44 protein-coding genes (1 of these 44 running past the window's edge) are annotated in these 57671 nt (G+C 67.8%); 15 read left to right on the forward strand and 29 right to left on the reverse strand.

What is annotated here, in order from left to right; translation table 11 throughout:
• The coding region (locus KDH83_RS04075; RefSeq protein WP_212312933.1) for a ferritin-like domain-containing protein at positions 1-831 on the reverse strand (831 nt) is incomplete at its 3' end.
• A gap of 118 nt (positions 832-949) precedes the next feature.
• Between KDH83_RS04075 and KDH83_RS04080 the strand changes: the two genes are divergently transcribed.
• Entirely contained in the window at positions 950-2098 is a 1149-nt protein-coding gene (locus KDH83_RS04080; RefSeq protein WP_212312936.1) for a GNAT family N-acetyltransferase, read from the forward strand.
• Between the two features lie 142 nt (positions 2099-2240).
• Here the strand turns inward: KDH83_RS04080 and KDH83_RS04085 are convergent, their stop codons facing one another.
• Both KDH83_RS04085 and KDH83_RS04090 read right to left on the reverse strand, forming a co-directional pair.
• Positions 2241-2711, reverse strand: coding sequence for a DUF1854 domain-containing protein (locus KDH83_RS04085; RefSeq protein ID WP_212312938.1), 471 nt, complete (start codon positions 2709-2711; stop codon positions 2241-2243).
• A gap of 21 nt (positions 2712-2732) precedes the next feature.
• Positions 2733-5018: an ABC transporter transmembrane domain-containing protein gene (locus KDH83_RS04090; protein WP_212312940.1), complete on the reverse strand. Its 2286-nt coding sequence runs from the start codon at positions 5016-5018 to the stop codon at positions 2733-2735.
• Between the two features lie 279 nt (positions 5019-5297).
• Here KDH83_RS04090 and cphA (KDH83_RS04095) point away from each other — a divergent pair, with 279 nt between their 5' ends.
• The 5 genes from cphA (KDH83_RS04095) (at position 5298) to KDH83_RS04115 (ending at position 11897) form a co-directional block, all read left to right on the forward strand.
• Complete coding sequence (gene cphA, locus KDH83_RS04095) at positions 5298-7913, forward strand: cyanophycin synthetase (protein ID WP_212312942.1); 2616 nt, start codon at positions 5298-5300, stop codon at positions 7911-7913.
• A 60-nt stretch (positions 7914-7973) separates the two neighbouring features.
• A complete protein-coding gene (gene cphA, locus KDH83_RS04100) occupies positions 7974-10544 on the forward strand; it encodes a cyanophycin synthetase (RefSeq protein ID WP_212312944.1) in 2571 nt (856 codons plus the stop codon).
• A gap of 536 nt (positions 10545-11080) precedes the next feature.
• Positions 11081-11281, forward strand: a complete 201-nt coding sequence (locus KDH83_RS04105; protein WP_212312946.1) for a CsbD family protein — start codon at positions 11081-11083, stop codon at positions 11279-11281.
• Positions 11282-11321: 40 nt separating this feature from the next.
• Positions 11322-11486 carry a DUF1328 domain-containing protein gene (locus KDH83_RS04110; protein WP_212312948.1) on the forward strand — a complete coding sequence of 55 codons (165 nt, stop codon included), beginning with the start codon at positions 11322-11324 and terminating at the stop codon, positions 11484-11486.
• A gap of 69 nt (positions 11487-11555) precedes the next feature.
• The gene (locus tag KDH83_RS04115) at positions 11556-11897 is read left to right on the forward strand and encodes a BON domain-containing protein (protein ID WP_103273254.1); all 342 of its coding nucleotides are present in this window, start codon (positions 11556-11558) and stop codon (positions 11895-11897) included.
• 66 nt (positions 11898-11963) lie between these two features.
• Here KDH83_RS04115 and KDH83_RS04120 read toward each other — a convergent pair whose 3' ends face one another.
• From KDH83_RS04120 to KDH83_RS04165, 10 genes are all read right to left on the reverse strand, one after another.
• Positions 11964-12842 (reverse strand): PhzF family phenazine biosynthesis protein, encoded by an 879-nt coding sequence (locus KDH83_RS04120; RefSeq protein WP_212313006.1) that lies wholly within the window; start codon positions 12840-12842, stop codon positions 11964-11966.
• Positions 12843-12933: 91 nt separating this feature from the next.
• Complete coding sequence (locus KDH83_RS04125; RefSeq protein WP_212312951.1) at positions 12934-14331, reverse strand: 4Fe-4S binding protein; 1398 nt, start codon at positions 14329-14331, stop codon at positions 12934-12936.
• 41 nt (positions 14332-14372) lie between these two features.
• Positions 14373-15224: an FTR1 family protein gene (locus KDH83_RS04130; protein WP_212312953.1), complete on the reverse strand. Its 852-nt coding sequence runs from the start codon at positions 15222-15224 to the stop codon at positions 14373-14375.
• A gap of 14 nt (positions 15225-15238) precedes the next feature.
• Positions 15239-15568: a cupredoxin domain-containing protein gene (locus KDH83_RS04135; RefSeq protein WP_233772855.1), complete on the reverse strand. Its 330-nt coding sequence runs from the start codon at positions 15566-15568 to the stop codon at positions 15239-15241.
• An 11-nt stretch (positions 15569-15579) separates the two neighbouring features.
• Positions 15580-16116 carry an iron transporter gene (locus KDH83_RS04140; protein ID WP_212312955.1) on the reverse strand — a complete coding sequence of 179 codons (537 nt, stop codon included), beginning with the start codon at positions 16114-16116 and terminating at the stop codon, positions 15580-15582.
• 211 nt (positions 16117-16327) lie between these two features.
• Positions 16328-16891 (reverse strand): polyhydroxyalkanoate synthesis repressor PhaR, encoded by a 564-nt coding sequence (gene phaR, locus KDH83_RS04145; RefSeq protein ID WP_212312957.1) that lies wholly within the window; start codon positions 16889-16891, stop codon positions 16328-16330.
• Between the two features lie 117 nt (positions 16892-17008).
• The gene (gene phbB / locus KDH83_RS04150; RefSeq protein ID WP_212312960.1) at positions 17009-17746 is read right to left on the reverse strand and encodes an acetoacetyl-CoA reductase; all 738 of its coding nucleotides are present in this window, start codon (positions 17744-17746) and stop codon (positions 17009-17011) included.
• Between the two features lie 78 nt (positions 17747-17824).
• Positions 17825-19459 (reverse strand): class I poly(R)-hydroxyalkanoic acid synthase, encoded by a 1635-nt coding sequence (gene phaC, locus KDH83_RS04155; protein ID WP_212312962.1) that lies wholly within the window; start codon positions 19457-19459, stop codon positions 17825-17827.
• A gap of 136 nt (positions 19460-19595) precedes the next feature.
• Positions 19596-20354: a peptidoglycan editing factor PgeF gene (pgeF, locus tag KDH83_RS04160; RefSeq protein WP_212312964.1), complete on the reverse strand. Its 759-nt coding sequence runs from the start codon at positions 20352-20354 to the stop codon at positions 19596-19598.
• On the reverse strand, positions 20342-21400 hold the full coding sequence (locus KDH83_RS04165) for an RluA family pseudouridine synthase (RefSeq protein WP_212312966.1): 1059 nt from the start codon (positions 21398-21400) through the stop codon (positions 20342-20344). Before KDH83_RS04165 ends, pgeF begins: the two co-directional genes overlap by 13 nt.
• 107 nt (positions 21401-21507) lie before the next feature.
• Between KDH83_RS04165 and KDH83_RS04170 the strand changes: the two genes are divergently transcribed.
• Positions 21508-22293, forward strand: coding sequence for an outer membrane protein assembly factor BamD (locus KDH83_RS04170; protein WP_212313008.1), 786 nt, complete (start codon positions 21508-21510; stop codon positions 22291-22293).
• A gap of 93 nt (positions 22294-22386) precedes the next feature.
• Here the strand turns inward: KDH83_RS04170 and KDH83_RS04175 are convergent, their stop codons facing one another.
• The gene (locus KDH83_RS04175; protein WP_212312968.1) at positions 22387-24468 is read right to left on the reverse strand and encodes an ATP-dependent DNA helicase; all 2082 of its coding nucleotides are present in this window, start codon (positions 24466-24468) and stop codon (positions 22387-22389) included.
• A gap of 226 nt (positions 24469-24694) precedes the next feature.
• On the opposite strand from KDH83_RS04175, the gene tex reads away from it, so the two are divergent.
• From tex to KDH83_RS04190, 3 genes are all read left to right on the forward strand, one after another.
• On the forward strand, positions 24695-27097 hold the full coding sequence (gene tex / locus KDH83_RS04180; RefSeq protein WP_212312970.1) for an RNA-binding transcriptional accessory protein Tex: 2403 nt from the start codon (positions 24695-24697) through the stop codon (positions 27095-27097).
• A gap of 309 nt (positions 27098-27406) precedes the next feature.
• Positions 27407-27910, forward strand: coding sequence for a hypothetical protein (locus KDH83_RS04185; RefSeq protein WP_103273240.1), 504 nt, complete (start codon positions 27407-27409; stop codon positions 27908-27910).
• A gap of 488 nt (positions 27911-28398) precedes the next feature.
• Complete coding sequence (locus tag KDH83_RS04190) at positions 28399-31488, forward strand: GLUG motif-containing protein (RefSeq protein ID WP_212312972.1); 3090 nt, start codon at positions 28399-28401, stop codon at positions 31486-31488.
• A 126-nt stretch (positions 31489-31614) separates the two neighbouring features.
• Here KDH83_RS04190 and KDH83_RS04195 read toward each other — a convergent pair whose 3' ends face one another.
• A complete protein-coding gene (locus tag KDH83_RS04195; protein WP_212312974.1) occupies positions 31615-32946 on the reverse strand; it encodes a tryptophan--tRNA ligase in 1332 nt (443 codons plus the stop codon).
• A gap of 84 nt (positions 32947-33030) precedes the next feature.
• A complete protein-coding gene (locus KDH83_RS04200; RefSeq protein ID WP_212312976.1) occupies positions 33031-34254 on the reverse strand; it encodes a citrate synthase family protein in 1224 nt (407 codons plus the stop codon).
• On the opposite strand from KDH83_RS04200, the gene KDH83_RS04205 reads away from it, so the two are divergent.
• Both KDH83_RS04205 and KDH83_RS04210 read left to right on the forward strand, forming a co-directional pair.
• Complete coding sequence (locus KDH83_RS04205) at positions 34205-35449, forward strand: citrate synthase/methylcitrate synthase (RefSeq protein ID WP_249204825.1); 1245 nt, start codon at positions 34205-34207, stop codon at positions 35447-35449. The genes KDH83_RS04200 and KDH83_RS04205 overlap by 50 nt on opposite strands.
• Before the next feature lie 29 nt (positions 35450-35478).
• Positions 35479-36000, forward strand: coding sequence for a DinB family protein (locus tag KDH83_RS04210; RefSeq protein WP_212312979.1), 522 nt, complete (start codon positions 35479-35481; stop codon positions 35998-36000).
• A gap of 16 nt (positions 36001-36016) precedes the next feature.
• On the opposite strand, the gene KDH83_RS04215 is transcribed toward KDH83_RS04210, so the two are convergent.
• From KDH83_RS04215 to KDH83_RS04270, 12 genes are all read right to left on the reverse strand, one after another.
• On the reverse strand, positions 36017-36340 hold the full coding sequence (locus tag KDH83_RS04215; RefSeq protein WP_212312981.1) for a DUF3325 domain-containing protein: 324 nt from the start codon (positions 36338-36340) through the stop codon (positions 36017-36019).
• Positions 36341-36355: 15 nt separating this feature from the next.
• Complete coding sequence (locus KDH83_RS04220; protein WP_212312983.1) at positions 36356-37960, reverse strand: PepSY-associated TM helix domain-containing protein; 1605 nt, start codon at positions 37958-37960, stop codon at positions 36356-36358.
• Positions 37957-38238, reverse strand: coding sequence for a DUF3649 domain-containing protein (locus KDH83_RS04225; RefSeq protein WP_212312985.1), 282 nt, complete (start codon positions 38236-38238; stop codon positions 37957-37959). The genes KDH83_RS04220 and KDH83_RS04225 overlap by 4 nt, the downstream gene beginning before the upstream one ends.
• Positions 38239-38261: 23 nt before the next feature.
• Entirely contained in the window at positions 38262-38894 is a 633-nt protein-coding gene (locus tag KDH83_RS04230) for a DUF4198 domain-containing protein (protein ID WP_212312986.1), read from the reverse strand.
• A 221-nt stretch (positions 38895-39115) separates the two neighbouring features.
• Positions 39116-41611, reverse strand: a complete 2496-nt coding sequence (locus tag KDH83_RS04235) for a TonB-dependent siderophore receptor (protein ID WP_212312987.1) — start codon at positions 41609-41611, stop codon at positions 39116-39118.
• Between the two features lie 110 nt (positions 41612-41721).
• A complete protein-coding gene (locus tag KDH83_RS04240) occupies positions 41722-42660 on the reverse strand; it encodes a DUF4880 domain-containing protein (RefSeq protein WP_212312988.1) in 939 nt (312 codons plus the stop codon).
• Positions 42653-43183 carry a sigma-70 family RNA polymerase sigma factor gene (locus tag KDH83_RS04245; RefSeq protein WP_212312989.1) on the reverse strand — a complete coding sequence of 177 codons (531 nt, stop codon included), beginning with the start codon at positions 43181-43183 and terminating at the stop codon, positions 42653-42655. Before KDH83_RS04245 ends, KDH83_RS04240 begins: the two co-directional genes overlap by 8 nt.
• A gap of 112 nt (positions 43184-43295) precedes the next feature.
• A complete protein-coding gene (gene zapE, locus KDH83_RS04250) occupies positions 43296-44387 on the reverse strand; it encodes a cell division protein ZapE (protein WP_212312990.1) in 1092 nt (363 codons plus the stop codon).
• Between the two features lie 112 nt (positions 44388-44499).
• A complete protein-coding gene (lpdA, locus tag KDH83_RS04255; RefSeq protein ID WP_103273230.1) occupies positions 44500-45927 on the reverse strand; it encodes a dihydrolipoyl dehydrogenase in 1428 nt (475 codons plus the stop codon).
• Positions 45928-46042: 115 nt separating this feature from the next.
• On the reverse strand, positions 46043-47266 hold the full coding sequence (gene odhB, locus KDH83_RS04260; protein WP_212312992.1) for a 2-oxoglutarate dehydrogenase complex dihydrolipoyllysine-residue succinyltransferase: 1224 nt from the start codon (positions 47264-47266) through the stop codon (positions 46043-46045).
• A gap of 88 nt (positions 47267-47354) precedes the next feature.
• A complete protein-coding gene (locus KDH83_RS04265; protein WP_212312994.1) occupies positions 47355-50222 on the reverse strand; it encodes a 2-oxoglutarate dehydrogenase E1 component in 2868 nt (955 codons plus the stop codon).
• 346 nt (positions 50223-50568) lie between these two features.
• Positions 50569-51039, reverse strand: a complete 471-nt coding sequence (locus KDH83_RS04270; protein WP_212312995.1) for an Lrp/AsnC ligand binding domain-containing protein — start codon at positions 51037-51039, stop codon at positions 50569-50571.
• A gap of 194 nt (positions 51040-51233) precedes the next feature.
• Here KDH83_RS04270 and KDH83_RS04275 point away from each other — a divergent pair, with 194 nt between their 5' ends.
• On the forward strand, positions 51234-52250 hold the full coding sequence (locus tag KDH83_RS04275; protein WP_212312996.1) for a 1-aminocyclopropane-1-carboxylate deaminase: 1017 nt from the start codon (positions 51234-51236) through the stop codon (positions 52248-52250).
• A gap of 154 nt (positions 52251-52404) precedes the next feature.
• The gene (locus KDH83_RS04280) at positions 52405-54120 is read left to right on the forward strand and encodes a hydantoinase/carbamoylase family amidase (protein ID WP_212312997.1); all 1716 of its coding nucleotides are present in this window, start codon (positions 52405-52407) and stop codon (positions 54118-54120) included.
• Between the two features lie 81 nt (positions 54121-54201).
• On the opposite strand, the gene KDH83_RS04285 is transcribed toward KDH83_RS04280, so the two are convergent.
• Positions 54202-56256 carry an oligopeptide transporter, OPT family gene (locus tag KDH83_RS04285; protein WP_212312998.1) on the reverse strand — a complete coding sequence of 685 codons (2055 nt, stop codon included), beginning with the start codon at positions 56254-56256 and terminating at the stop codon, positions 54202-54204.
• 308 nt (positions 56257-56564) lie between these two features.
• Here KDH83_RS04285 and mdeB point away from each other — a divergent pair, with 308 nt between their 5' ends.
• Positions 56565-57671 carry the 5' end (the start) of an alpha-ketoglutarate dehydrogenase gene (gene mdeB, locus KDH83_RS04290; protein ID WP_212313010.1) on the forward strand. It continues 1593 nt past the right edge of the window, so 1107 of the gene's 2700 nt are visible here — the first part of the coding sequence; its start codon is at positions 56565-56567; its stop codon lies off the right edge, out of view.

Consider the following 57671-nt stretch of genomic DNA (forward strand, 5'->3'; position numbering starts at 1 on the left):
CGCCACGCGCAGCCAGTCCAGGTAGAACGCCGCCGGCATGCCGGTGAAACGCCAGTCGAAACCGGCGGCGCGGCGGGCTTCCAGGTTGAAGGGACCGCGCAGGCGCGGCGCGCCATGCAATTGCGCCAGTTCCGCGTAGCAGGCCACGGGGTCCCTGTCCTGCCGCGCGCACAGATGCTTGAACCAGCGGTTGCCGATCGCCACGTGGCCGATCTCGTCGGCCAGGATGATATCCAACACCGCCGCGCTCTCGGCATCGCCGACGCTGTTCAATTTGTCGCGGATCATGGGCGAGGCATCCAGCCCGCGCGCCTCCAGCGTGCGCGGCACCAGCGCCAGCCGCGCCAGCAGGTCGCCACGGGTGCGCTCGGCCATGTCCCACAGGCCGTTGTGCGCGGGGAAATCGCCATAGGCATGGCCCAGGCTGGCCAGGCGCTGGTTGAGCAGCTCGAAGTGGTAGGCCTCTTCGCGCGCCACGCGCAGCCAGTCCAGGTAGAACGCCGCCGGCATGCCGGTGAAACGCCAGATGATGTCCAGCGCCAGGTTGACCGCGTTGAATTCGATATGCGCCAGCGCGTGCAGCAGCGCGGCGCGTCCTTCGGGCGAGGCCGGCGAGCGATGCCGCAGTTGCTGCGGCGACACCAGCTCGGGGCGCGCCGGCCGGCCCGGCAATGCGCTGGACGGCTCCAGGCGGCATTCCGCATCGACGACGGACGCGTCGCCGATGGCGCGCACGGCGGCAATCTTGCCGGCCCAGTCAGCGACCGCCAGCGCGTGCAGGGCCTGGGCCCGCAGGCAGGCGGCGCCCGGCGGGTGGGTGTTGCTGTTCATATGCAGGATTCCGGTGGCGGACGGTCTCGGCGAGCCGTCCGCGGCTGTCTTGGCCGCCGCCCTCTCGTGGCGGCGGCGCGGTCTTGGGCCGCAACCTGGGAGACTTTATCATTGCCCCATGGATTCCTCGCCGCGCCTGACCATCGAAACCGACCTGTCCCGCATCGACGCCCGTCAATGGGACGCGCTGGCCGGCGACCAGCCCTTCCTGCGCCACGCCTTTCTGCGGGCGCTGCACGAGACCGGCTGCGCCTCGCCACGGACCGGCTGGTCGCCGCACTACCTGGCGCTGTGGCGCGGCGAGACGCTGGCCGGCGCCGTGCCGCTGTACCTGAAATCGCACTCGCGCGGCGAATACGTGTTCGACCATGCCTGGGCCGACGCCTTCGAGCGCCACGGCTTGCGCTACTACCCCAAGCTGCTGTCGGCCATTCCCTTCACGCCCGTGACCGGCCCCCGCTTGCTGGCCGCCGGCCCGGACGAGCGCGCCGCGCTGGCGCGCGCGCTGATCGCCTTCGCCGAGGAAATCGGCGTGTCCTCGCTGCACCTGCTGTTCCCGTGCGATACCGACATGCGCGCGCTGCGCGAGGCCGGCTTCCTGGTCCGCGAAAGCGTGCAGTTCCATTGGCGCAATGCCGGCCATGCCGATTTCGACGCCTTCCTGGCCTCGATGAGCCACGACAAGCGCAAGAAGATCCGGCAGGACCGCAAGAAGGTCGCCGCCGCCGGCCTGCGCCACCGCTGGCTGCGCGGCGACGCCATCGGCGCGGACGAACTGGATTTCTTCTATCAGTGCTACCGCGGCACCTACTTCCAGCACGGCAACCCGCCCTACCTGAGCGCGGACTTCTTCCGCCGCGCCCACCGCGACCAGCCCGACGCCTTCGTGCTGATCCTGGCCGAACGCGACGGCGCGCCCGTGGCGGCGGCGCTGAACCTGGCCGGCGGCGACGCGCTGTACGGACGTTACTGGGGCGCCACGGAATACGTGCCGGGCCTGCATTTCGAGACCTGCTACATGCAGGCCATCGCCTACTGCATCGCGCACGGCATCGCCCGCTTCGAAGGCGGCGCGCAAGGCGAACACAAGATGGCGCGCGGCCTGCTGCCCACCCCCACCTGGTCCGCCCACTGGGTCGCCGACCCGCGCTTCGCCGACGCGATCCAACGCTTCCTCGACGAAGAAACCACGGCGGTCGAGGGCTACCTGGACGAGTTGGAAGCGCATACGCCGTTCAAGCAGAACACGCCCGACAATGCAGATTAAAGATCCGCCCCACAACTATCCAACGAAGCCAACAAGCGTCGCATAGCGCAGGCCTCGCCCAAGCGGGGCCGCACGGAGCCGGCTTTGCCGGTCCGTAGCGGCGCCCCCTTGAGGGGGAAGCGCGCAGCGCTTCGGGGGTGGGCTACAGAAACCTATCCAGCAGCTTGCGGCTGTGCTTGTCCAGCGACATCAGGTCGCGGATCAGATAGAAGATGCCGTGGTTGTCGGCGATCAACAGCGTCTGCGCGTTCAGGCGGCGGATGTCTTCCTCGCCGCGCAGCGTGAAGGCCGTCTCGCCGCGGTCGGTCTCGACCTTCCAGACGGTGGGCGTGGCGAAGGCCGACACGCTCTTGAGCTTGCGGATCTCCGGCATGAACTCGCGGCTGGCGAGTTCCTCTTCCACCAGCGCCCGCGCGTCGGCGGGCAGATCCGACAGTTGATCGATCCAGAGCAGTTCGTGGCCGTCGGCGGTCACCAGCGACAGGCCCCTGCCCGGCTGGCTGATGGGAAAGGCGCGCACGGGCAGCACGCCTTCGTGCGTCTGGCCGTCGGCGCCCTGGAACACCAGGCGGCCGAAGGCATTGCGGCGCAATTGGAATGTGGGAAGCGTCATGGCTGGATTTCCGTTTCCGCGTCAGGCCACGGCGGCCATGTCGTCGCTGCCCGGCGACTGAGCGTCGGCCTCGGCCTGGCGGGCCTGCGCCTGGTAAAGGCGGTAGTACGCGCCTTCCTTGGCCATCAGTTCCTCGTGCGGCCCCTGCTCGACGATCTGGCCACGGTCCAGCACCACCAGCCGGTCGGCCTTGCGCAGCGTGCTCAGGCGGTGGGCGATGGCGATGGTGGTGCGTCCGCGCACCAGGTTGTCCAGCGCCTTCTGGATTTCCTTTTCGGTGGTGGTATCCACCGAAGACGTGGCTTCGTCCAGGATCAGGATGCGCGGATCGATCAGCAGCGCGCGCGCGATCGAGATGCGCTGGCGTTCGCCGCCGGACAGCGCCTGGCCGCGCTCGCCGACCAGCGAGTCGTAGCCATGCGGCAGCCGCAGGATGAATTCGTGCGCGTGCGCGGCGCGCGCGGCCGCGACGATTTCCTCGCGCGTGGCCTCCGGCTTGCCGTAGGCGATGTTCTCGGCGATGGTGCCGAAGAACAGGAACGGCTCCTGCAGCACCAGGCCGATATTGCGGCGGTACTCGGACACGCGCAGCGAGCGGATGTCGGCGCCGTCCACCATCACCGCGCCCTCGGACACGTCGTAGAAGCGGCAGATCAGGTTGATCAGCGTGCTCTTGCCCGAGCCGCTGTGGCCGACCAGGCCGATCATCTCGCCCGGCGCGATGTTCAGGTTCAGGCCGCGGATGACCTGGCGGTTGCCGTAGCGGAAACCCACCTCGCGCAATTCGATGCGGCCGTTGATCTGCGGCAGCTTGGCCGGATTCTGCGGTTCGGGCACGCTGGAAACATGGTCCAGGATGTCGAAGATGCGCTTGGCGCCGGCGGCGGCCTTCTGCGTCACCGACACGATCCGGCTCATGGAGTCCAGGCGCGTGTAGAAGCGGCCGATATAGGCCAGGAAGGCCGCCAGCACGCCCACCGTGATCTGCTTCTGCGAGACCTGCCAGATGCCGAAGATCCACACCACCAGCAGGCCGACTTCGGTCAGCAGCGTGACCGTGGGCGAGAACAGCGACCAGACCGTGTTGACGCGGTCGTTGACTTCCAGGTTGCGGTTGTTGGCTTCGCGGAAACGGGCGACCTCGCGCTTTTCCTGGGCGAAGGCCTTGACCACGCGGATGCCGGGAATGGTGTCGGCCAGCACGTTGGTGATTTCCGACCAGATGCGGTCGACCTTCTCGAAGCCATGGCGCAGCCGGTCGCGCACGGCGTGGATCATCCAGATGATGAAGGGCAGCGGCACCAGCGTCACCAGCGCCAGCCAGGGATTGATCGACACCAGGATGACCGCCGTCATGACGATCATCAGGATGTCATTGGCGAAGTCGAGCAGGTGCAGCGACAGGAACACGCAGATGCGGTCGGTCTCGCTGCCGATGCGCGAGATCAGGTCGCCGGTGCGCTTGCCGCCGAAATACTCCAGCGACAGCTTCTGCAGATGTTCGTAGGTGGTGGTGCGCAGGTCCGCGCCGATGCGCTCGCTGACCCAGGCCAGGATGAAGGTGCGGGCCCAGCCCAGGCCCCAGGCCAGGAAGGCCGACGCCAGCAGGCCGCCCAGATAGAGGCGGACCTTGTCGTAGTCGATGGGCGAGCCGTTCTGGAACGGGATCAGCACGTCGTCCATCAGCGGCATGGTCAGGTACGGCGGCACCAGCGCGGCGGCCGTGCCCAGCAGCGTCAGCAGGAAGCCGGACAGCAGCGCCAGCCGGTACGGCTTGGCGAAGCGCCACAGGCGCAGCAGCGCCCAGGTCGAGGACGGCGCCGCCTGCTCGCGATGGCAGATCGGGCATTCCTCGGCGTCTTCGGGAATCGGATTGTGACAGATGGTGCAGGCGCGATCGCCGTCATGCTGCGGCGGCTGGCCCGACAGGCGGATGGCCTGCTGCGCCTCGAATTGCGCCAGCAGGCGCAGCGCCGGCGGGTTGCAGGCCAGCGTGAAGCGCCAGATACCCAGGCGCGCGCTGTCGTCGTGCAGTTCCAGGACCGCCGCGCCGGCATGATCGGCCAGCGTCAGGGACAATTGGGGACCGTACGCCCAGGACTCCCAGCCGCTATCGTCGGCCTTGCGCGCCAAAAGGCGCTTGTCCGTGGCCGCGACCAGGCCAGGATGGAACTTCAGCCGCTGGTCCAGGTCTATTTCAACCCAGGCCAGCAGGGTTTCGCCATCGGTCAGTTCGGCGCGGATTTCATCCCGCCAGCGGGCAGGAAAGGCATCGGCAAGGCCTGAATGCAGGTTTGGTTTTTTCATTGGTACGCATACCGGGGCCCAGACACTGCCCTAGACACTGCCATGCAAGGTGGCAAAGCGGTTTTCGCCAGAGGGCTGAAAACGTGTCCTTTCCTTACAACAAATCGAGTTCCCGCCCTTGAAGGCGTCGTATAGTATCAGCCGATTTTTCTAATTAGGAATATCTCTGGGATCCCCCACTCGTTGGCATTATTCTTTAAGCGCAACCCCAATCAAATTCGCGGTCATATGCATAGGGGCTTCCGCGCGTGCCAACCTGCATCTCGAGCAAATTAAAACATGAAAAAGAAAGACATTGAATTTCTCGATGTCGTGGCTTTGCGCGGCCCGAACATTTGGACCTACCGTCCGGTCCTGGAAGCCTGGGTGGACATCGGCGAGCTGGAAGACTACCCGTCGAACACGATTCCCGGATTCTACGAACGCCTGACCGAATGGCTGCCGACCCTGATCGAGCACCGCTGCAGCCCGGGCGTGCGAGGCGGCTTCCTGATGCGACTGAAGGAAGGCACCTGGCCCGGCCACATTCTTGAACATGTCACCCTGGAACTGCAGAATCTCGCCGGCCTGCGCGGCGGTTTCGGCAAGGCCCGGGAAACCTCCACCCGCGGCGTCTACAAGGTCGTGGTGCGCGCCTGGCAGGAACAGGTCACCCGCGCCGCGCTGGAAGAAGCCCGCAACCTGGTCATGGCCGGCATCGAGGACCGCCCGTTCGACGTGCCCGCCGCCGTGGCGCGCCTGCGCACGCTGATCGACCGCCACTGCCTGGGCCCGAGCACGGCCTGCATCGTGGACGCGGCCGACGACCGCGACATCCCCTACATCCGCCTGTTCGAGGGCAACCTGGTGCAGTTCGGCTACGGCTCGCGCCAGCGCCGCATCTGGACCGCCGAGACCGATCGCACCAGCGCCATCGCCGAGGGCATCTCGCGCGACAAGGACCTGACCAAGGAACTGCTGTCCACCTGCGGCGTGCCGGTGCCGGAAGGCCGCCTGGTCGACAGCCCCGAGGACGCCTGGGACGCGGCCGAGGACATCGGCCTGCCGGTGGTGGTCAAGCCCTATGACGGCAACCATGGCCGCGGCGTCTTCACCAACCTGACCACGCGCGAGGAAGTGCTGTCGGCCTATGCCGTCGCGGTCGAGGAAGGCAGCGGCGTCATCGTCGAGCGCTTCGTGCTGGGCAACGAGCACCGCCTGCTGGTCGTGGGCAACCGCATGGTGGCCGCCGCCGCCGGCGAGCCGGCCTGGGTCACGGGCGACGGCAAGTCCTCCATCACCGAGCTGATCGACAATCAAATCAACCCCGACCCGCGCCGCGGCCGCACCGAGAACCATCCGCTCAACCCGGTGCGCCTGGATTCGGCCGCGCGCCTGGAAATCGCCCGCCAGGGCATGGACGCCGACAGCGTGCCCGCCGACGGCCAGCGCGTGCTGGTGCAGCGCAGCGGCAACGTAGCCTTCGACGTGACCGACAAGGTCCACCCCAGCGTCGCCGCGACCGTGACGCTGGCCGCCCGCATCGTCGGCCTGGACATCGCCGGCGTGGACCTGGTGGCCGAGGACATCTCGCGGCCGCTGGACGAGCAGCGCGGCGCCATCGTCGAAGTCAACGCCGGCCCCGGCCTGCTGATGCACCTGAAGCCGGCCGACGGCACGCCCCGCCCCGTGGGCCGGGCCATCGTCGACCACCTGTTCCCCGAAGGCGACGCCGGCCGCATCCCCATCGTCGGCGTCACCGGCACCAACGGCAAGACCGTGGTCGCGCGACTGATCGCGCGCCTGCTGTACCTGTCGGGCAAGCGCACCGGCCTGGCCTGCAGCGAGGGCCTGTACCTGGACCGCCGCCTGGTGCAAAAGGGCGACCGCGCCGACTTCGCCTCGGGCACGCGCATCCTGATGAACCGCAACGTCGACGCCGCCGTCATCGAGAACGACAGCAGCGTGATCCTGGGCCAGGGCCTGGCCTACGACCGCTGCCAGGTCGGCGTGGTCACCAACATCGATGACGCCGACCATCTCGGCGACTTCGACATCAATGACGCCGAACGCATGTTCAACGTCTTCCGCACGCAGGTGGACGTGGTGCTGCCCGGCGGCTACACGGTGCTGAACGCGCGCGATCCGCGCGTGGTCGAGATGGCCGAGCTGTCCGACGGTGCCGTGATCTTCTTCGGCATCGATCCCGCCCTGCCCGCCATCGCCGCCCATCTGCAGCAGGATGGCCGCGCCGTGTTCGTGCGCGACGGCGCCATCGTGCTGGCGCAGGGCAAGCGCGAGGAACGCCTGGCCGACGTGGCCGCGATCCCGCTGACCCACGGCGGGCGCGTGGCCTTCCAGGTCGAGAACGTGCTGGCCGCCGTCGGCGCGGCCTGGGCGCTGGACATCCCGGTGGAGCTGATCCGCGCCGGCATCGAGACCTTCGACATCGACCAGGCCGACGCGCCCTGGCAGTTCACGGTGTTCGAGCGCGGCGGCAGCACGGTCGTGGTCGACGACGCGCACAACGCCTCGGCGCTGCGCCCGCTGATCGCCGCCATCGACCAGTTCCCCGCCACCGCGCGCAGCGCCGTCTATTCGGCCGGCGCGGACCGCCGCGACGCCGACCTGATCGAACAGGGCAAGCTGCTGGGCGATGCCTTCGACCGCGTGGTGCTGTACGACGACGCCACCGTGCGCAGCAAGCGTCCCGACGGCCAGGCGCGCGCGCTGCTGCGCCAGGGCCTGGCGCAAGGCAGCCGCGTCAAGCACATCCAGGACGAGCCCGACCACGGCAAGGCCATCGCCGGCGCGCTGGACGCCATCGCCGCCGGCGACTTCGTCCTGCTCCAATCCGACGAGGCCTTCTCCGGCCCCACCATCGATCTGGTCCGCCGCTGGATCCAGCAACACTGACACTATCCCGGCGCGTCCCGATCGGGGCGCGCCTGAGCCAGACAGACAGGAATACCTGCCATGGAAGTTTCCCGCATCCGAGCGCTGCGCGGCCCCAATCTGTGGAGCAAGAACACGGCGATCGAGGCCATCGTGTCCTGCGCCGACGCCGAGTGCTCCATCGACAACCTCCCCGACTTCGAGGCGCGGCTGCGCGCCCGCCTGCCGCAGACCGGCCTGCTGCGCCCCGAGGGCCACCAGGGCGCCGTGTCCATCGCCCACGTGCTGCAGATCGTCTCGCTGACGATGCAAGCCCACGCCGGCTGCCCGGTCACGTTCGGCCGCACCGCGACCACGATCGAACCGGGCGTGTTCCAGGTGGTGGTGGAGTACAGCGAGGAAGAAGTCGGCCGCCTGGCGATGGATCTCGCCCAGCAGCTGGTGCGCGCCGCGCTGGACGACACGCCCTTCGATCTGCCCGACGCGCTCAAACGCCTGCGCGAGCTGGACGAGGACGTGCGCCTGGGCCCGAGCACCGGCTCCATCGTCAACGCCGCCACCGCGCGCGGCATTCCCTACCGCCGCCTGACGCAGGGCAGCATGGTGCAGTTCGGCTGGGGCAGCAAGCAGCGCCGCATCCAGGCCGCCGAGACCGACCTGACCAGCGCCATCTCCGAATCGATCGCGCAGGACAAGGACCTGACCAAGATGCTGCTGGACGCCGCCGGCGTGCCGGTGCCGCTGGGCCGCTCGGTCACCACCGCCGAAGAAGCCTGGGAAGCCGCCCAGGAACTGGGCGGCCCGGTCGTGGTCAAGCCGCGCGACGGCAGCCAGGGCCGCGGCGTGGCCGTGAACATCGAAACGCGCGAGCGGGTGATCCAGGCCTTCGAAGTCGCCGAGGAAATCAGCTCGGAAGTCATCGTCGAGCGCTACATCCCCGGCCATGACTTCCGCCTGCTGGTGGTGGGCGGCAATCTGGTCGCGGCCTCGCGCCGCGATCCGCCGCAGGTCACCGGCGACGGCCGCCACACCATCCGCCAGCTGGTCGAGCAGGTCAACGCCGACCCGTTGCGCGGCGACGGCCACGCCACCTCGCTGACCAAGATCCGCTTCGACGACATCGCCCTGGCCACGCTGAAGAAGCAGGGCTACGACGCCGATTCCGTGCCGCCCCCGGGCACGCTGATCTTCCTGCGCAACAACGCCAACCTGAGCACCGGCGGCTCGGCCACCGACGTGACCGACGAGGTCCATCCCGAAATGGCCGCGCGCGCCGTGTCGGCCGCCCGAATGATCGGCCTGGACATCTGCGGCGTGGACATCGTCGCCGAGAGCGTGCTGTATCCGCTGGAGGAACAGCACGGCGGCGTGGTGGAAGTCAACGCCGCGCCCGGCCTGCGCATGCACCTGAATCCGTCCTTCGGCAAGGGCCGCAACGTGGGCGAGGCCATCATCGCCAACATGTACGCCGACGGCGAGGACGGCCGCATCCCGGTCGTGGCGGTGGCCGGCACCAACGGCAAGACCACCACCGTGCGCCTGACCGCGCATCTGCTGGGCGCCGCCGGCAACCGCGTCGGCATGACCAATTCCGACGGCGTGTACGTCGACAACCTGCGCATCGACACCGGCGACTGCAGCGGCCCGCGCAGCGCCCGCAGCGTGCTCATGCATCCCGACGTGGACGCGGCCGTGTTCGAGACCGCGCGCGGCGGCATCCTGCGCGAAGGCCTGGCGTTCGACCGCTGCAACGTGGCCATCGTCACCAACATCGGCATGGGCGACCACCTGGGCCTGGGCTACATCAGCACGGTCGAGGACCTGGCCGTGGTCAAGCGCGTCATCGTCCAGCACGTGCATCCGTCGGGCATGGCGGTGCTGAACGCCGCCGATCCCATCGTCGCCGAGATGGCCGCCAGCTGCCCCGGCTCGATCACCTACTTCGCCGAGGACCGCAACCATCCCATCATGGCCACGCATCGCGCCCAGGGCCTGCGCGTGGTCTATCGCGACGGCGACAGCATCGTCGCGGCCCAAGGCGCGGAGGAAACCCGCTTCCCGCTGGCCGAGATCCCGCTCACCCGCAACGGCGCCATCGTCTTCCAGGTCGAGAACGCGATGGCCTCCATCGCCGCGGCCTGGGGGCTGAACCTGGACTGGAGCATCGTGCGCCGAGGACTGGCCAGCTTCGTCAACGACGCCCAGACCGCACCGGGCCGCTTCAATGTGTTCGACTATCGCGGCGCGACGGTCATCGCCGACTACGGCCACAACCCGGACGCCATCCTGGCGCTGGTGCGCGCCGTGGACGCCATGCCCGCCAAGCGGCGCTCGGTGGTGATCAGCGGCGCCGGCGACCGCCGCGACGAAGACATCCGCATGCAGACCGAGATCCTGGGCGAAGCCTTCGACGACGTGCTGCTGTACCAGGACCAGTGCCAGCGCGGCCGCGCCGACGGCGAAGTGGTGGCGCTGCTGCGTCAGGGTCTGGTCAACGCCACCCGCGCCAAGCAGGTCGACGAGATCTACGGCGAGTTCCTGGCCATCGACACGGCGCTGGCGCGCCTGCAGGCCGGTGATCTGTGCCTGATCCTGGTCGACCAGGTCGAGGAAGCGCTGGAGCACATCGCCAAGCGCATCCAGGAAGCCTGATTCCGGTCCAGGACCGGCGATAAGCGAACGGGGCGCTACATAGCGCCCCGTTCGCTTTTCATTGCTGCCCGGACCTAGCCGTGGGCGCGGACCACGTCCGCCTGCGCCTGGAAGCGGTCCGTGCCCGCGCAGCCCGCCGTCGCCAGGACGGCCAGCGCCAGCATCAGCACGGCGCAGATTCGTTTCGGCATGCTTGACTCCTTGCTCATTGCCGCCGACATCCGGCGGCATTCCCGACGAAGATACCAGCGCGCTCGTCCACCGCCAATCGCCGCAGATCCCGTTACCTGGCCCAATCAAAACGGGACAAGACGTTGCGCGAATGTAACTCCCGCCCTGCGCGCAGGCTTGCCATCACCCGGTCGGAAACCCGGGGATTTGTCCCCATCAACGTCGTTACATTTGCCCACAGCCAGGTTTGACAGGCTTTCCGGCCGGCACGTACGGTGGAGCCATGCTGATCAGCGTCCTACTCAACCGCGAACACAGCGCTTACGGCCATAAGCCGACATTCGCACACACGCAGAGAGGTCCCCATGAACAACGACATCATCGCTGGCAAGTGGAAGCAACTGACGGGCAAGGCCAAGGCCGCCTGGGGTGAACTCACCGACGACGAGCTGACCCGCAGCGAGGGCAACGCCGAACGCCTGGCGGGCCTGATCCAGGAACGCTATGGCAAGACCAAGGAACAGGCGCAGAAGGAAGTCCGCGACTTCTTCGACCAGAACCACTGAGCGCGCCTGATTCCGCCAATGACCACCGGGAGAAGCTGACATGCTGCACTACGCCGTGGTTTTCTTCGTGATCGCGATCATTGCCGCGATCCTGGGCTTCGGCGGCATCGCCGCCGGCGCCGTGGGCATCGCCAAGATCCTGTTCTTCGTCTTTCTCGTCCTGGCGCTGCTGTCCCTGCTGGGCGGCAGCTTCCGCAAAAAATAGCGGCGACAAGCCGTCATAGCCATCGCGTCCACGACGCGCCGAACCACCAACCAACCAGGAGCACCCTCTATGGAAATCCGCAAGCTGATCGCCGCCGCCGCACTGGGCACGGGCGCCGTCTTCACTTCCATGGCTTACGCCGCCGACGCCGACAACAAGCCCAAGCAGTCCGTGGGCGAGTACGCGTCCGACGCGACCGTGACCACCAAGGTCAAGGCCGCCTTCGTGGCCGACAAGCAGCTCAGCGCGTTGGACATCGCGGTTGAAACCAACAACGGCGTCGCCACCCTGACCGGCACGGTGGGCACCGCCGCCGAAGCCGACCACGCCGCCAAGGTCACCCGCGGCATCGAAGGCGTCAAGCAGGTGATGAACAACATCAAGGTGGATCCCGCCAAGAACAAGAAGTAGGCCGGACCTCATGCGCCTGAAGGCGCCCGTGCTGCGGCACGGGCGCCTTTTTTTGCGCGACCGGCGTCAGAGCGTGATGACGCCGCGCCCGATATCGAGCGCGCGGCCGCCCACCTGGATGCGGCCGTCGGCCGACACATCCAGCAGCAGGCGGCTGGGTCGGCCGATCTGCGCGCCCTGGCGCACCATGAGGCTGGCCGGCAAGGCGCGGCCCTGCGCCTGCAGCCAGCCGCCCAGGTTGGCGCAGGCCGAGCCGGTGGCCGCGTCCTCATCCACGCCGCCGCCCGCCTTGGCGAAGAAATAGCGCGCCTCGACCACCTGCCGGCCGGCTTCGACCGCGCCTTCGTCGAAAGCGAACAGATACGTGGTCTTGCGTCCCAGGCTGCTTTCCTGCCAACGGTCCAGTTGCGAGCTGTCCGGCAGGGCGCGACGCACCGCGTCCACGCTGCGCAGCGGCACCAGCAACTGGTCCGCGCCGGTATCAATCCAGATGGGATCGCCCAGCAGGTCATCCTCGTTCAGGCCGACCAGGCTGGCGATCTCGGCGCGGCCCAGCGCCGGCGCGGCCGTGCCGACGCCGTTCGGGCAAGGCGCGGTGAAGGTCCAGGCATCGCCCTGCGCCGTCACCGGCACCACGCCCGCCTTGAACTCCAGCGTCAGCGCGTCGCCCGTGCCCAGCAGGTCGCGCACCACCTGCGCGGTGCCCAGCGTGGGATGGCCGGCGAACTTCATTTCGTAGCCGGGCGTGAAGATGCGCACGCGCGCATCCGCCTGCTCGGACGGCAGGATGAAGGTGGTTTCGGACAGGTTGAACTGCGCGGCCAGCTGCAGCATGACGGCGTCGTCCAGGCCGCGCGCGTCCTCGAACACGCACAGCTGGTTGCCGCTGAAGGCGGAGTCGTTGGTGGCGAAGACGTTGAGCAGACGGAAGGCGTAGTCGGTCATGGCGGGCAGGCGCAAGAGTCTCTAGGTTGGGCCGCGGACGCGGCCGGGCCCAACACTTTATCCCAAAGCGCCGCCGCCTTCGCGGCCTGATTCACCAGATGGCGAAGAACAGCACCCAGGCCCAGCAGAACGGCGCCAGGCCGGCCGCCAGCACCAGCCACGCCAGCACCTTGCGCGGCACGCCGCCGGGCCTTGCGGCCAACAGCCGCGCGAACAGGCGCAGCGTCCACAGCACCGCCAGCGTCAGCAGCGTGAAGCGCACGGGCGCGGCCCAGGCCGCCTGCACGCCTTCGTGCTTGAGCAGGTTGACGGTGGTGGCCGACAGGCCCAGGAACACGCCAATGCCAGCGGACGGAATCAGGGCCTGCGCCAGCTTGTGCAGGCCGGGCCGGCCCCAGCGCGTGGCGGCCGCGCCGGGCACGGCCAGCGCCGGCGCGATGCGATCGGCGATCCACAGCGACAGGTAGGCCGCGCCGCCGACGCAGACCGTGGCGCCGATCACGAACATCAGGATGCCGGCGCCGTCCAGCCAGGAAAAGCTGTCGTTGACCTCGGGATAGTGCGTGAGGATGAACCAGGGCGCGTTGTCCAGCAGCGGCCACATGATGTCGTGCTCGACCAGCCAGGTCGCGGCCCATTGCTTGGCGCTCACATACCAGGGGCTGGCGCTCCACAGGAAGGCGCCGATGGCGATGCCCATCAGGCCGAAGCACAGCAGCGCGGTCTGCCAGGGTTCGCCGTCGGTGACGTGGACGATCTCGGCTTCCGGCGAGCGCGGCGTCAGTTCGATCGCGCCGCGATAGCCGCTGCAGCGGCCACAGACATGGCAGTCGCCCGCGCCCTTCATGTGGCGCAGGGGCACGAGCGGCGCACAGTTGATGGGTTCGATGCGGATCACCGGATGGCGCCACTTCTCTTCGTCGACCTTGAAGTGCCAGGGCGCGAGCTTGGCCAGCAGATTGAACACGCCGTTGACCGGGCACAGGTATTTGCACCAGACGCGCTTGTTGCGGCCGTACAGGTAGCCCACGATCATGGCGGCCACCGTGGAGCCGCCCAGCACCGCCAGCACCGCCAGCGGGTATTGGTAGACGCTGACCAGCTGGCCATAGACCGTGGTCAGCGCGAAAGCGACGAAGGGCCAGCCGCCCCAGCGCATCCATTTCGGGATGGCCTTGCCGCGCCCGCGCTCGCTGGCCCATTCGGTCAGCATGCCTTCCGGACAGAGCCAGCCGCACCAGGCGCGCCCGAGGATGGGCATGGACACCAGCACGAACGGCCACCACACGCCCCAGAACGCGAACTGCGCGACGATGGTCAGGTTGTTGACGACCGAGGCCGAATTGTCCGGCAGCGGCAGCACCGCCGGCACGATCAGGAGGAAAGCGTATAGCGCGACAATGCCCCACTGCAGCTTGCGCAACAGGGGGGCATGGTCACGGAGAAAATCGGCGATACGGGAGGTCGCCCTCCCGAGTGCTGCGGCCATATCTAAACCTTCATGTGTCTGTCATCCGCCGACGTTCCGGATCAGGGTGCGCTGCGGGCCGCCGACGGCGCCGGGGCGGGCTTGGCGCCGGCCCAGCGCAACAGCGCCCAGACCAGGATCCAGTACGCCACCCAGACGAGCACCGAGATCAGCGCCGGCATGGCGCGGTAGCCGGCGAAATCCGCCAGGATCTTGCCCAGGCCGGTGCTGTCGCTCAACAGAGCCGAAGTGTCCCAGATCGGATCGACGATGGCCGGCACCACGTCCAGCGAGATCAGCCGGTCGAGTCCGCCGACCAGCAGGGCGCCGGCCAGCAGCAGCAACAGGATCTCGGTGACGCGGAAAAAGCGGCGCCAGGTGATCAGCTTGCCGCCCAGCTGCAGCAGCCAGAAGGTCAGCAGCGCGGCGATGAAACCGCCCACGCCTGCCAGGGCCAGCTTGAACATGTCGCCGCCGCCCTCGCCCGCCGACACGGTGCCGTACAGGAAGACCACGGTCTCGCTGCCTTCGCGCGCCACGGCGATCGCCACCAGCAGGAACAGGCCCCACCAGTTGTCATTGGCCACGGAGGTGCGCGCGCCGCCCTCAAGCTCGCTCTTGAGCGTGCGGCCGTGCTTCTTCATCCAGATGACCATCTGCACCACCAGCGCGCAGGCGGCCAGCGACATGATGCCCTGGAACCATTCCTGGCCCTCGTCGCTGAGCCAGGACGAGATGCCCAGCAGCACCAGCGCCAGCGCCACGGCCAGCGCCGCGCCGGCGGCAACGCCGCCCCACAGGTAGGCCAGGCCGCGCTTGCCTTGCGGCGCGGCGCGCAGCCAGGTGTACAGGATGCCCACCACCAGCAGGGCTTCGACGCTTTCGCGCCAGACGATAAAGAGGACCTGTTCCATGTCTTGCTACCGGCTTATTCCTTGGGCTTGACCACCAAGGTGCCTTTCACGTTCTGGTGAAAGTCATCGAAAAACGGATACTCGCCGGGACGCGAGATCGTGATCACCACAAAGGATTTCACGCCCGGGCCCAGCACTTTTTCCTTGCGCAGCGGAATGCTCTCGAATTCCACCGGCTCGTTGCTCTCGTTGATGAGCTCGATCTTGAAGCGCCCTGCCGGGACTTCCAGCGTGGCCGGCTCGAACGTGCCGTTCGGCTTGAAGGTCAAGGTGAACGTGGGCAACTCGTCGGCCGCCGCCGGAGCGGCGGCGCCGATCAGGGCTGCCGCGATGACGCTGAGCAGGCGACGCACGATCAGTAGCCGCCCTTCTTGCCGGTGCCGGCATAGACGAATTCATATTCCAGGTCGATCGGCTCGAACCACGGGCCCACGCCCGTTTCCTTGTCGATGTGACGACCGAAGTGGCTCATCTTGTTCGCGGTCGGCGGCAGGATCGAGTACTTCAGCTTGTACTTGCCCGGACCTTCGAGCTTGATGTTCTCGCCATAGTGCGGGCCGTCGTTGGCGACCATGGGCATGAAGGTGCCCTTCTGCACGTTCTGGCTGCCGACCTTCTGGATCTCGTAGTTCACGACCAGGTAGGGCACCCACTCGCCTTCCGGAAAGCCGGTCTTGTTGTCGGCGGTGGCGTGGATGTCGGCTTCGAGGTGCACGTCGGAATCCTTGGCCGGACGCATCATGCCGGGAGGGTCCATTTCGATCGGCTGCAGATACACCGCGCCGATTTCCATGCCGCCCTTCTGCACCGGCTTGCCGATGGGGTATTCGGCCGCCTGCGCGGCAGACACGCTCAAACCGACAATGGCCAGCGCCAAGGCTTTCTTGATCATGTGCATATTCCTCGATACATGGATGAAACGATGGTTCTTAAAACATAAACAAGAACCGTTTTCATTAATGTAACCAAAGAATCTGACATCTCCCTGAACCGGAACCGCCGGAAACAGGCGAACGATTGCGCCGGATCAAGCCCGCAAAAAAGCCGGCGCACCGCGCCGGCTTCGTTCCCGGACCGCCGCGACGGCGGCCGGCCTTGCCTGCCTACTTGCGTCCGCCCTGATTCCCGCCCGGCGTGAACGGGAAGGTCGAGAACATGGCGCGGGTCTGGTCCTGCATCTGGTCCTGCATCTGCACGAACAGGTTCTTGCTCTGGTCGATGTAGTTGTTCATCATGTTCTGCAGCATGGGCGTCTGCACGTTCATGAACTGCGTCCAGGCCTCCGGACCGAACTGGCTGCCGTACAGGCCCTTGGACTGCTCGGCCATGCGCTGCTGGATTTCCATGAAGGCCTGGATGTTCTTCTCCAGGTAGGAACCCATGATGCCCTGCATCGCGTGGCCATAGAAGCGGATGATCTGCGACAGCATGTTCGACGAGAACATGGGCATGCCGCCGCTCTCTTCTTCCAGGATGATCTGCAGCAGGATGCTGCGGGTCAGGTCTTCGGAGCTCTTGGCGTCGACGACCTGGAATTCCTCGTTGGCCAGGACCAGTTGCTTGACATCGGCCAAGGTGATGTAGGTGCTGGTCCGGGTGTCGTACAGTCGACGGTTGGGATATTTTTTAATCAGGCGCAGGCTGGCGCCGGTTTGTGCTTGCGTCATGGTTGTCCCCGGATCGGGCGATCTCTCAGGCTTTGGATAGGGTCAAGTGTAATGCCGGGCGGCCCTCTCCCCGAAGCCGCCCGGCGCCAGGGCCGCCAGCCGGCGGCCCCACATGCGTCAGCCCATGTGCAGGCCGCCGTTGAGCGAGAAGTCCGCGCCCGTCGAAAAGCCGGATTCATCCGACGCCAGCCACGCCGTGATCGACGCGATTTCCTCCGGCGTGCCCAGGCGGCGCACCGGGATGGTGGCGACGATCTTCTCCAGCACGTCGGGACGGATCGCGCGGACCATGTCCGTGCCGATATAGCCCGGCGAGATCGTATTGACCGTCACGCCCTTGCTGGCGACTTCCTGCGCCAGCGCCATCGTGAAGCCGTGGATGCCGGCCTTGGCGGTGGAGTAGTTGGTCTGGCCGAACTGGCCCTTCTGGCCGTTCACCGAGCTGATGTTGATGACGCGGCCCCACTGCTTCTCGACCATGCCGTCGATGACCTGCTTGGTCACGTTGAACAGGCTGTTGAGGTTGGTGTCGATCACCGTGCGCCAGTCATCGGCGCTCATCTTGCGGAACAGGCCGTCGCGGGTGATGCCCGCGTTGTTGACCAGCACGTCCACCTGGCCGAGTTCGGCCGTGATCTTCTCGAAGGCCTTCACGGTGGAGTCCCAATCGGAGACGTTGCCCACCGAGGCATGGAACGTATAGCCTTGCGCGGCCTGTTCGTCCAGCCATTGCTGATAATTCCGGCTGGGGCCGCAACCCGCCACGACGCGAAAGCCTTCCTTGGCCAAGCGCTGGCAAATAGAGGTGCCGATTCCGCCCATCCCGCCTGTTACGTAAGCCAGTTTCCCGCTCATACTTCCTCCTGTGTGCGACGGACGATTCGTTTGATTGACTGCTTGCTCTTATGCTCCGGACCAGCCGCGGACGCGGCCTCAGGCGGCCCGGACCTTCACGTACCTGCCAGGCGCCGGCTCGATCGGCCGATGGCTGGCATTGCCTAATTTGACGCGCGCCTTGACCTGCTTGCCCGAATGGCCGGCCAGCCAGGCGCTCCAGTCCGGCCACCAGCTGCCCGGCTGTTCGGTGGTCTGCGCCAGCCAGGCGTTGGGATCGCCGGGCAAGGGATTGCCCGGCCCGCCATCGCGCTCCATGACCCAGTAGCTGCGACGCTTCTTCGCGGGCGGATTGACCACGCCGGCGATGTGCCCCGACGCGCCCAGCACGAAGCGCTGCGGCCCGCGCAGCACTTGCGTGGACGCGTAGGCCGCCACCCAGGGCACGATATGGTCTTCCCGCGAGCCGAATATGTACGACGGCATCTCCAGCCGCGTCAGGTCCAGCGGCAGGCCCGCGGCCTGCGCCCGGCCCGGCACCTTCAGGTTGTTTTCCAGGTAGGTGTTGCGGAAGTACCAGGAAAAGAACGGCCCGGGCAGGTTGGTGCTGTCGCCGTTCCAGAAGAGCAGGTCGAACGCCGGCGGCTTCTGGCCCTTGAGATAGTTGCCCACCACGTAGTTCCACACCAGCTCGTTGGGCCGCAGGAACGAGAACGTGGTGGCCAGGTCGCGGCCCGGCATCAGCCCGCCGCTGCCGAACTGGTGGTCGCGCAGCAGCGCGTGCGCCTCGTCGACGAAGACCTTGAGCACGCCGGTATCGTGGAAGTCGAGCAGCGTGGTCAGCAGCGTCAGCGAAGCCACTGGATGCTCGCCGCGCGCCTCGGCCAGGGCCAGCGCGGAGGCCAGCATGGTGCCGCCCACGCAGAAGCCCAGCGCGTTGACCTTGGGCTGCCTGGTGATGTCGCTGGCCACGCGCAGCGCCTGCAGCACCGCGTCGTCCAGGTAGTCGGACCAGGTGGCGCGATCGATGCCGTCGGTATCGCTGGACACCGGATTGCGCCAGGAAACCAGGAATACCGTATAGCCCTGCTCCACCGCATGCCGGACGAAGGAATTCTCGGGCTGCAGGTCCAGGATGTAGAACTTGTTGATGTTCGGCGGCACGATGACCAGCGGGCGCTCGTGCACGGTCGCGGTCAGGGGGGCGTACTGGATCAGCTGGATCAGCCGGTTCTCGAACACCACCTCGCCCGGCGTCACGGCCACGTTGCGGCCGATTTCGAACTGCGATTCGTCGGTCTGGGTGATGCGCCCCTTCTTGACGTCGCCCAGCAGGTTGGCCACGCCTTCGGTCAGCGCGCGGCCGGCGCTTTCGACGATGGACTGCTGCGCGTCGGGATTGAGCGCCAGGAAGTTGGACGGCGACAGCGCGTCCACCCATTGCATGACGGAAAAGCGCAGGCGCTCGCGCAGCGGCTCGCTGACCTGCGCCGCATCGACCAGGCGCGACATGGCGCGGGCCGACAGCAGGTAGGCGTGCGCCATCAGCAGGTGCGAGCCTTGGGCGGCCCAGGCCGCGCCCGCGAAGCGCCGATCCGACGGCGGCGGCAGCGCGCCTTGCCGGGCGTCATCGCACAGGCGCTGCCATTCGCGGGAAAACTCGGCCTGAATGTCGGCCAGAATGTCCGGTGCCACGCTCACCGGAATGGGTCCTGCGGAGAGATTGGCGTTCACTTCGACACCTTGTTATCGACACTGCGCGATTGATGTTGCATGCGGGGTCCGGGACTGTCAATGCGGGTATACAAGGAGAGGCCCGCCAGGGTAGCAGCGGCCCGCCAGCCGCGCTTTGCGCTACATCAGACTTGGCCTAGGACAACCAGGCCAGCAGCGCCATCCGCCCGGTGATCCCGTCGCGCCGGTACGAAAAGAAGCGCCCGCCATCCGCCACCGTGCACAGGCGGCTCAGCGTCACGTCCTCGACGCCCGCGCGCCGCAGGCGGAACTCGGCCAGTCCGGACAGGTCGGCCAGCCATTTGCCGGGCAGGCCCGGCCGGGGGCGGAAATAGGATTCCGTGGCAGGATCGTCGGCAGTGAAGGCATCCAGCACGTCCCGGCCCACCTCGAAGGCGTCCGGGCCGATGCCTGGGCCGACCCAGGCGCGCCAGCCGCCGGCATCCGGCGCCTTGGCCCGCATGGCCGCCAGGGTGCGCTCCAGCACGCCGCCGGACAGCCCGCGCCAGCCGGCATGGGCCGCGCCCAGCACGCGGCCGGCGCCATCGGCGATCACCACCGGCAGGCAGTCGGCCACCATCACGGCCAGCACCCGGCCCGGCCGCGCCGTGACGCTGGCGTCGGCGGCCGGCTCTTCCGGCGTGGCGGGATCGTCGGCGTCGACGACATCGGCGCCGTGTACCTGGCGCAGCCACAGCGGCTCGGCCGGCAGCGCGGCGCGCAGGCGCCGGCGGTTCTCGGCCACGGTGTCGGGATTGTCCTCGGCGCGGCGGCCGAGATTGAAGGTGTCGTGCGGCGCCACGCCGACGCCGCCGGCGCGCGTGGTGCAGAAATACTCGACGCCGGCCCACTGCTGGCCGGTCACCACGGGCAATCCTTGAATCACGCGTTCCATACGATGTTTTCCTGAACCTGCGCCATGTCGGCCGGCACGGCGGCGCTGAACTGGACCTCGCCCCGGCCGCCGGGGTCCTCGAAATGCAGCGCGCGGGCATGCAGCATCTGCCGCCTCGCGCCCGCGACGGTCTTGCCGCCGTACAGCACGTCGGCCAGCAACGGATGGCCCAGGCTGGCCATGTGCACACGGATCTGGTGCGTGCGGCCGGTTTCCAGGCGGCAGACCACCTCGCACACCCGGCCACCGGGATCGACCTCGCCGCGGCGCGAAGGAAAGTAATGCGTGACGGCGGGCTTGGGCGCCACCGGCCGTTCCACGCTCATGCGCACCGGCACCCGGACATCGCGGCCGATGGGGCGATCGACCTTGCCGGCCGCCCCCAGCCAGCCATGCGCCAGGGCGATGTATTCGCGCCCCATGCTGCGGGCCTGCAACTGCCGCACCAGATGGGTCTGGGCGGTTTCATTGCGGGCCACGACCATCAGCCCGGACGTGTCCTTGTCCAGCCGGTGCACGATGCCGGCGCGGGCCACCTGGGCCAGCTCGGGATAGCGGTGCAGCAGGCCATTGAGCAGGGTGCCGCTCCAGTTGCCGGCCCCGGGGTGCGTCACCAGCCCGGCGGGCTTGTTGACCACGATCCAGTCCGGGCTGGCGTCCACCACCTCGAAATCCACGGGCTCGGGCGCGAAAGCCTGCGTTTCAGGCGCGGGCTGCGTCCAGACGGTCAGTTCGTCGTCGGGGCCGACCACCTGCCGGACCTTGGCCGGGCCGCCGTTGACCAACACCTTGCCGGCCTCGATCCAGCCTTGCAGGCGGCTGCGGGAATGCTCGGGCATGAGGCCCGCCAGCACCTTGTCCAGGCGGTCGGCCCGGGTGCCCGGCGGGACGGTAAGCAATTGCGGCGCGCCAGCGGCCGCCTGGGGGGATGAACCCGGGGCGAAATTCGGACCGGAATTCGGACCGGAATCGGAACCACCCTCGAGGCCATCGCCCTCGGAATCCTCGTCAAAATCGGGATCTGTGCTGACGGCTGTATCAGACATGGAGACAAATCATATAATCAGCCTGCCATGCTAACACCAAGGATACGATTCTCGTGATTCACCGTTCCGCAGCTCCCTCGATTCCCGCCTCCCGTAGCGGGCCGGTCTTGCGCGCGGTCGTCGCGCTATTCGCCGTGCTGGCCATTGCCGGCTGCGGTTCGACCAGCAGCAAATACGACAAGACCGCCAACTGGAGCGCCGAGCAGCTGTATGCCGACGCCAAAGCCGAGATCTCCTCCGGCGGCTGGAAGGAAGCGCGCGAGCGCCTGACCGCCATTGAAAGCCGCTACCCGTTCGGCGTCTATGCCCAGCAGGCGCTGCTCGAACTGGCCTACGTCAACTGGAAGGACGGCGAAAACGAGCAGGCCCTGGCCGCCATCGACCGCTTCCAGCAGCTCTACCCCAACCATCCCGGCACCGACTACGCGCTGTACCTGAAGGGCCTGATCAGCTTCACGCCGCAAAGCGCGTTCATGAGCAACATCACCGGGCAGGATCCGGCCGAGCGCGACCCCAAGGGCCTGCGCGCGTCCTACGACGCCTTCAACGAGCTGATCAAGCGCTATCCCGACAGCAAGTACGCGCGCGATGCCGAACTGCGCGTGAACTGGCTGGTCAACACCATCGCCATGAACGAAGTCTACGTGGCCCGCTACTACTACGAACGCGGCGCCTACGTGGCGGCGGCCAATCGGGCCCAGACCGTGATCACCGACTTCGAGGGCGCGCCCGCCACCGAAGAGGCGCTCTACCTGATGATCCAGTCCTACGACAAGCTCGGCATGACCGACCTGAAGAACGACGCCCAACGCGTGTACGACAAGAACTTCCCCAACAGCGACTTCAAGTCCAAGGGACTGAAGGCCGACAAGAGCTGGTGGAACCCGTTCTGACCACTTTCGCGCATGGGTAGGAAAATCCCCTCGTCCGAGGGGATTTTTTTTGCCTGCCGTCGCCGTGGATGACGGACGCCCGCAGGGCGCCGGTCAGCCGCCCTCGCCCTTGCGCCGGTAGAACGCCAGCGCCTCGTCCAGCTCGCGGGTGCGGGCGAACGGCGGCAGGCCGCGCCAGAGACGCTTGCCATAAGGCTTTTCGACCAGGCGGCCGTCGCCCACCATCAGCACGCCCCAATCGGATTCCGTGCGGATCAGGCGTCCCGCGCCCTGCTTGAGCGAGATCGCGGCCTCGGGCAGCTGATATTCCGAGAAGGGATTGCCGCCTTGCGCGCGACAGGCGCGCAGCCGCGCCTCGATCACCGGATCGTCCGGCGGCGCGAAGGGCAGCTTGTCGATGGCCACCAGGGTCAGCACATCGCCGGGCAGGTCGATGCCTTCCCAGAAGCTGGCGCTGCCCACCAGCACCGGATGCGGCAGCTTGCAGAAGCGTTCGAGCAGGTCGCGGCGCGTGGCGTCGCCCTGCTTGAGCAGCGGCCATTCATGGCCGGCGTCGTCGAAGGCGTCGGCCAGCAGGCTGGCCACCTTGTCCACCGCGCGCAGCGTCGTGCACAGCACCAGCGTGCCGCCGGGACTGGCTTCCAGTAGCGGCAGCAGCGTCTGCACGAAGCGGTCCAGGAACTGCGGCGACTGCGGTTCCGGCATGCCACGCGGCACGAACAGCAGCGCCTGCTCGGGATAGTCGAACGGCGACTCCCATTTGCCCGTGCGCGCCTTGTCCAGGCCAAGCTGCCCGGTGAAATGCTCGAACTCGCCATTCACCGACAGCGTGGCCGAGGTCATGATCCAGGCCTGGCCGGGCTTGCGGAACTTCGAGAAGGCCTGGGCCACCGACAGGGGCGCGGAATGCAGGCGCACGTGGTGCAGCCCGTGCTCGACCCAGCGCACCGCCGGACCGGTCCATTGCATGGCAGCCGCCGCGCCCTCGCGCAGCGCGGCGGGCGTGGGCAGGCCGTCGTCCGGCGCCGTCTCGGCCGACTGGTCGTCGCGGCCCCAGCCGTCTTCGTCGGCCTGCGAGCCGGCGCGCGCCGGCGTGGCCCAGCGTTTCAGGCGCGCGGAGATCTCTGCGCCGTTGCGCGCCGCCGCCATCAGGTCGGGATGTTTTTCCGCGACCGCGCCCAGCGCGTTGGTGGCAGTGTCCACGGCCTCGCGCAGCACCGCCAGCGCCTGATCGAATTCCTCGGCGTCGGGCATTGCCTCGAAGGTGGCCTTGCGGCCCGGCAGCTTGTCCAGCGGCGCACAGACCAGCCGCAGCTCGCGCGCGGCGGTTTCCAGGTGGCGGCTGACGTCGCTCCAGCGCGCGGCTTCGCGCGCATAGGCCAGGCCCGCCGCTTCCAGCGCGCGGCCGAAATCCAGCAGCTGGTGCGTGGACACGCTGCTGCCCAGGAAGCGCGTGGCCGTGTCGGGCAGCTGGTGCGCTTCGTCGAAGATCACCGTGTCGGCCTCGGGCAGCAGATCGGTCACGCCCTCTTCGCGCAGCACCAGGTCGGCCATGAAGAGCGCGTGGTTGACCACCACCACGTCGGCTTCCTGCGCCTGGCGCCGCGCCTTGACCACGAAGCAATCGCGGATGCGCGGACATTCCTGGCCCAGGCAGTTCTCGCGCGTGGAGGTCACGCGCTGCCAGATCTCGGCGTCTTCGGGTATCTGCGCCAGGTCACCGCGGTCGCCGGTCTTGGAGATACCGGCGAACACCTGGATCTGGCGCAGCTGCGCGATCTCGGAACGCGATTTCAGGGCGCGTTCGTCGCCCTGCATGCGGTCCAGGTGATAGTGGCAGATGTAGTTGCCGCGCCCCTTGAGCAGCGCGGCCGTCACCGGCGCGGCCAGCGCCGCGCGCACGCGCGGCAGGTCACGCGAATACAACTGGTCCTGCAGCGTGCGGGTGCCTGTGGAAATCAGCACCTTGCCGCCCTGGATGAAGGCGGGTACAAGGTAGGCCCAGGTCTTGCCGATGCCGGTGCCGGCCTCGGCGACGAGCGTGGCGCGGTCCTGGATGGCCTGGCCGATGGCCTGCGCCAGCTCGATCTGCGCGGGGCGCGGCTTGTAGCCGGGCATGGCCGAGGCCAGCGGCCCGTCCTCGGCGAAGAATTCGGATATGTCCAGGTCCAGCATCGATGCAGCCTAGCGCTGGCCGCGACCGCGTCCGGACCGGCGCCGGTCGGCGGTTCTGGCGCAAAACGCGTGTGTGGGGAAAGGACCAGATGATACCTGGAGCCGCACCGCTTTTCCGGCCCAACCCTCCATTCATAGGGACGGATTGGTCCACCTTGCCACGTTCTGTAACAGTGGCTTGTGGCACAATCCGCCCCTTGTTTTTCCTTTTTGTCGTCGTATCGAGATGTCTGAAACTTCCGTTATCACGAACGTCGCCGCCGGCGTCGACAACGCCCGCATCGTCGCTTTGCTCGCCACCGAGCTCGGCGTGCGCGCCAATCAAATCGCAGCCGCGGTCGAGCTGCTGGACGACGGCGCCACGGTGCCCTTCATCGCCCGCTACCGCAAGGAAGCCACCGGCGGCCTGGACGACACGGTGCTGCGCAACCTGGAAGTCCGCCTGGGCTATCTGCGCGAGCTCGAGGAGCGTCGCGGCGCCATCCTGGAATCCATCTCGCAGCAGGGCAAGCTGACGCCCGAGCTGCAGCAGGAAATCGCCGCCGCCGACACCAAGCAGCGCCTGGAAGACCTGTACGCACCCTACAAGCCCAAGCGCCGCACACGCGCCCAAATCGCCCGTGAAGCGGGCCTGGAGCCGCTGGCCGACGCCATCCTGGCCGACGCCGGCTGCGATCCGGCCGCGCTGGCCGCGCAATACCTGAATCCCGAAGCCTCGATCAACGATGCCAAGGCCGCGCTGGACGGCGCGCGCGACATCCTGGCCGAGCGCTACGCCGAGAACGCCGACCTGCTGGCCGACATGCGCGAGCACCTGTGGTCCACCGGCCTGCTGTACTCGAAGATGGTGGACGGCAAGGAAACCGAAGGCGCCAACTTCCGCGACTGGTTCGACTTCAACGAGCCGCTGCGCACCCTGCCCTCGCACCGCATCCTGGCGCTGCTGCGCGGCCGCCAGCAAGGCGTGCTGGAGCTGCGCCTGGGCCTGGAAGCCGAACTCGAGGCGCAGACGCCGCATCCCTGCGTGGCGCGCATCGCCGACTTCCTCAAGCTGGGCAAGGGCTTGTTCGCGCTGGATGCCACGCCGCGCGGCCGCTGGCTGGGCGAGGTGTGCCGCTGGACCTGGCGCGTCAAGTTGCTGACGGCCTTTGAAAGCGAGCTGATCGGCCGCCTGCGCGACAGCGGCGAAACCGAGGCCATCCGCGTGTTCGCGGCCAACCTGAAAGACCTGCTGCTGGCCGCGCCGGCCGGCCCCAAGGCCGTGCTGGGCCTGGATCCGGGCATCCGCACCGGCTGCAAGGTCGCCGTGATCGACCAGACCGGCAAGGTCGTCGACACCACCACCGTCTATCCCTTCGAGCCGCGCCGCGACCGCGAAGGCACCATCAACACGCTGGCCGCGCTGGCCGCGCGCCACAAGGTCGACCTGATCGCCATCGGCAACGGCACCGCCTCGCGCGAAAGCGAGAAGCTGGTGGGCGACATGATGGAGCGCTTCCCCGACCTGAAGGTCACGCGCGTGGTGGTCTCCGAGGCTGGCGCCTCGGTCTACTCCGCGTCGGAACTGGCCGCGCTGGAATTCCCCGACCTGGACGTGACGCTGCGCGGCGCCGTGTCGATCGCGCGCCGCCTGCAGGATCCGCTGGCCGAGCTGGTCAAGATCGATCCCAAGGCCATCGGCGTGGGCCAGTACCAGCACGACGTGAACCAGCGCGAGCTGGCGCGCTCGCTGGACGCCGTGGTCGAGGATTGCGTGAACGCCGTCGGCGTGGACGTGAACACCGCCTCGGCCGCCCTGCTGGCGCGCGTGTCGGGCCTGAACTCGCTGCTGGCCAAGAACATCGTGGCCTGGCGCGACGAGAACGGCGCCTTCGCCACCCGCGGCATGCTGCTCAAGGTGCCGCGCTTCGGCGACAAGGCCTTCGAGCAGGCCGCCGGCTTCCTGCGCATCCCCAACGGCGACAATCCGCTGGACGCGTCCTCGGTGCACCCGGAAGCCTATCCGGTGGTCGAGCGCATCGTCGCCAAGATCAAGGCCGAGGTGAAGCAGATCATCGGCCAGCGCGAGGCGCTCAAGGGCGTATCGCCGTCGGACTTCACCGACGAGCGCTTCGGCCTGCCGACCGTGCGCGACATCTTCGCCGAACTGGAAAAACCCGGCCGCGACCCGCGCCCCGAGTTCAAGACCGCCCAGTTCAAGGAAGGCGTGGAAACGCTGAACGACCTGTATCCCGGCATGGTGCTCGAAGGCGTGGTCACCAACGTGGCGAACTTCGGCGCGTTCGTGGACATCGGCGTGCACCAGGACGGCCTGGTCCACATCTCGGCGCTGGCCGAGAAATTCGTCAAGGATCCGCGCGACGTGGTGCGCGTGGGCCAGACCGTGAGCGTGAAGGTGCTGGAAGTGGACGTGGCGCGCAAGCGCGTGGCCCTGACCATGCGCCTGAACGACACGGCCGCGCCGGCCCGGCGCTCGGGCGACGCCGCCCCCAAGGGCGGTGACCGTCCGGCCCGCCGTGGCCAGGGCGACGGTGGCCGCGGCGGCAATGGCGGCGGCGGTGGTGGCGGCGGTGGTGGCGGCATGATGAACAGCGCGATGGCGGATGCGTTCGCCAAGCTCAAGCGCTAGCCGCAACGCGGCTTGCCAAGAAAAAACCGGCGCCTCGTGCGCCGGTTTTTTTGTCGACAAACGAGACTGGGAACCACGACTAGGACTTACCCCTAGCCTCCCGTTTTTCTTGCGATCCCTCAATCCAAAAGCAACAAAAATAAGGGAAAATATCGAATTGTGTCCAAATAATAAAAAACGGTAGCGCCAGGGGGCGACAGGGCGCGGACACATTCCATGATCAGGCGAGCGACGGCGCACACGCCTATCGGACAGAAGCACAAGAAGAAAAGCGCGCCGCCCCTGAGAAAGCCCGGAGATCCGTCTGTCATGCGCACTACCATTACGCTTGCCGCCAACGAAACGGCAACCATTACCGAAAAAGAAGCCAGTCTCAGCGGTATCTACAACGAAATCACATTGGGCCAGTACACGCGGCTGATCGTGGACGGCGCCGAAGTCACCTTCAAGCACATCACGCTGGAACGCCTGGGCACGCGCGTGATTGAGCTGGTCAACGGCGCCCAGCTGCACGTCGGCGCGCTGGGCTTCGCCAGCATGGGCGCCAGCATCGTCTATCGCATCGGCGCCGGCTGCGCGCTGACCTTCGACGCCAGCCAGTGGGACCCGGAGGTCGTGGCCAACACCACCTTCGATTTCGCCAGCCAGGGCAGCGGCTCGTTGAAGTACTTCCCCTTCATCAATCCGGAATGGCTCGACTGTCCCAACGTCACCGGCTATTCCGAAGGCGACCTGCTCGAAATCGCCGGCCAGGGCAGCGCGCAGCGCTTCCAGGTGCGCGACGGCCGCATCGTCGCCAACCGGCCGCGCTGACGACACGGCAAGGCGGGTGACACGCCCCTCTCGCCCGAGAGGCGATCCGTGCACGCCCGCCTGCCCGCGCCGCCGCAGACGCGGCCCGGGCATGAACCTCTCGTCGCAAACGCCGGCGACACGCCATTCTCGGTCCCGCGCGTGATCCACATGCGCGCTTTCTCGGCGCGCGCGCTTTCTCGCCTGCCCGCCGTCCCTCTCCTGCCCGCCCTTCCTTCCCGGTAGCGTCCGCGCCTGCACGGTTCCGCCGACCGACCTCGTCTGCATCACAAACGCGTCCAATCGCGGAAATCGGGCGTGTCACTCATATTTTTTCCAATTCTCGATAGAAGAAATTTGATCAAGAAATGGAAGAACTGCGTTTTTGCACCACGCATGTTTCCGCCCGTCCGAAAGCGCCTACAACCCCTAGCTTGCAAAGTTCGACTTCGCATCGCGGGGCCCATCTGCTGGGGAGCAGCAGAATCAATCGACAAAGGACGTTCGCTATGAACAAGAATTACGCGCTGGTCTGGAACGCTACCCAGGGGTGCTGGCAGGTCGCCAGCGAACTGACACGCCGCCGTGGCAAGGCGGGACGCGGCCGCGTGCTGATGACGGCGGGCGCCTCTCTGATCGGACTGGCCTTCGCCGGACTGGCCCATGGCTTGCCGACGGGCGGAGCGGTGGTCGACGGCAAGGGCACGATCCAGGCCGAAGGCCAACAGATGATCGTGGACCAACAGAGCCACAAGCTGATCACCAACTGGGAGAGCTTCAACGTCGGCGCCCAGGAAGGCGTCACGTTCCGCCAGCCCGACCAGAATGCGATCGCGCTGAACCGCGTCATCGGCAATGAGGCCAGCAGCATCCTGGGCCGCATCGACGCCAACGGCCAGGTCTTCCTGGTGAACCCGAACGGCGTGCTGTTCGGCCAGGGCGCGCAGGTCAACGTGGGCAGCCTGGTGGCTTCGACCCTGAACATCAGCAACGAGGACTTCAAGGCGGGCCGCTACGTGTTCGCTGGCGAATCGGCCGCTCAGGTCGGCAACGCGGGTTCCATCCAGGCCGCCGCCGGCGGCACTGTGGCGCTACTGGGCGCGCAGGTCGGCAACACCGGCACGATCCAGGCCACCGAGGGCAGCGTCGCGCTGGGCGCCGGCGGGAAAATCCGCCTGCATCTCGACAAAGGCAGCTTGGTGCATCTGCAAATCGACAAGGGCGCGGTGGACGCGCTGGCACACAACGGCGGCCTGATCCAGGCGGCGGGCGGCGACGTCCGGTTGCAAGCGAACGCCACCAATGCGCTGCTGCGCACCGTGGTCAACAACGAAGGCACGATCGAGGCGGTGTCCCTGCAGGACAACCGGTCCGGCCTGATCACGCTGCTGGGCAACGGCCACGCGGTACGGGTCGCCGGCACGCTGGACGCCAGCGGCGTACAGAACTCGGCCGATGGGGGCATGATCCTCATCGACGGCGCCAAGCTGGACCTTGCGCAGTCGATGAAGGCATCCACGCAGGGCGGCGCCGGCATGGATGCCGGCATGCTGCAAATGAACGCGGCGCGCGTGCGCGTGGGTGACGCCTCGCGCATGATGGCGGACGCCTCCGGCGATACGCTGCTGTCCTCGACCCAGCTGACCGATACGCTGGCGCGGAACCACGTCGCAGTCAACGGCGTCGACAGCCTGGCGGTCGAGAGCACCATCGCGTGGCGGAACGACAACGCCTTGACCCTGTCGTCCCTGGGCGACGTCAAGATCGGCGGCGCCATCACCGCGCAAGGCGGCAACGCCCGGCTGACGCTGGCCAGCGCGCGCGGCAACGTGCAGATCGACAGGAACGTAATCCTGACCGGCAGGAGCGCCGCGCTGACGCTGGATTCCGGTGCGGAGTACGGCAACGGCCATCGGATCGCCCGTGGCGCCTCCGTCACGCTGTCCGGCGCGAATGCCGCGTTCAGCGCCAACGGCCAGGACTACAAGGTGGTGCAGAATCTGGCGCAGCTCAGGGCCATCGACGCCGATGTGAGCGGCCATTACGTGCTGGGCAACGATATCGCCGGCCAGGGCAACTTCATGGCGCTGGCCAGCGGCCAGCGGGAATTCAGCGGCACCTTCGACGGGTTGGGCCATACCGTCACCGACCTGAACATCCACGGCACCGGACAATCGGTGGGCATGTTCGCCAGCGTCAGCGGCACGGTCCGCAACGTGACGCTGGACCGCGCCACTCTCAGCGGCACGCAAAGCCGCGGGGCCACTCAGCTGGGCGTGCTGGCCGGCTTCAACTCCGGCAATATCGATAACGTCCACGCCACCAACAGCTCGGTGATGGGCAGCCGCAATCCGCATGTCGTCGGAGGTCTGGTCGGCAACTACTTCTGGGGCGATATCAGCAACTCGTCCTTCAGCGGCAGTGTGCTGGGCAACGCAGGCAGCACCGCGATCGGCGGCCTGGTCGGCCAGGTGCAGGACACGCCGCTCGTCAAGCAGATCAGCAACAGCGCGGCGCACGCCTACATCACCGGCGGCGGCTACGACAGCCCGGCGAACGGCGCTGCCGTCGGCGGCCTGGTCGGCCGCAACCTCGGCGCCGAGCTGCGCGACGTGCGCAGCAGCGGCACGATCTCGGTGCAGTACGCCAATGCCAGCGTAGGCGGGCTGGTCGGCCTGCACACGCTGGACAGGACGGGCAGCTACAGGTCCGGCAGCATCAGCAACGCCGCCAGCGCCGTCGCGGTATCGTCGGCCGGCATCAACAGCAAGGTGGGCGGGCTGGTGGGCGCCAACATCAACGGCAGGCTGTCGAACGTGGAAGCAAGCGGCAATGTGAGCGGCTACCGCAGCGCCGCCATCGGCGGCCTGATCGGCGAGAACACGGGCCGTACAGCCTATATGGGCGGCACTGTCCAGGACGCGCGCTACGACGGCCAGGTCAGGGACGCCATGGCCGCGACGCTCGGCGGATTGGTTGGCAACAACGAGGATGCCAAGCTGGATAGGGTGCAGGTAAACGCCACGGTCATCGGCGGAAACAACGCGAAGATCGGAGGCATCGTCGGCCGGATCGCCGACAGTTCGCTGTCCAACGCACACGCCACCGTCGATCTGCGCGGCGGCGCCGGGGCACAAGTCGGCGGCATCGCGGGCGACGCCAACAACGCGTGGCTGCAGGACCTGAACGTCCAGGGCAAGCTGTCGTCCGCGCCAGGGCACTCCGGCTCCGGCTCGCTGGGCGGCATCGCCGGCGTGCTGTGGCCGGGATACATCGCGCAAGCCGTCGCCAAGGTCGACATCCAGGCGCCCGCCGGCTCGTCGGCGGGCGGGATCGTGGGCGCCAACGTCGGCAACGTCTATGACGCCCACGCTTCCGGCTCCATCACCGGCGGCTCGGCGACCGGAGGCCTGATCGGGGCCAACTTCGGCTCGATCATAGGTTCGACGTCATCGGTCCAGATCAACCGGCCGCTGGGCTGGCATGGCAGCCTCATCGGCGAAGACTACAACTACAGTTGGCGGACGCTGCAGCAAAACTCGGCGCAGAACGGCGCGCAGCCGCCGATCGGGCGCATCGTGGCCGCCTACCCCTACTGATCGCCGCGCAGGCAAGGCCCGGCGCCAAACGACCTCGGGGCCTCGGGGCCTTGCCGCCACGCATGAAAGGTAAAAGGCCGGTACGCCTCATCAGCGTACCGGCCTTCTGTCTTGTACCGCCCGCGTTCAATCGCGCGGCAACGACAGCAGGACCTCGCGCAGCCGCGCCGTCCATTCGGACGCGTCCTGGTCCGCCGGCGCAACAGCGATTTCGTTTCCATCCACCGTCACGCGCCCAGCCTGCAACAGCTCGTCCGGCGAGGCTTCCTGCAGCCGCCGCGTGTACTGGCCGGCTTCCTTCGGATCGGTGAACGGCCGCGACAGCAGCACCTCGGCGCCATCGGCCGCCAGCAAGCGGAAGCGGAAACCGCCCTCGTCGCGGAAGCTGACGAAGCGGGCGCCCTTGCCCTTGGCCTTCTTGCCGGTCGCCTTGTCCTGCGACACGGCGACGCTCAGGTTGCGCAGGCCCACGGCCTCGCGCAGTTCGGCCATGAACGGCGTGGCCAGCTTGCGCGCCTTGGCCGCGCCGGCCTGCAGCACTTCCTCGATGCGGCCGGGGTTGGCCATCAGGTCGAAGTACTTTTCGCGCATCGGCGCCAGCAACTGTTCCAGATGATCGAGCAGGAACTGCTTGGCATCGCCCCAACCCATGCCCTCTTCCAGCTGCTTGCGGAACGCGGCGGACTGAGCCGGCGTCGCGAAAGCGCGGTAGATCGTGAACAGGTGCGAATTCTCGGCGTCCTTGGGTTCGCCCGGCGCGCGCGAATCGGTCACGATGCGCATCACCGAGGCGCGCAGCGCCTGCGCGCCGCCCTCGAACAGCGGGATGGTGTTGTTGTAGCTCTTGGACATCTTGCGGCCGTCCAGCCCCGGCAGCGTGGCGACCTCTTCCTCGATCGTCACCTCGGGCAGCGTGAAATAGTCGCGGCCGTACTGATGGTTGAAACGCTGCGCGATGTCGCGCGCCATTTCCAGATGCTGGATCTGGTCGCGGCCCACCGGCACCTTGTGCGCGTTGAACATCAGGATGTCGGCGGCCATCAGCACCGGGTAGGAGAACAGGCCCATGGTCACGCCGTCGTCCGGCTCCACGCCCTTGGCCTCGTTCTGGTCCACCGAGGCCTTGTACGCGTGGGCGCGGTTCATCAGGCCCTTGGCCGTGACGCAGTTCAGCACCCAGCACAGCTCGGGAATTTCGGGGATGTCGGACTGGCGATAGAACGTGACGCGCTCAGGGTCCAGGCCCACCGCCAGCCAGGTGGCGGCGATCTCCAGCCGCGAGCGCGCCACCCGCGCCGGATCGTCGCACTTGATCAGCGCGTGATAGTCGGCCATGAAGAAGAACGCGTCCACGCCGGGCTGGGTGCTGGTGACGACGGCCGGGCGGATCGCGCCGGCGTAGTTGCCGAGATGGGGGGTGCCGGAGGTGGTGATGCCGGTAAGGACGCGGGTGTTCATGAGATGAGGCTGCGGTTGCTGGATGAGGGTCCAAGTGTAACGTGTCGGCGTTGCGTCCCTGGATTGCCGGACCCGCTGGCGCGGTCAGGCCCCGCCTTTCCGGTGCCGCCTGGCGATGTTCCTGGTCGCCGAAGCCACGGTCGGCTCGACAGGCGGGGAGACGCCGACGTAGCGCGCGCGAGGCCTGATCATCTGCCCCGACCCGGCCTGCTCCAGCGCATGGGCGAGCCAGCCCACGCAACGTCCGATGGCGAAGAGCGCCAGCGGGGCATGCGCAGGCAGACGGTGCACGGCGCTCAGCGCCGCCAGTCCGAAATCGATGTTCGGCCGCTCACCGGCCAGGCGCTCGACCTGCCGGGCCAGGCTGGCATAGGAAGCAGGCAGGGCCAGGCTGTCCAGCAGCGCCACCGCGCGCGGATCTCCCGCGGGATACAAGGGGTGCCCGAAGGCGGGAAAGCCCAAGCCCATGTGCAGGCGCTCCCGCACCAGGGACTCGGCATCGGTGTGCGCCATCGCATCGATCAGCGGTTTCAGGCTCATCGCCGCCCGGCCATGCAGCGGCCCCGTCAAGGTCGCCAGGCCAGACAGGATGCCGGCGGCCAGGCTGGCGCCGGTCGAGATTGTCACGCGCGTGGCGAAGGTCGAGGCATTGAGCTCGTGGTCCGCCAGCAGACAAAGCGCCTGTCGTATGACGGGCTCCGCGCGCGGCCGTTTCCAGGCGGCCGCCAGTTGCTGGCTGATGCTGCCGCCCGCCTGCAGCGCCTGGGATCCGAACATCGAGACGACGAGCGTTGCCAGGACGCCGCGGGCTTCCGCCCTGAGCGCGCCCAGGGATCGGCCCTGCGTGGGCAGGTCGGCGACGCAGCGCCCCGCCATGGCCGCGATGCCTGGCTGTATGGCCCCGGCCTCGCCAGAAGACGGCGCCGCGCCGACCGGCGCGGCGGAGAGATCCACCTTGCCGTCGCCGCTCTCCCACAGGACGGCCGCGATGTCTTCCAGCTGGCTGGCGCGGGCCAGTTCGACCGCATCGGCGCCCCGGTACCACAGGCGGCCATCCCGCACCGTCGAGATGGCGGAGGGCATGACCGGATCGCCCCACTCCATGGCGCCGCTGGCCACCGTCGCGGCATTGCGTTGCCCGCGCTGGCGTCCCGCCATGCGGGCCACATCGTCACGGTGATACAGGCTGCGGCGGGAATCGCCGCCGTCCTGCCTGCTGCGGATCTTGCCTCGGCTGACGTAGGCATACAGGGTCTGCATGCGCACGCCCGTCAGCTCGACGGCTTCATGGGCGGTAATCCAGGTCATGGCATTTATATTGATCAAATTAATCAAGATTGACGTCAATACTATTGCAGATGAACATGATCCCATCAACAAGGAGCATGTGATGGCAATAGGTTTGGACGAAGTGATCGCGGCGGAAACCGTCTTGTCCGAGGTGGATGGCAATCGTGGAAAACTGATCATCCGCGGGCGCTCGCTCGATGATCTGGCAGCGCGCGAGACCTATGAGGGCGTGATGGCGATGCTGTTCGCGCAGTTCCTGGACGAACCCGCGCCCCCTCAGACCTGGCAGTCGGCGCTGGGCGCCGCCCGGGTCGCGGTGTTCCAGCATCTGGCTTCCTCTGATGCGGCATTGCTCGCGCTGGAACCCATCGACGCGATGCGCGCGCTGGTCGCCAGGATCAAGGACGGCAATGACCCGGTCACCGCGCTGCATCTGGTGGCCGCGCCGGCCGTCTTCACCGCCGGCCTGATCCGGCTGCGGCAGGGCCAGGCCCCGATCCCGCCGGACGCGAGCCTGGGACATGCCGCCGACATCCTGCGCATGTCGGGATTGCCCGCCGAGGCCGCCCACACGCATGCACTGGACGCGTACCTGGTGACCGTGGCCGATCATGGCCTGAATGCCTCCACGTTCGCGAGCCGGGTCGTGGCGTCGACCCGGGCCGGACTGACATCCTCGGTCCTGGCCGCGATCAGCGCATTGAAGGGCCCGCTGCACGGGGGCGCGCCGGGTCCGGTGCTGGACATGCTGGATGCCATCGGCACGGCGGACAAGGCGGCGACGTGGCTGGACGCGGCACTGGAGCGCGGCGACAGGCTGATGGGATTCGGCCATCGCATCTACCGGGTCCGAGACCCGCGCGCCGATGCGCTGAAGGCCGCGTTGAAGCCGCTGCTGCAAGGCCAGCATGTACCCGGACAGCGCACCGAGCTGGCGCAGACGATCGAACAGATCGCGCTGGACACGCTGCGCCGCCACAAGCCTGATCGCGCGCTGGAAACGAATGTCGAGTTCTACACGGCCCTGCTGCTGGACGCCCTGGGTTTCGATCGCGAGGTCTTCACCTGCATCTTTGCCATGGGACGCGTCTCGGGATGGATCGCCCATGCGCGGGAACAGGCATTGACAGGAAGATTGATCCGGCCGCAGTCTCGCTATACCGGGCCATTGCCCGAGGCGCTGCCGGAAGAGGCGCTCGCCGCCGGCCACTGAACCTGCCGGCCTGTGACGGAGAGATGAACATGACGACACTCAAGGCGCATTTCGATGTCCTGGCGCGGTACAACGCGTGGGCGAACGGAATCCTGTACCACGCGGTCGGCGGGCTCGAAGCGCAACAATACCGCCAGGATTGCGGCGCCTTCTTCAAGTCCATCGAAGGCACGCTCAACCATCTGCTCGTGACCGACCGGATCTGGCGGCATCGCCTCTGTGGCCTGCCGGATCCGGGCTATCGCCTGGATCAGATCCTTCTTGAGGACTTCCCGGCATTGAAAGCGGCGCGAGAGCAGGAGGACGACGAGATCGCCCGCTTTGTCCTGGCCTTGCCCGAGTCCGCCATGGATACCGTCATTTCATACCGGCGGACCTCGACGCCGGAGCAGCTGCAGCAGCACATCGGATCCGCGCTCGCGCATTGGTTCAATCACCAGGCGCACCACCGCGGGCAGGCGCACGCCATGCTGACGCGCGTTTCCGGGCAGGCTCCGGAGCTCGACCTGCTGCGCTATCAACGGCAGACGAGACAGGCCGCCCCAGCCTGAGCAGGCTGGCGGCGCCTCAGACCACGGCGAGCACGGGCGCGGCCAGCGCGCACAGGCCCCCGGCGGTCAGGGCGGCGCGCGGACGGAAGGTCAGGAACCAGATCAGCAGCAGGCCGGCGATGCTGAGGATACCGATCCATTCAACCGTGCCGTAGCTCCAGCCCCAGACCGCCGCCGAGGCCCACAAGGACAGCGCCAGCGCGATCCAGCCGAACAGCCGCAGCGGCAGGCGATGGCGTCGCGGCAGTGCGCGGTCGAACACGTCTTCGTAATGACGGTCCATGCCCAGGCACAGGGCAGAGAAACCCGCGTAGGCCAGGCAGAAGGCGGCAAGCGTCATGGTTGCTCCTCGGTTTCAAGCGGCTTGGGAAGATTGGGCCGTCGGCGCGGGCCGGGCCGACGGACGGCCGGCCGGCGCCTTGCGGGCGCGGGCCGCCTTGCGGGCCATCCAGGCCAGCAGCAGCGCGCCGGCCAGGCAGGTCAGGTCGAACCCGGCCATCACCCAGTCGCCGGCGGGCAGCGAGGCCGCCAGATGGCGCTGGGTGGTCAGCGCGTTGATCACCGGCACCAGCGCCAGCGACGCGGCGGCCGCGGCCAGCAGGTCCAGCCATTTGCGGCGCTGGAACAGGAAGGCGTAGACCAGCGACAGGCCCCAGGCCGAGAAGAAGGCGCGCACTTCCCAGAGCTGCCGTCCCGGCAGGTCGGCCGGCAGCAGGCGGTTGGCCCAGAAGAAGGCGGCGACGGCGATGAACAGGCCCGCCACCGTGCCGGCGTTCAAGCCATCGACCAGGCGCAGCGAGAAGGTTTCGCGCGCGCCCGGCCGGGCCTTCTGGCGGCGCTTGGCGATCCACAGCACCAGGCCGGTGCCGACCATGCCGGTGCCGGCCAGGCTCACCAGGAAATAGAACCAGCGCAACACCGGCGCGGCGAACAATCCCAGGTGCAGGCCGGTGATCACGCCGGCCGTGCGCACGGTGGGGCTGAGCTCGTCCAGGCTTTCCTGCATCTGGCCGGTCACGCCGTCAAAGCGCATGTAGGGTGACAGGCGGCCATAGGACACGCCGTCGGCCGCGTTGCGCGTCAGCGTCACCGTGGCGCCGGCATCGCCGGGGTTGTTGACGGTGACGCGGCCCACGTTGCCCTGCCAGTGGCTTTCGGCCTGCGCCACCAGGGGCGCGAGATCGGTCAGGGGCGCGGGCGAGCCGCGCGGCGGCGTGACCTTGAACGAGGCGAAGACCTCGTCGCTGAACTGGCGCGCATCGTCATAGACGGCCAGTATGCCCGCCGGCATCAGCATGCCCATGAACAGGACCAGCCCGCTGAACGTGATCATCAGGTGGAACGGCAGGCCCAGCACGGACAGCGCGTTGTGCCCGTCCATCCAGGCGCGCTGTCCGCCCTTCTTCGGACGGAAGGTGAAAAAGTCGGTGAAGATCTTCTTGTGCGTGATGATGCCGCTGATGATCGCCACCAGCATGAACATGCCCGCGATGCTGGCCAGCCAGCGTCCCCAGGGAAAGCCGATCTCCAGCTCGAAATGGAAGCGGTAGAAGAAGTCGCCGCCGCGCGTCTCGCGCGCCGTCACGGCCTGGCCGGTCTGCGGATCGAGCTTGACCCGCACGAAGCCGCGCTCGCCCGGCTTGGGCTTGGGCACCTGGTACAGCAGCAGGATCAGCGGCTCGCGGTCCGTCGGCGGCGTGATGAACCAGCGCTTGGCGTCGACCGCGTGCTCGCTGAGATAGCGCTGGGCCGTGGCCACGGCCTGCTGCGCGGGCGCGGACTGGACCTGGATCTCGGGCTGCATCCAGCGCGTGATCTCCGGCCGGAAGAAAGCCAGCGTGCCGGTCAGGAACATCGCGAACAGCGCCCAGCCGAAGATCAGCCCCGACCAGGTGTGCAGCCAGGACATGGCCTGGCGCAAGCCCTCCTGGCCCTGTTGCTTGGCGTCCGCCGGCTTCATGCCGCCACCGCGCCGCGACCCGCCAGGTACAGCAGGCCCAGCGCGACCGTGGGAATCAGGATGCCGGCCCAGGCGCGCCAGGCGTTGCGGGTCGCGAAGACCCAGATCACGCCGCAGGCGTAGAACACGAAGGACAGCATCTGCGCCGTCACCACGGCATCCGCCCGCGCCAGCGGCAGCCAGACGGCCAGGCAGGCGGCGGCGGCGGAAGCCAGGCCGTAGCAGCCCAGGATGGCGGCGATGGCGCGCGAGGCCACGGCCAGTTGATAGGGCAGCATGGCTGCGCCGGCGGCGGGAGCTTTCACTTGGACACGAGGAACGTCAGGGTGGAAACGTAGCGGACCTTGGCATAGGACTTGCCGTTGGTCTCGCCGGACTTGTCTTCGACATGCGCGACTTCGATCACGTACTGGCCGGGCCAGGGCGTGCTGATCTCGATGCGGCCCTGCTCATCGCTATGGAAACGCTTTTCCCACTTGGGCGGGCCGAATACGGTGACTTCGGTCTTGGCCAGGGGCTTGCCCTGGAACTGCAGCACGAAGGCATTGCCGCCGGCGGCGACGGGCACCAGCTCCAGATCGAGCCCGGCCTGGGTATCGTTGCGTCCGGCCTTGGCGCCGAAATGGACCAGCGTGTCCTTGTAGAGGTACGGCTGGCGCAGGCGCACGTCGCCCTTGCCGGCCGCCGCGAAGGCAATGAAGTCCGCGCCCTGCCCGGCCTGCGGCAATGCCTTGCCGTCCGCGCCGGTCACTTCGGGACTGGTCAGCACCTTGCCCAGCAGGCCCTCGCGCTGTTCGCGCAGGTCGTCGGCCCATTCGCCGAAATAGGCCTTGGCGGGGCCGTCGGCGCCGCGCTCCAGCCAGACGAAGTGGGCCTGGGCGGCGCCCGCGCTGCCCAGCAGGGCCAGGGCGGCCAGGGTTCTTGCGAATTTCATCATTGCCATTCCTTCAGTCTGCGTATCGGGCCTGCGCCGCCCCGCGCGGCGCAGGCCCTGTTTGTGCTCTCGGCATTGCTTCGATAGCCGTCGCTCGGACGAATCGAAGTTATAAATTATAACCATTCTCACTACGAAATGAGCGCAAGAAGGCGGCAGCCCGGCCGCCGCCCCCCGCCCCTGCGGCGTCCCCGTCTCCGAAGCGCCGCCGAACGCCTGTCCTACCAGCGATAACGCAAGCTGGCCTTGACCGAGCGCTGATAGCCGAACCAGCACCAGGATTCGTTCAGGCAAGACGCGACGTATTCCTTGTCGAACAGGTTGGACACGTTCAGCGCCACCTGCATGCCCTTGAGCGAGGGCGAGGCGCGACCCAGGTCGTAGTCCAGCATCAGGTCGAACAGCGTCACCGAGGGCACCTTGTAGGCATTGGCCTCGTTGACATAGGACGAGCCGATGTAGCGCACCCCGGCGCCCACGCCCAGCCCGGCCAGCGGGCCTTCCTGCAGCTGGTAGCGCGCCCAGGCCGAGGCCTGTTGCGACGGCACGCCGGCCGGCGCCTTGCCCTTCAGATCGAAGCCCGCGGCATTGGGATAGGCCTTGGAGTACTCATTCTTCATCAGCGAATAGGACGCCAGCAGGCTCAGGCCGCGCAGCGGCTCGGTCTTGGCTTCCAGCTCGATCCCCTGCGTGCGCAGTTCTCCCGCCTGCACCTGGCAGCGGCCGCCCGAGCCGCCGCACACATGCGTCGGATCCGGATCGGTGGTCGTCATGTTCTCGCGCCGGATGTCGAAGGCCGCGACCGACAGCATGGTCGCGCTGCCCGGCGGCTGATACTTGATGCCCGCTTCGTACTGCTTGCCCTCGATGGGCTTGAACGGCACGTTGTTCCAGCCCGTGCCGGACAGCGGCTCGAACGACTCCGAGTAGCTGAAGTACGGCGCCACGCCGTTGTCGAAGTTGTAGATCACGCCCATGCGCCCGGTGAACGCCTCCGCCCTCAGCGAGGACGGCGTGACGGTGCCCTTGGCGATATCGCGCGCCTGGCCCACATTGCGCGACCAGTCGTAGCGTCCGCCCAGCAGCACCGACAGCTGGCCGAGCTTGAGCTGGTCCTGGAAGTACAGGCCGCTCTGGTACTGCTTGGTGCTGCGGTCGGTGGAGAACGGCGGCACCGGGATGCGCTGGCGGTTGTCCGGGTCCAGCACGTTCAGCGCCGGCGCCGCGCCGAATCCTTCCAGCGTATCGGTCTTGACGTGCTGGTAGTCGAAGCCCAGCAACACGGAATGCCCGATCCGGCCGGTGTCGAAACGGGCCTGCACATTGTTGTCGATGGTGAAGGCGTCCACGTCCGCATCGGTGGCGATGGATGCGCGCTGCTGGCGCGTGTAGGCCTTGTCCAGATAGCCGAAATTGCCGTTGGACGCACCGTAGACGCTTCGGTAGACCGCCTCGGAATGCGTCCAACGCACGCTTTGCGTGGCCTTGAACGTATCGTTGAAGCGATGGTCCAGCACATAGCCCAGCGAGTAGCTCTTGCGGTCGCTCTTCTCGAAATTGGCGTCGCCATCGTAGTGGCTCGCGTGCAGTTTCCTGCCGTCGGGCGCGGACAGCACGGTGCGCATGGCCGATACCGAGCCATAGGAGCCCATGTCCGGATCGCGCTGGAAGTTCGTCAGCACGGTCAGCGAGGTATCCGCGTTGGGCTTCCAGGTGAAGGCCGGCGATACGAAATAGCGCCGCTCCTTGGTGTCCTTGACCTGGCCATCGGACAGGTAGCCGGAACCGGTCAGGCGATAGAGGAACTTGCCCTCCTCGTCGACCGGACCGCTGAAGTCGACGTTGGCGCGGCGGAAATCGAAGTTGCCGGCCTGCAGCTCGACTTCGCGCATCGGTTCGTCCAGCGGCCGCTTGCTGACCTGGTTGACCACGCCGCCGGGACCGCCCTGCCCGTACATCACGGATGCGGGGCCCTTGAGCACGTCGACGCGTTCAAGGCGGTAGGCGTCGACCTGGGGCAGCGCGTCGCGGCCGCCGAACACCCGCAGGCCGTCCAGGTAGGTGGACGCGGAAAAGCCGCGCACGTTGAACTGATCCAGCCGCGTGGCGGTGGCGCCGCGCGATTCGGTGGCCACGCCGGCGGTGTAGCGCAGCACCTGGTTCAGCGTCTGCGCGCCCTGGTCGGCGATCTGCTCGCGCGTGATGACCGACACGGACTGCGGCGTTTCGATCAGCGGCGTATCGGTCTTGGTGGCGCTGACGCTGGCCCGGGCGACATACCCCAGGGTGGGCGCCAACGCGCTGTCGGACATGCCGGTCACCGTGACCGGCGCGAGCGTCTGCGTACCGCCCGCCGGCGCCGGCTCCACGGTCCAGGCATTGCCCGAACGGGCGCGCGCCTGCAGGCCGCTGCCGGCAAGGAGGCGGGCAAAGCCCTCGGCCACGGTATAGGCGCCGTCCAGCCCTTCCGAACGGCGACCGCTGGCCACCGCAGGATCGAAGGACAACAGCACGCCCGCGCTGCGCGCGAACTGCGTCAGCGCATCGGCCAGCGGGCCGGCGGCGACCCGATAGCCGCGCGCGGCCTGCGCCTGCTCGGCCGGCTGCGCCCAGGCGATGGGCGCGACGCTCTGGAATGCGCCGGCGCAGGCGAGCAGCACGGCCAGCCGGCCGGCGCTGAGTGAAACGCGCGGGCGCGCGGAAATCGAAACGGACACGGATCCCTCCCTTCGTTTGTCGGTCTTGATCCGTCTATTCCGGATGGGCGCGAGAAACCTGCAATGCGCGGCCAGGAAAAGTTGTAACGGCTGAATGGACAGGCGTGCCGTCAGGTCTCGCGCGGCGCCACCTGCAGCCAATACGCGGTGCGCCGGATCACGATGATCGGCAAGGTGTCTTCCAGCGTCCTGAGCGCGCGTTCGGCGTCGTCCAGGGGAAACACGCCCGACAGGCGCAAGTCCGCCACTTCCGGCGCCACGCGGATCACGCCGACGCGCTGCGCGGCCAGATAGGCCGCGAACTCGTCCAGACGCCAATCCTTGGCCACGACAAGGCCGTCCGCCCAGGCCAGCCGGTCCGGATCCGATGCGCGGCGGCGCACCTGCCCGCGCTCGGCGAAGGCGGCCCGTTCGCCGGCGGAGATATGGATCGCGCCGCCTTCGCGCGCGATCTGCACGCTGCCTTCGTAGACGCCGACGCGCGCATTGCGCTCGCCGCGACGCAGGTCGAACACGGCGCGCGTGGCCGACAGGATGCCATGGCCCGTGTCCACGCGCAGCGGCGGCGCGCCGTCTTGCGGCTCGAGGCGCACCAGCAGTTCGCCGCGCAGCAGTTCGACGCTGCGTGCTTGCACGTCCAGCCTCAGCGCGCTGTCGCCATTGAGCGTCAGGCTCAAGCCCGGCGCCGCCGCCAGCGTCCGGCGCTCGCCCAGGCCCGTGCTGTGATCGGCCAGCAGCCGTTGCCACGGCGCATGCCGGTAGCCGGCCCATAGCGCCACGCCCACGCCCGCCACGCTGAGCGCATTGCGCAGGACCGCGCGGCGCGCGGGAGACGCCGGCGCGTCCAGCGCCGCATGCGCCAGCCCCGAGGGCACACGCCGGGCGTCGCGACCGATCGCCTGCAGCCGGTCCCAGGCAGCGCGGTGCGCCGGATCCTGCGCCAGCCAGGCGGCGCAGGCGGCGTGCTCGTCCGGGCTGGCCACGCCCGAGGCCAGCCGCGCCCACCAGCCGATGGCCTGCCGGGCCGTGGCGTCCAGCCTCTCAGCCATCGAGCGCGCAATAGCAGGCGGACAGCGCCCGCACCATGTACTGCTGCACGGAACTGAGCGACACGCCCAGGCGCTGGGCAATCTGGGCATAGTTCAGCCCGTCGACCTGGGACAGCAGGAAGGCCGAGCGCGCCTTGGGCGGCAAACCGTCAAGCAGGCGGTCCAGGCGCATCAGCGCCTGCATCTGCACGGCCTGCTCCTCGGGCGACGGCGCATGCGCCTCGGGCAGCGCGGCCAGGTAGTCCAGATAGGCGTGTTCCAGCGCCGCGCGGCGCTGGTGATCGACCACCAGCCCCTTGGCGATGGTGGCCAGCAAGGCGCGGGCGTCGTCGGCGCGCACGGCCTTGCGGCCCTGGATCACGCGCACGAACACGTCCTGCGCCAGATCCTCGGCGCGATGCGCGCAGCCGGTCTTGCGGCGCAGCCAGCCGAACAGCCAGGGGCGATGATTGCGGTAGAGATGATCGACCGGCACGGCGTCGGCATCGGCGCGACGGGCGTCGGGAGCGAAAAGGGAAGACACGGTGGGACCAGCGGCGCTTGACCAGAAGTCCCAGGATATTAATTGATAATGAATTGCATTAACAATCTTGCATGCGCATGCGCCCGCCCCGCGGCCGGCGCATGCGGCAGAACTACAACGTCACGGTGAGCCGGCGCTCGGATTCCAGGTATTCGCGCGACTGCATTTCCAGGATGCGCGACACGGTACGGTGGAACTCGTTGGCCAGCGCGCCCTCGGTATAGATCTCTTCCGGCTCGCACTCGGCCGACATGATGAGCTTGACGCGATGGTCGTAGAACACGTCGATCAGCCAGGTGAAGCGGCGCGCCTCGGAGGCCTGGCGCGGCCCCATGCGCGGCACGCCGGACAGGATCACGGCGTGGAAACGGTTGGCCAGTTCCAGGTAGTCGTTCTGCGAGCGGGGACCGCCGCACAGCGTGGCGAAGTCGAACCACACCACCGAGCCGGCCAGCTGGAGCGCGCGGATCTCGCGGTGCTCGATGTGCAGCAGCGGCTCCTGCGGCGGCGTGTCGGCCAGCTGGTTGAACGCGTCCTGCAGCGCCGCCTGCGCGCGCTCGTCCAGCGGCGTGTGATAGCACTGCACCTGCTCCAGCGAACGGCGGCGATAGTCGACGCCGGCGTCCACGTTCAGGATGTCCATGCGCGCCTGGATCAGCTCGATGGCCGGCAGCACGCGGTCGCGGTGCAGCCCTTCGGGATACAAGGTCGATGGTTCGTAGTTCGACGTCATCACGAAGGACGTGCCGTGCTCGAACAGCTTGAGCAGCAGCCGGTGCAGGATCATCGCGTCGGCCACGTCGGACACGTGGAACTCGTCGAAGCAGATCAGGCGGTAGCGCTTGGCCACGCGCCGGGCCACTTCGTCCAGCGGATCCTGCGTGCCCTTGACCTCTTCCAGCTCGCGGTGCACGCCGCGCATGAATTCATGGAAGTGCAGGCGCGTCTTGCGCACCACCGGCACGGTGGCGTAGAAGGCGTCCATCAGGAAGCTCTTGCCGCGCCCCACCCCGCCCCACAGATAGACGCCGCGCGGCACGTCCGGCCGGTTCAGCAGCTTCTTCAGCGCGTTCGAGCGCATCGCCTTGAACTTGACCCATTCGTCGTAGTAGCGCTGCAGGCGGTCGATCGCCTTCTTCTGGGCCTCGTCGGGCTGATAGCCGCGCTCGGCCAGGGCGTGTTCGTAGTATTCGCTGACGTTCATGTGGGAAACAGGCTGGCAGGATGAAAAAAGGGCGGATCCGCGAACCCGCCCCCAGGCAACCATGGCGCCGATCCGCCGGGGGCCAGGCCCCGAACGGACCGGAGCCCGCGCATCAGAAGTTCAAGGCGCGCTTGTCCACCGCCAGCGCGGCTTCCTTCACGGCTTCCGACAGGGTCGGGTGCGCGTGGCAGATGCGGGCGATGTCTTCGGCGGCGCCGCGGAATTCCATGATGGTCACGGCTTCCGAGATCAGCTCCGAGGCCATCGGGCCGACGATGTGCACGCCCAGGACCTCGTCGGTCTTGGCGTCGGCGATCACCTTGGCGAAGCCGGTGGTGTCGCCCAGCGCGCGGGCGCGGCCGTTGGCCAGGAAGGGGAAGCTGCCAGCCTTGTACTCGCGGCCTTCCTTCTTGAGCTGCTGCTCGGTCTTGCCGACCCAGGCGATTTCCGGCGAGGTGTAGATGACCCACGGCACGGTGTCGAAGTTGACGTGGCCGTGCTGGCCGGCGATGCGCTCGGCAACCGCCACGCCCTCTTCCTCGGCCTTGTGCGCCAGCATCGGGCCGCGCACCACGTCGCCCACTGCCCAGACGTTGGGCAGGTTGGTCTTGCAGTCGCCGTCCACGGCGACGAAGCCGCGCTCGTCGAGCTTCAGGCCCACGGCGTCGGCGTTCAGGCCGCCGGTGTAGGGCACGCGGCCGATCGAGACGATCAGCTTGTCGACCACCAGCTTCTGCTCGGCGCCCTTGGCGTCGACGTAGGGCACGGTCACGGACTTGGCGGTCGCCTTGATCTCGCCGATCTTGACGCCCATCTGGATGTTCAGGCCCTGCTTGGTGAAGGCCTTCAAGGCTTCCTTGGCCACTTGTCCGTCAGCGGCGGCCAGGAATTCCGGCATCGCTTCCAGAATGGTGACTTCGGAACCCAGGCGGCGCCACACGCTGCCCATTTCCAGGCCGATCACGCCGGCACCGATCACGCCCAGCGTCTTCGGCACGGCGCCGATGTTCAGCGCGCCGTCGTTGGACAGCACGACCTTCTCGTCGAACGGCAGGCCGGGCAGCTCGCGCGCCGACGAACCGGTCGCCACTACCACGTGCTTGGCAACCAGGTCTTCCTCGGTGGTGCCGGTGACCTTGATCGCCCAGCCGCCTTCGACCTGGCCGGCGAACGCGCCCTTGCCATGGAAGAAGGTGACCTTGTTCTTCTTGAACAGGTACAGGATGCCGTCGTTGTTCTGCTTGACCACCGAGTTCTTGCGGCCGATCAGCGTGTCGAGCTTCAGGCTCACGCCCTTGACCTCGATGCCGTGCTCGGCGAAGTGGTGGTTGGCCTGCTCGTAGTGCTCGGACGATTGCAGCAGCGCCTTGGACGGGATGCAGCCCACGTTGGTGCAGGTGCCGCCGGGAGCCGGGCCGCCCTGGCCGTTCTGCCAGGCGTCGATGCAAGCCACCGACATGCCGAGCTGGGCGGCGCGGATGGCGGCGATGTAGCCGCCGGGGCCCGCGCCGATGACGACGACGTCGAATTGTTTGGACATAGTGTTCTCGCGATGGGAAATGAAGGGGAACGCGCCCCATCCGCGGCGGGCCGGCATGGCGCCGGCCCGGGCGCGCGTGGCAAGGCCGCCGCGCGCCGGGACGGGAAAGCTGGAATTACAGGTCCAGCAGCAGGCGCTGCGGATCTTCCAGCGCGTCCTTCATGGCGACCAGGCCCAGCACGGCTTCGCGGCCGTCGATGATGCGGTGGTCGTAGGACAGGGCCAGGTAGTTCATCGGGCGGATGACGATCTGGCCGTTTTCAACCACGGGGCGCTCCTTGGTGGCGTGCACGCCCAGGATGGCCGATTGCGGCGGGTTGATGATGGGGGTGGACAGCATCGAGCCGAACACGCCGCCGTTGGAGATCGAGAACGTGCCGCCGGTCATCTCTTCGATGCCCAGCTTGCCGTCGGCGGCGCGGCGGCCGAAGTCGGCGATGGCCTTCTCGATGTCGGCGATCGACAGCTGGTCGGCGTTGCGCAGGATCGGCACCACCAGGCCGCGCGGGCTGCCCACGGCGATGCCGATGTCGAAGTAGCCGTGATAGATGATGTCCTTGCCGTCGATCGAGGCGTTGATCAGCGGGAACTTCTTCAGGGCGGCCACGGCGGCCTTGACGAAGAACGACATGAAGCCCAGCTTGATGCCGTGTTCCTTCTCGAACTTGTCCTTGTACTTGTTGCGCAGGTCGATGACGGCCTGCATGTTCACTTCGTTGAACGTGGTCAGGATCGCGTTTTCCTGCTGCGACTGCAGCAGGCGCTCGGCGATGCGGGCGCGCAGGCGGCTCATCGGCACGCGCTGTTCCGGACGGCCGTCCAGCGACAGCGTCGGGGGGGCGACCGGAGCGGCGGCGGCCTTGGCCGGCGCTGCGTTGGCGGCCAGGGCGTCGCCCTTGGTCACGCGGCCATCACGGCCGGTGCCGGCGACGGCAGCGGCGTCCACGCCCTTCTCGGCCAGGATCTTGGCGGCGGCGGGCGAAGCCACGCCGGCGGCGGAGGTCGAGGCGGGCGCGGCGGCGGCCGGAGCGGCAGCGGCGGCCTGGGCAGCGGCCGGCGCGGCGGCGGCGGGCGCCGTGGCGGCGGCGGCGGCCTTGCCGGCGGTGTCGATGCGGGCCAGCAGTTCGCCCGAGGTCACGGTGCTGCCATCGCCCTTGACGATTTCAGCCAGCACGCCCGAGGCGGGGGCCGGCACTTCCAGCACGACCTTGTCGGTTTCGACTTCGATGAGGATTTCGTCCGCTTCGACGGCCGCGCCGGGCTGCTTCTTCCAGGTCAGCAGGGTCGCTTCGGAAACGGATTCGGAAAGTTGGGGGACGACGACGTCGGTGATAGCCATTTGATGTATTCCGTTGAGTTTGTGTTCTGTGCTCGCCGCGCGGCGGGCGCCGGTTCTGATTCCGGCGCGCCGCCGCGCGCTTTGGTGCTTACTTCGTCAGCATGACCTTGAACTTGGGCGCGAAGGCGGTCTCGATCAGGGCCTTCTGCTGTTCCTGGTGCTTGGCCAGGTAGCCGACGGCCGGCGAAGCCGACGCGGCACGACCGGCGTAGCCCAGCTTCTGGCCTTCGGTCATGTTCTCGTACACATGATGCTGGATGTAGAACCACGGGCCCTGGTTCTGCGGCTCGTCCTGCACCCAGATCACTTCCGTGGCCTTGGGGTACTTGCGCAGTTCGGCTTCGAAGGCCTTGTGAGCGAACGGATACAGCTGCTCGACACGGACGATGGCGACGTTGTCGGCGCCACGCTCGCGGCGGGCGTTGACCAGATCGTAGTAGACCTTGCCCGAGCAGGCCAGCACGCGCTTGACCTTGGCGGCGTCGATCGTGTCGTCCACTTCGCCGATCACGGGGCGGAAGCTGCCGCCGGCCAGATCGGTCAGCGGCGAGCCGGCGTCCTTGTTGCGCAGCAGCGACTTGGGCGTGAACAGCACCAGCGGCTTGCGGAACGGGCGGATCATCTGGCGACGCAGGACGTGGAAGATCTGCGAGGCCGAGGTCGGCTGAACCACTTGCATGTTGTTGTCGGCGCACAGCTGCAGGAAGCGCTCGATGCGGCCCGACGAGTGCTCGGGGCCCTGGCCTTCGTAGCCGTGCGGCAGCATCAGCGTCAGGCCCGACTGGCGGCCCCACTTGGCTTCGCCGGAGCTGATGAACTGGTCGATCACGACCTGGGCGCCGTTGACGAAGTCGCCGAACTGGCCTTCCCAGATGGTCAGCGTGTTGGGCTCGGCGCTGGAGTAGCCGTATTCAAAGCCCAGCACCGCCTCTTCGGACAGCACGGAGTCGATCACGGTGAAGGGCGCCTGGCCTTCCGAGACGTTCTGCAGCGGGATGTAGGTGCCGTCGTTCCAGCGTTCGCGGTTCTGGTCGTGCAGCACGGCGTGGCGGTGCGTGAACGTGCCGCGGCCCGAGTCCTGGCCGGTGATGCGGATGGCGTAGCCCGAGGACACCAGGGTGGCGAAGGCGAGGTGCTCGCCCATGCCCCAGTCCAGGTTCATCTCGCCCTTGGCCATGGTGCGGCGGTCGTTCAGCAGCTTGGCGACCAGCGCGTGCACGGTGAAGCCTTCCGGCACCGTGGTGATGCGCTCGCCGATGCGCTTCAGTTCAGCCAGCGGCACGGCGGTGTCGGCCTGGTCGGTCCACTTGGCGCCCAGGAACGGCGACCAGTCGATGGCGTACTTGCTCTTGTAGTCGGTCAGCACCGGCTCGATGGTGCGCTGGCCGTCTTCCATCAGCTGGCGGTAGTCCTTGACCAGCTGGTCGGCTTCGCCTTCGGCCAGCACGCCCTGCGTGGTCAGCTTGTCGGCGTACAGCTTGCGCGTGCCGGGGTGATGGCCGATGCGCTTGTACATCAGCGGCTGCGTCAGCGAGGGGGTGTCCTGCTCGTTGTGGCCCAGCTTGCGGAAGCAGACGATGTCGACCACGATGTCGTGGCGGAACTGCAGGCGGTAATCCAGCGCCAGCTTGGTGACGAACACCACGGCTTCGGGATCGTCGCCGTTGACGTGGAACACCGGGGCTTCGATCATCTTGACCACGTCGGTGCAATACAGCGTCGAACGCGAGTCGCGCGGGTCGGACGTGGTGAAGCCGATCTGGTTGTTGATGACGATGTGCAGCGTGCCGCCCGTGCCGTAGCCGCGGGTCTGGGCCAGGTTCAGGGTTTCCATGACCACGCCCTGGCCGGCGAAGGCCGCGTCGCCGTGCACCAGCACCGGCAGCACTTGCTTGCCCTCGGCGTCGCCGCGGCGTTCCTGGCGGGCGCGCGCGCTGCCTTCGACCACGGGGTTGACGATTTCCAGGTGGGACGGGTTGAACGCCAGCGACAGGTGCACCGGACCGCCACGGGTGGACAGGTCGCTCGAGAAGCCGTTGTGGTACTTCACGTCGCCGTCGGTCAGGCCTTCGGCGTGCTTGCCTTCGAACTCGGCGAACAGGTCGCCGGGCATCTTGCCCATGATGTTCACGAGCAGGTTCAGGCGGCCGCGGTGGGCCATGCCGACCACGATTTCCTGCACGCCGTTTTCACCGGCGTGGTTCACCACTTCGTCCATCGAGGCGATGAAGCTTTCGCCGCCTTCCAGCGAGAAGCGCTTCTGGCCGACGTACTTGGTGTGCAGGAAGCGCTCGAGGCCTTCGGACTCGGTCAGCTGCTGCAGGATGTGGCGCTTTTCCTCGACCGAATAGGCCGGCGCGCCCAGGGTGGTTTCCAGGCGCTCCTGGATCCAGCGCTTGGCGGCGGGGTCGGAGATGTGCGTGAATTCGGCACCGATGCTGCGGCAGTACGTGTCGCGCAGCGCCTTCAGGATGTCGCGCAGCGTCATGGTGCTGGCGGTCGTGAAGTAGGTGTTGGTGGCCGAGTAGGTCTGGTCCAGATCGGCTTCGGTCAGGCCGTAGAAGGCGGGATCGAGCTCGGGGATCGGCGGACGTTCCTGGCGCTTGAGCGGATCGAGGTCGGCCCAGCGCGAGCCCAGCGAACGGTAGGCGGCGATCAGCGACTGCACCGAGACTTGCTTGCTCGCGACGCTCAGGTCGGGTTCGGCGGCGCGTTGCACGAAGGCATTGGCCTTGGCGCGCTGGGCGAACGATTCGACGATGGGGGCGTGGGCCTGGTCGCGGGTGGATTCCTGGCCGTCGGTGGCGGGAGCGTGCTGCAGCTGGTCGAAGTATTCGCGCCAGTTGTCCGGCACCGAACCGGGGTTGTCGAGGTAGGCTTCGTAAAGCTCCTCAACGTAGGGGGCGTTCCCCCCAAACAGATAAGACGTGGATAGGGATTCTATTTCCGAAGACATAATCGCTTCACCTTTACGAGTGCTTCACTCGACACGATGCAGGAAAAAACCTTCCGCGACACGGGCTTCCCGGTTAGCGGATAGCAGGGGCAGAAGGCGCGTACAAGCCCTTAAAAGCCGTATGGATTAAGAGTATAACCCTTTGAGTTTATGGGCGTCTTGCTGCGATTGCGTGACGCAAAATGACTGTCTGCCGCTGTTTCCCGGCCTGCGGGAATGTCCTTGCAACCCCTTCTATCGAGCCGTCTACTCGCATTCAAAATGCCGTCCGCGAAAAATGTGGCGGCGCATCATGAGCAACCGGACAGCGGCGCAGTGTTGCGCTTTTGCCTCGTATCAGCGGCAGTCATAGCGGCAATTCGGTGGTCGACATGATCTCCTTCAATACGAAGAAGGTGCGAATCTGTCTTACCCCCGGCAGCTTGATGATCTCGCCCGCGTGCAGCTTGTTGAAGCGCTCCAGGTCGCGGATGCGCAGCATCAGGAAGTAGTCGAACTCCCCTGCCACCAGGTGGCATTCCAGGCAGCCGCTGATGCCGCGCGCGGCCTCCTCGAAGTCGGTGAAGGCCTCGGGCGTGGAGCGGTCCAGCACCACGCCCACGATCACCAGCGTCCCCATGTCCGCCGCGGCCGGCTCCAGCAATGCCACCGTCTTGCGGATCACGCCCTCGGCGCGCAGCTTTTCCCCCCGCCGCAGGCAGGCCGCCGGGCTGAGGTTCACCCGCGCGCTCAGGTCCAGGTTGGTGATCTGCGCGTCCTTTTGCAGCACCCGCAGGATCTGGCGGTCGATCCGGTCCAGGCTGGAGATGGCGGCCATCGTATCCGTCCCTGTAAATTTAATTTTGATGAATGATCATTTTTATAAATTCAAATGAATATCAAGTCCATAAACTTGAATGAAACATCAATAAATTAAGAAAATACGCAATTGACCACATAAGCCCATGATTCCTATGATTTTTTCAGCCGCCGCCGCTTCCGGCCCGGCTCGAAAACGCCAAAGGAGCCCTCATGGACTTGCAACGCTTCCCCCGCCACCGCCTGACCTTCGGCGACACGCCCATCGAAAGGCTGGACCGGCTGTCGGCCCACCTGGGCGGCAAGGTCGAGCTCTACGCCAAGCGCGAGGACTGCAACAGCGGCCTGGCCTTTGGCGGCAACAAGCTGCGCAAGCTGGAATACCTGATCCCGCAGGCGCTGGAACAGGGTTGCGACACGCTGGTCACCATCGGCGGCATCCAGTCCAACCACACGCGCATGGTCGCGGCGGTGGCGGCCAAGCTGGGCCTGAAGTGCGTGCTGGTGCAGGAAAACTGGGTGGACTACTCGGACGCCGTCTACGACCGGGTCGGCAACATCATGATGAGCCGGCTCATGGGCGCCGACGTGCGGCTGGTGGACCAGGGCTTCGACATCGGCTTCCGGCGCAGCTGGGAAGAGGCGCTGGAGGACGTGCGCCGCCGTGGCGGCAAGCCCTACGCCATTCCGGCCGGCGCCTCGGATCATGAACTGGGCGGACTGGGCTATGTGGGCTTCGCCGAGGAAGTGCGGCGCCAGGAAGCCGAGCTGGGCTTCAAATTCGACTACATCGTGGTCTGCGCCGTCACCGGCAGCACGCAGGCCGGCATGGTGGCGGGCTTCGCCGACGATGGCCGCGCCGACCGCGTGATCGGCATCGACGCCTCGGCCACGCCGGACCAGACGCGGGCGCAGATCCTGCGCATCGCGCGCCGCACCGCCGACATGGTCGGGCTGGGCCGCGCCATCGAGGACGCCGACGTGACGCTGGACACGCGCTACGCCTATCCGGCCTATGGCCTGCCCTCGGCCGAGACCAACGAGGCCATCCGCCTGTGCGCGCGGCTGGAGGGCATGATGACGGACCCGGTCTACGAGGGCAAATCCATGCAGGGCATGATGGACAAGGTCCGGCGCGGCGAGTTTCCCGCCGGCTCGCGGGTGCTGTACGCGCATCTCGGGGGGGTGCCGGCGATCAACGCCTACAGCTTTCTCTACCGCAACGGCTGAGCCGGGCGGCTACGGCGCGCTGGGCTGGCCTTGCGGCGACCTGCGCTGAGACGGCTCGGCGGTGTAACCCATGCATTCATGTATATGACCGCGACGGGATTCGGGCTATGGTGTCTGGCCCTTTCCCGCCCCTGCCCTCTCACGGATGCGCGCCATGCCCCATACGCTAGCCCGACTCAACGCCTCGACCGCCGACGACGCCGCCAGCATGCTGGCCGCGCTGTACCCGGGCGCGCCTGGAATCGCGGCCCGGGCGCTGGAGGAACGCCCCTACGCCACGCTGGCCCAGCTCAAGCAGGCCTTGCGCCGCGCCGTCGACGACGCGGGCGGCGAGGCCCTGGCGGCGCTGATCCGCGCCGGCGCCAGCCCGCTCCCCGAGGGCGGCACGCCCGCGGAGCGGGACGCGCTGGCCGGACTGGCCGCCGCCTATCGCGAGCGCCATGGCCACGATCCGGTGCTGGCTTCGCGCGATGCGCGCGGCCGTGAACTGGATGCGGGCCAGGCCGTCGCCAGCCTCGCGCGCCGCCTGGACAATCCGTCCGACATCGAAAGGCAGGAGACGCTGATCGCGCTCCATCGCAACGCCGAACTGCGGCTGCGCGAGGGCTTCGACGACAGGCCGGAACTGGGCGAGGACATCTGGGACTGGCATGAGCAGCTGAGCGCCCACAGCGATCCCGGCTACGCCGAGCGCGGCCAGCTCACCGTCACCTACCTGACCGATGCCCACCGGGCCTGCGCCCGCCAGATCGAAACCTGGATGCGCGACTGCGGCTTCGACGAGGTCGGCATCGATGCGGTCGGCAACGTCGTCGGCCGCTATCGCGCCGCCACGGCGGACGCCCCCATCCTGTTGACCGGCAGCCACTACGACACCGTGCGCAACGCCGGCAAGTACGACGGCCGCCTGGGCATCTTCGTGCCCATGGCCAGCGTGCGCGAGCTGAGTCGCCAGGGCCGGCGGCTGCCATTCCAGATCGAGGTGGTCGCCTTCGCGGAAGAAGAAGGCCAGCGCTATCCCGCCACCTTCCTGGGATCCGGCGCGCTGACCGGCGACTTCCAGCCCGCCTGGCTGGACCAGGTGGACGCCGACGGCATCAGCATGCGCGAGGCGCTGCGCCGCGCCGGCCTGCGGGCCGAGGACATTCCCCGGCTGCGCCGCGATCCGGCGCGCTACCTGGGTTTCATCGAGGTGCATATCGAGCAGGGCCCGGTGCTGTACGAGCTGGGCCTGCCGCTGGCCGCCGTGACCTCGATCAATGGCTGCGTGCGCTACCGCGTGCGCATCCAGGGCATGGCCAGCCACGCCGGCACCACGCCCATGGGCAGCCGCCGCGACGCGGCCACGGCTGCGGCGGAACTGCTGCTGTACGTGGAACGACGCGCCGCGGCCGACGCGGGCTCGGTCGGCACGGTGGGCATGCTGGAGGTGCCGAACGGCTCGATCAACGTGGTGCCGGGGGAATGCCGGTTCAGCCTGGACCTGCGCGCGCCCAGCGATGCGCAGCGTGACGCGCTGGCCCGCGACGTGCTGGCCGAGCTGGACGCCATCTGCGCGCGCCGCGGCCTGCGCCAGACAACGGAGCAGACCATGCGCGCCTCGGCCGCGCCCAGCCATCCGCGATGGCAGCAGCGCTGGGAGCGCGCCATCACCGCGCAGGGCCTGCCGCCGCATTGCATGGCCAGCGGCGCCGGCCATGACGCCATGAAGCTGCACGAGATCATGCCGCAGGCCATGCTGTTCGTGCGCGGCCAGAATCACGGCATCAGCCACAATCCGCTGGAAACCACCACCAGCGACGACATCCAGCTGGCCGTGCAGGCATACGGCAGCCTGCTGGACGAGCTGGCCCGCGACTCTGAAAAATGAAAAACGGCCCGCGATCGCGGGCCGGCATCAGGATGGCCGCCCGCCGCCCGTCTACCGGCGGCGGGCCGATCCCGGGATCGCTCAGGCCAGGCGCATCACCCGGCGCCAGAACAGCACGGCCACGAACGCGAACACGACCAGCCCCAGGTACGAGGCGGCTGTGCCGAAGTCCGCGCCGACCAGGGCCAGCGGCGCTTCGCTGCCCGAGGCGCCGATGATGGCGGCCATCAGCACGCCCACCAGGCTCTCGCCCACGATCAGGCCGGAGGCGATCAGCACGCCGCGCCGGTTGGCCGCGTCGGCGAAATCGTCGTAGCGCTGGCCGGCGGCCGCGGCGCGGCGGCGCAGCGCGCGCTCCAGCGCCCAGGCCAGCAAGGCGCCCGCCACCAGCGGCGCGGCGACGGTGGGCGGCAGGTAGATGCCGATGCCCACGGCCAGCACCGGCATGCGCGCCACGCGGCAGGTGCGCTGCATGATGGCGTCGACCGCGATCAGGCCCACGCCCACCGCCATGCCGATCAGGATCATGGTCCAGTTCAGCTGGTGCGAGAAGATGCCGCGCGCGATCGCCAGCATCAGCGTCGCCTGCGGCGCGGACAGGGCCTGGCCCGGATCCATGCCTTCGCGCGGCATGGCGTCGGCGAAGCCGTAGGCGTTGTACAGCAGTTCCAGCACCGGCGAGATCACGGCGGCCCCGACCACGCAGCCGATCAGCAGCGCCACCTGCTGGCGCCAGGGCGTCGCGCCCACCAGCCAGCCGGTCTTCAGATCCTGCAGGTTGTCGTTGGCGATCGAGGCCACGGCCACCACCGCCGAGGTGCTGAAGATCGCCAGCGCAATCGTCATCTGCACGCCGTTCTTCGCTTCCAGCAACTCGCCGCCCAGGGCCAGCATCAGCAGCGAGACCAGCACGATGGCGACGATGCCCACGCCCGAGATCGGGCTGGACGATGAACCCACCAGGCCGGCCATGTAGCCGCAGGCCGCCGCCACCAGGAAGCCGAAGACGAAGGCGAACAGCACGGCGTAGGCGACCAGCTTCCAGACGGCAGCCGCCGACAGCGGCGCGTCGGCCAGGAAGACCTGGAACGTGATGACCAGGATGGCCACCAGCACCAGCGTGACGATGGAGATCCAGCCCGCCGACAGGTCGCGCTCGGTGCGCGGCGCCTGGCCGGCGCGGGCCTTGCCCGCCTTGCTCAGGGCCGAGAACGAGGCCTTGACGCCGCGCGCCATCGGCACGAACAGCGTGGCCAGGGTCCAGATCGCGCCCACGCCGATCACGCCGGCGCCGATGAAGCGCACCTGCGAGGACCAGATGCCGGTGGCGTACTGCGCCAGCGTCTTGCCGGCCGGCAGATCGCCCATCGAGGTCAGCACCGGCACGGCGATGCCCCAGGCGATCACCAGCCCGGTCAGCATGGCCAGGCCGGCCACGATGCCGATCAGGTAGCCGGCGCCCAGCAGCGCCAGCGAAAAGCCCATGGGCAGGCGGAACACCGCCCCGCCCAGCGCGAACCAGCCGCTCACGCTCTCGCCCAGCACCCGCAGGCCGCTGGCGGCGAAGCTCACCGCCGCGGCGACCACGCCGCCGGCCGCGATATCGGCCATGCCGGTGGCGGCGGGCTTGGCCGCCTTGCCCGGCGCGGCGTCGGCCTGCGCTTCCTGGGCGCGCTCGGCGCTGCCCACCCGCAGGATCTCGGCCGCGGCCACGCCCTCGGGATAGGGCAGCTCGCTCTGCACCACCATCACGTGGCGCAGCGGGATCGAGAACATCACGCCCAGCATGCCGCCGGCGGCGCAGATGCCCAGGGTCTGCCAGAACGGAAAGCCCTGCCAGTAGCCCATCATGACCAGGGCGGGCAGGATGAAGATGATGGACGACAGCGTGCCCGCCGCCGAGGCCTGCGTCTGCACCATGTTGTTTTCAAGGATGTTGGCATCCTTGAACAGGCGCAGCACGGACATGGAAATCACGGCCGCCGGGATGGCGGACGAGAAGGTCAGGCCGACCTTCAGCCCGAGGAACACGTTCGAAGCCGTGAAGATGACGGTGATCAGTGCGCCCAGCAGGACGCCGCGGAACGTCAGTTCCGGCAGCGTCACGTTTGCCGGGACGCTGATGGGTTGAGCCATTGAAGTCTCCTTTTCACTGGCCGGGCGGCCACGTTTCGGACTTCTGGTCCGCGCCGTGGCGCCCGGCCTTAGGGGCATGTCGCCCTGTAGGTTTGCCGGTTGGTTTTTTTGCCAAACCGCGAATTCTAGCCTGCCCGCGTCCGCCCAGTGGTCGCGCGACATCAAACGCCTTGCGCGGCAGAAACTGCCGCCAGCGAAAAAGATCGCGGAAGATTATGCTGAATCCCTACGATACCGCACGGGAATTTGGACACTCATACCGGAGGCCAGGGTCTAGCATGAGCGCTATAACAGGAGACGATTTCACCATGTGCGACGCCAGCCATCCGAACGCCGGGCAAGACCTCCGGCAAGCCGCCACCGAGGACGCCGATCCCGCCGAAACCGCCGAATGGCGCGAGGCCCTGCAGGCGCTGGCGCAGAGCGCCGGCCCCGGCCGCGCCGGCTACGTGCTGGAGAACCTGCTGGCCCACGCCGCGTCGCTGGGGCTGCGCGCCAATGGCCAGACCCGCAGCGCCTATCTGAACACCATCCCGGCCGACCAGGAGCCGCCCTTCCCCGGCAACCTGGCGGTGGAAGAGCGCATCGCCCGCATCAATCGCTGGAACGCGCTGGCCATGGTGGTGCGGGCCAACCAGGCGCACGGCGAGCTGGGCGGCCACATCGCCAGCTACGCCTCGGCCGCCGACCTGTTCGAGGTCGGCTTCAACCATTTCTTCCGCGCGCAGGGCCCGGACGGTCCCGGCGACCTGGTCTACATGCAGCCGCACTCCGCGCCGGGCGTCTATGCGCGCGCCTACCTGGAAGGCTTCCTGAACGACGAGGACCTGGCGCATTTCCGCCAGGAGATCACGGCGCGGGCGCGCGGCCTGCGCGGACTGTCGTCCTATCCGCACCCGTGGCTGATGCCGGACTTCTGGCAGTTCCCCACCGGCTCGATGGGAATCGGCCCGATCAACGCCATCTACCAGGCCCGCTTCATGCGCTACCTGGAACATCGCTCGCTGGCGCCGGCCAGCGAACGCAAGGTCTGGGGCATCTTCGGCGACGGCGAGATGGACGAGCCCGAATCCATCGCCGCGCTGACGCTGGCCGCGCGCGAGAAGCTCGACAACCTGGTGTTCGTGGTCAACTGCAACCTGCAACGGCTGGACGGCCCGGTGCGCGGCAACGGCCGCATCATCGACGAGCTGGAAACGCTGTACGCGGGCGCCGGCTGGAACGTCATCAAGCTGGTCTGGGGCAGCGACTGGGACGCGCTGCTGCGGCGCGACACCACTGGCGCGCTGGCGCGCGCCTTCGCCAACACGGTGGACGGCCAGTTCCAGACCTTCGCCGCCAATGACGGCGCCTTCAACCGCGCGCATTTCTTCAACCAGAACCCCGAGCTGGCGGCGCTGGTGGCCGACTGGACC

The organism is Achromobacter sp. Marseille-Q0513, assembly GCF_018195695.1.
Classification (GTDB): Bacteria; Pseudomonadota; Gammaproteobacteria; order Burkholderiales; family Burkholderiaceae_B; genus Achromobacter.

Excerpts from the sequence above, each read along its gene's own strand:
- KDH83_RS04080 (WP_212312936.1), top strand. The coding sequence starts at position 950 with ATGGATTCCTCGCCGCGCCTGACCATCGAAACCGACCTGTCCCGCATC.
- KDH83_RS04085 (WP_212312938.1), bottom strand. The coding sequence starts at position 2,711 with ATGACGCTTCCCACATTCCAATTGCGCCGCAATGCCTTCGGCCGCCTG.
- KDH83_RS04090 (WP_212312940.1), bottom strand. The coding sequence starts at position 5,018 with ATGAAAAAACCAAACCTGCATTCAGGCCTTGCCGATGCCTTTCCTGCC.
- cphA (WP_212312942.1), top strand. The coding sequence starts at position 5,298 with ATGAAAAAGAAAGACATTGAATTTCTCGATGTCGTGGCTTTGCGCGGC.
- cphA (WP_212312944.1), top strand. The coding sequence starts at position 7,974 with ATGGAAGTTTCCCGCATCCGAGCGCTGCGCGGCCCCAATCTGTGGAGC.
- KDH83_RS04105 (WP_212312946.1), top strand. The coding sequence starts at position 11,081 with ATGAACAACGACATCATCGCTGGCAAGTGGAAGCAACTGACGGGCAAG.
- KDH83_RS04110 (WP_212312948.1), top strand. The coding sequence starts at position 11,322 with ATGCTGCACTACGCCGTGGTTTTCTTCGTGATCGCGATCATTGCCGCG.
- KDH83_RS04115 (WP_103273254.1), top strand. The coding sequence starts at position 11,556 with ATGGAAATCCGCAAGCTGATCGCCGCCGCCGCACTGGGCACGGGCGCC.
- KDH83_RS04120 (WP_212313006.1), bottom strand. The coding sequence starts at position 12,842 with ATGACCGACTACGCCTTCCGTCTGCTCAACGTCTTCGCCACCAACGAC.
- KDH83_RS04125 (WP_212312951.1), bottom strand. The coding sequence starts at position 14,331 with ATGGCCGCAGCACTCGGGAGGGCGACCTCCCGTATCGCCGATTTTCTC.
- KDH83_RS04130 (WP_212312953.1), bottom strand. The coding sequence starts at position 15,224 with ATGGAACAGGTCCTCTTTATCGTCTGGCGCGAAAGCGTCGAAGCCCTG.
- KDH83_RS04140 (WP_212312955.1), bottom strand. The coding sequence starts at position 16,116 with ATGATCAAGAAAGCCTTGGCGCTGGCCATTGTCGGTTTGAGCGTGTCT.
- phaR (WP_212312957.1), bottom strand. The coding sequence starts at position 16,891 with ATGACGCAAGCACAAACCGGCGCCAGCCTGCGCCTGATTAAAAAATAT.
- phbB (WP_212312960.1), bottom strand. The coding sequence starts at position 17,746 with ATGAGCGGGAAACTGGCTTACGTAACAGGCGGGATGGGCGGAATCGGC.
- pgeF (WP_212312964.1), bottom strand. The coding sequence starts at position 20,354 with ATGGAACGCGTGATTCAAGGATTGCCCGTGGTGACCGGCCAGCAGTGG.
- KDH83_RS04165 (WP_212312966.1), bottom strand. The coding sequence starts at position 21,400 with ATGTCTGATACAGCCGTCAGCACAGATCCCGATTTTGACGAGGATTCC.
- KDH83_RS04175 (WP_212312968.1), bottom strand. The coding sequence starts at position 24,468 with ATGCTGGACCTGGACATATCCGAATTCTTCGCCGAGGACGGGCCGCTG.
- tex (WP_212312970.1), top strand. The coding sequence starts at position 24,695 with ATGTCTGAAACTTCCGTTATCACGAACGTCGCCGCCGGCGTCGACAAC.
- KDH83_RS04185 (WP_103273240.1), top strand. The coding sequence starts at position 27,407 with ATGCGCACTACCATTACGCTTGCCGCCAACGAAACGGCAACCATTACC.
- KDH83_RS04190 (WP_212312972.1), top strand. The coding sequence starts at position 28,399 with ATGAACAAGAATTACGCGCTGGTCTGGAACGCTACCCAGGGGTGCTGG.
- KDH83_RS04195 (WP_212312974.1), bottom strand. The coding sequence starts at position 32,946 with ATGAACACCCGCGTCCTTACCGGCATCACCACCTCCGGCACCCCCCAT.
- KDH83_RS04205 (WP_249204825.1), top strand. The coding sequence starts at position 34,205 with ATGCGCACGCCCGTCAGCTCGACGGCTTCATGGGCGGTAATCCAGGTC.
- KDH83_RS04200 (WP_212312976.1), bottom strand. The coding sequence starts at position 34,254 with ATGACCTGGATTACCGCCCATGAAGCCGTCGAGCTGACGGGCGTGCGC.
- KDH83_RS04210 (WP_212312979.1), top strand. The coding sequence starts at position 35,479 with ATGACGACACTCAAGGCGCATTTCGATGTCCTGGCGCGGTACAACGCG.
- KDH83_RS04215 (WP_212312981.1), bottom strand. The coding sequence starts at position 36,340 with ATGACGCTTGCCGCCTTCTGCCTGGCCTACGCGGGTTTCTCTGCCCTG.
- KDH83_RS04220 (WP_212312983.1), bottom strand. The coding sequence starts at position 37,960 with ATGAAGCCGGCGGACGCCAAGCAACAGGGCCAGGAGGGCTTGCGCCAG.
- KDH83_RS04225 (WP_212312985.1), bottom strand. The coding sequence starts at position 38,238 with ATGCTGCCCTATCAACTGGCCGTGGCCTCGCGCGCCATCGCCGCCATC.
- KDH83_RS04230 (WP_212312986.1), bottom strand. The coding sequence starts at position 38,894 with ATGAAATTCGCAAGAACCCTGGCCGCCCTGGCCCTGCTGGGCAGCGCG.
- KDH83_RS04240 (WP_212312988.1), bottom strand. The coding sequence starts at position 42,660 with ATGGCTGAGAGGCTGGACGCCACGGCCCGGCAGGCCATCGGCTGGTGG.
- zapE (WP_212312990.1), bottom strand. The coding sequence starts at position 44,387 with ATGAACGTCAGCGAATACTACGAACACGCCCTGGCCGAGCGCGGCTAT.
- lpdA (WP_103273230.1), bottom strand. The coding sequence starts at position 45,927 with ATGTCCAAACAATTCGACGTCGTCGTCATCGGCGCGGGCCCCGGCGGC.
- odhB (WP_212312992.1), bottom strand. The coding sequence starts at position 47,266 with ATGGCTATCACCGACGTCGTCGTCCCCCAACTTTCCGAATCCGTTTCC.
- KDH83_RS04265 (WP_212312994.1), bottom strand. The coding sequence starts at position 50,222 with ATGTCTTCGGAAATAGAATCCCTATCCACGTCTTATCTGTTTGGGGGG.
- KDH83_RS04270 (WP_212312995.1), bottom strand. The coding sequence starts at position 51,039 with ATGGCCGCCATCTCCAGCCTGGACCGGATCGACCGCCAGATCCTGCGG.
- KDH83_RS04275 (WP_212312996.1), top strand. The coding sequence starts at position 51,234 with ATGGACTTGCAACGCTTCCCCCGCCACCGCCTGACCTTCGGCGACACG.
- KDH83_RS04280 (WP_212312997.1), top strand. The coding sequence starts at position 52,405 with ATGCCCCATACGCTAGCCCGACTCAACGCCTCGACCGCCGACGACGCC.
- KDH83_RS04285 (WP_212312998.1), bottom strand. The coding sequence starts at position 56,256 with ATGGCTCAACCCATCAGCGTCCCGGCAAACGTGACGCTGCCGGAACTG.